The sequence below is a fragment of the Salipiger mangrovisoli genome, assembly GCF_015223355.1.
GTDB lineage: Bacteria > Pseudomonadota > Alphaproteobacteria > Rhodobacterales > Rhodobacteraceae > Salipiger > Salipiger mangrovisoli.
In genome coordinates this window covers 1-56,662 of the sequence record NZ_JADFFK010000020.1, presented here as the reverse complement: position 1 = coordinate 56,662, position 56,662 = coordinate 1, and the positions used below count along the sequence as shown (strand labels likewise).

The window sequence follows — 56,662 nt, the reverse complement described above, 5'->3', positions numbered from 1 at the left end:
GGATCACGCCACCCCCGTGCCGGATCATTCCCGAGATCGCCGTCACGAAGTGCTGGGCTCGGCGCCGGCGGACAGGCCACGACCACCAACACGGCGCAGATCCGCCCGCACCCGCGACCTGCGTCATCCCCCGCTGGATGCATCGCTCTTGCGCGCCAGTCTGCGCCGCTGGTTGGCAAGACGGCCAGGAAATGTGGGGGTCCTTCGGCCATGGCGCGTGCCGATGCATTGGATGCAGGCAGCCTATCGCACGCAGTGCTCGATGTGTTCGACCAGGAACCGCTGCCCGCAGGTTCCGAGCTCTGATCTCACCCCGGTATCACTGTCCTGCCGCGTATCTCGGGCCCGGCAAGCGCCGGGATAGCACAGACTTCACGACCGGAAATTGACTTGCCGCCAAGGTGCGCTGCCCAAGATATCGCAGTGAACGACTGGGGACGCCAGCAACCCGAAAGGCTTCATGCCTTCAGGTTGCCGAGGATGGCCAGCAGATCGCGGAAGCGCTCGCCCTGCACCAGCACGTGATCGTGCATCGTCTGGCGCGCGCTGGGTTCCTGCCCGCTGCGGATCGCCTCGAAAATCCGGCGATGCTCGTCCAACGAACGCTGCATGCGTCCCGGCGCGCCAAGCTGGCGGCGGCGGTAGGGTTGCAGGATCGCCTGCAGCCGCCCCGCCTCTGCCGCCAGGAAGTGGTTGCCCGATGCCGCGTAGATCGCGCGGTGGAACTCGGTGTTCTCGGCGTAATACGCATCGAGGTCCCCGCGCGCCGCCGCTGCCTCGCAGCCCTGCATCGCACGCTCGATCCGGGCGATGCTGTCGGGCAGCGCGCGGCGGCAGGCGAGCGCCGCGCAGAGCGCCTCGATCTCCGCCATCACCTCGAAACGCTCCATAAGCTCCTCGGCACTGAGCTCGGTGACGAAGGTGCCGCGCTTCGACTGCACCCGCAGGAGTCCCGAAGCCTCGAGCGCCTGCAGGGCCTCGCGCACCGGGGTGCGCGAACAGCCATAGCGCGTCGCCAGTTCCTCGGGGTCGAGCTTTGCCCCGGGCAGCAGGCGGCCATCGACGATCTCGTTCTCCAATTCGAGGCGGATTCGCTGGGCTGTCTGCACGTCTGGCTCCCATCTGTCTGACGCAAGTCGTTACAACATCACCGCAAAATACGCAAACCAAGTTGTTATATACAACACCAACTTCAAAATGTATAACGACTGAGAGGAGGACTTCAGTATGGGAAAGCAACGCGTTTCGTTCCTGAGCGATTTCGTCGAGGCAATCACCCGCCGCGACCGCTGGAAACCCGTCGCGGGCGCAGATGCGACCACGCTGGCGCTCTCGCGACCCGCGTCCGAGCGGATCGAGGCCGCCTGCGCCGTGCTCATGGGCCACATCGGCGATGCTTCTCGGGTCGCCGTGGCGGAGCAGGCGCTGGCCGCCTACGCCGAGCTCGACAAGGACGGGAAGTTCGCCTTCTTCCGGCTGCTGCGCGACAGCTACGGGGTCGAGGCCGAGCCGATCCGCAAGGCCTATGCCGCCTGGGATGCTGCCCCGGACGCCGCCGCCGTCGCCAAGCTCTTTGCCGCGACCGAGCCGAGGCGGCAGGCGCTGCTGCGCCATCTCAACCTTGCACCGGGCGCGACGAAGACGCTCGTCCACATGCGCGCCGACCTGCTGGAAGCGATCCGCAAGGACCGCTCGCTCGCCCCCGTGGATGCGGATTTCGCGCATCTCTTCGCCTCGTGGTTCAACCGCGGCTTCCTGACCATGCGCCATATCGACTGGAGCACCCCGGCCAGCATCCTCGAACGGATCATGGCCTATGAGAGCGTGCACCCGATGGCCGGCTGGCACGACCTGCGCCGCCGTCTCGCGCAAGAGGACCGCCGTCTCTACGCCTTCTTCCACCCCGCCACCGAGGAAGAGCCGCTGATCTTCGTCGAGGTCGCGCTGACCCGCGGCGTGCCGGAGACCATCGGGGCGATCCTCGAGGCGCCGGTGCCGACCGAACCGGTCGAGGCCGACACGGCGGTCTTCTACTCGATCAACAACAGCCTGCCGGGACTGAAGGGGGTCTCCTTCGGGAATTTCCTGATCAAGCAGGTGGCGGCGGATCTCTCGCGCGATCTGCCGCAGCTGAAGACCTTCGTCACCCTCTCGCCCGCGCCGGGCTTCGCCGCATGGCTGGCGGCGCAGGAAGATGATCGGGCGCAGGCGCTCGACGTGGCCCTGCAGGACGGCAGCTGGCGCAGCGACCCGGCGCGCGAGGCAGCACTGAAGCCAGAGGTCGCCGCGCTCGCGGCGCGCTACTTCGTCGAGGCGCGCGACGCCAGGAACCGCCCCGTCGATCCGGTCGCGCGCTTCCACCTGGGCAACGGCGCCTCGGCCTGGCGGGTGAACTGGCCCGCCGACCTGTCGCCGGGCGCATTGAGCCGCGCGCATGGGCTGATGATAAACTACCTGTACGAGCTGGGGGCCATAGAGGCCCAGCACGAGGCCTACGTCCGCGAGGGCACCATTGCGCATGGACCGTCGCTGGCCGCCGCCCTGGCCGAGTGAGCCGCAGCAGATCAAGAGGAGCAACAAGATGCAGACGATCTATCAGAACTTCGTATCCGTGGCCGAGGTGCTGCAGAGCAAACCGCTGTTCAAGCGCCGCGACGCGCCGGATCTGAGCTACACCGACACCGCCGAGTTGGTCGAAAAGCTCGCCGGGGTGCTGGATGCCGTCGGTGTCGCGCCGGGCGACCGGGTGGCGGTGCAGAGCGGCAAGAGCCCCGAGAGCATCGCGCTCTACCTCGCGGTGCTGCAGGTGGGCGCGATCTTCCTGCCGCTGAACCCCGCCTACACCGGCGGCGAGATCGACTATTTCATCGGGGATGCCGCGCCGCGCCTCTTTGTCTGCGACCCCGCCGCGCTTGCGGGCCATGCGCATCGCGAGGGCCCGGAACTGGCGATCCTGACGCTCGGCACCAGCGGCGGCGGCAGCCTGATGGAGCGCGCCGCGTCGGTCGCGCCCCGGCAAGGCGCGCATGAGGCGGATCTCGACGAGCCCGCCGCCATTCTCTACACCTCGGGCACGACCGGCCGCTCGAAGGGCGCGATCCTCACCCATCGCAACCTTGCGTCGAACTGCGAGGCCTTGCTCTCCGAATGGCGTTTCACCGCCGAGGACCGGCTGATCCACGCGCTGCCGATCTTCCACACCCACGGGCTCTTCGTCGCCGCCAACATGGTGCTCTGCGCCGGTGCGACGATGCTCTTCGAGACGAAGTTCGATCCCGAGGTCGCGCTCGACCTGATGCCCGAGGCGACCGTTCTGATGGGGGTGCCGACCTTCTACACGCGCCTTCTGAAATCGCCGCGCCTGACCCGCGAGGCGACCGCCGGGATGCGGCTTTTCGTGTCGGGCTCGGCGCCGCTGCTGGCCGAGGATCACCGTGCCTTCGAAGAGCGGACCGGCCACGCCATCCTCGAGCGCTACGGCATGACCGAGACCTGCATGATCGCCAGCAACCCCTATGAGGGCGCGCGCATTCCCGGCGCCGTCGGCATGGCGCTGCCCGGCGTGGCGCTGCGGGTCACCGACCGCGCCACCGGCGAAGCGCTGCCCGATGGCGAGATCGGCGCGGTCGAGGTCAAGGGGCCGAACGTCTTCAAGGGCTACTGGAACATGCCCGAGAAGACCGCGCAGGAATTCCGCGCCGACGGCTTCTTCATCACCGGCGACCTGGGGCAGATCGGCCCCGACGGCTACCTGCGCATCGTCGGGCGCGACAAGGACCTGGTGATCTCGGGAGGCTTCAACGTCTACCCCAAGGAGGTCGAGGAGGCGATCGACGCGCTGCCCGGCGTGCTCGAAAGCGCGGTCATCGGCGTGCCGCATGCGGACTTCGGCGAGGGCGTGACCGCCATCGTCGTGCCCCGTCCCGGCGAGACGCTGGACGCCGAGGTCCTCCGCAGCGCGCTCGAAGGTCAGCTCGCCCGCTACAAGCAGCCCAAGCGCGTGGTGGTCGTCGACGAGCTGCCGCGCAACGTCATGGGCAAGGTCCAGAAGGCCGAGCTGCGCCGCACCTACGCCGATCTCTACGCCGAGGCCAAAGTCGGCTGACGGTGCTGGGGTCGCTCCGCGACCCCTCCCCCGCCGCCACAAGGCGGCATCAGAACAACGATCCCGCCCGGAGAACGACACGGTTTGGAGGAACCGTCTCTGGGCTTCATACCGGAGGAGACTAAAGACATGATCATTTATGGGGTTGCCCTTCTGGCGGCCTGCCATCTGGCGGGCCTTCTGATCGGCAGTGCGCTCGGTGCCGCGCTCGGCGTGCAATCCAACGTGGGCGGGGTCGGCTTTGCCATGATCCTGCTGATCCTTGGCGCCGACTGGCTGCGCAAGACGGATCGCCTGCCGAAGGCGACCGAGCAGGGCGTGCTGTTCTGGAGCGCGATGTATATTCCCATCGTGGTCGCGATGGCCGCCTGCCAGAATGTCGTCGCCGCCGTCAGTGCAGGTCCGCTGGCGATCATCGCCGGGGTCGGCGCGCTGGTGATCTGCGTGTCGCTGGTGCCGATCCTGTCGCGCATCGGCGGCCAGGAAGCGCCGCTGCCGCCCTTCTCGGCCGTGGAGGCGTGAGCATGGAGATGCTTCTGAACACCGTGGCGAAGAACCAGCTGGTCTTTGCCTTCCTCGTGATCGGCGCGATCATGTTCGTTTCGTACCGGCTCTCGGACGTGCTCACCAAGGGGCGGCTGCACGGCTCCGCCGTGGCGATCATCCTCGGACTCATCCTCGCCTATGTCGGTGGCAGCGTCTCCGGCGGCAGCAAGGGTCTTTCGGAACTGCCGCTCTTTGCCGGTCTTGCGCTGCTCGGCGGCGCGATGCTGCGAGATCTCGCGATCGTCTCGACCGCCTACGGCGTGGACCTTTCCGAGATCCGCCGGGCCGGGCTGGCCGGGGCACTCTCGCTGATCCTGGGCGTGGTGCTGTCCTTCGCGGTCGGCGCGGTCGTGGCGGCGGCCTTCGGCTATACCGATGCGGTCAGCATGGCGACCATCGGCGGCGGCGCGGCAACCTACATCGTCGGCCCGGTCACAGGAACCGCGCTGGGGGCCAGCTCCGAGGTGATCGCGCTGTCGGTGGCGGCGGGTCTGGTCAAGGCGATCCTGGTGATGATCGGCACCCCCTTCATTGCGCCGCTGATCGGGCTCAACAATCCCAAGTCGGCGATGGCCTTCGGCGGGCTCATGGGAACGACGAGCGGGGTGGCGGGCGGCCTTGCGGCCACCGACAAGCGGCTGGTCCCCTACGGCGCGATGACTGCGACCTTCTATACCGGGCTCGGCTGCCTGATGGGCCCCTCGGTCATCTACCTTGTGCTTTTGGCGCTGACGCACTGACCAAACTGCCGGCCTCGGCCCGCTGGGGCCGAGAACGGACGGGCCGGCCATCCGCATCATCTGGCCAGTCAGGGCCGCCGCCGCCACGCGCGCTTCGTGCATCATGTGGCTGCGGCGGCCCTTTCCGTTTCGCGACCAACGCCACGGCCACTCCCGAACCGGCAGCCCCGGACACCGGCCAACGCGCACCCCGCGAGCCGAGCGCCGCAGCGACTCCATGCAGAGACGTTTGTCTTTGCGCGCTGTTGCACGTGTCGGCACATGTGCCGACGACGCCGCCCGGCTGGCATCGCGACAGCTGGCGAACACCAGATCCCGCACGCTCGAGAAGACGACGTCGAGCGCCCCCAGCCCAATCGGCACGGCGGCAGGCACCTCGCCGGATGTTATGTCGAACGCTTGGAGCGCGCCGGGGTTTGCATCTGTCGCCAGAAGCCTGCCACGCGGGGAGTCCAGCGAGGGTGATGAAGACATGGTCAGAGCCCTCCGTCCCCGGCTGCGTGCTGCCGCCGGGCGAGACCGCCGCAACCCGAGCGCCGCTTGCAGCGTCGAAGATGCCGATCTCAGCGTTGCCGCCATCGCCCAGGTAGATGCGACCTGGGTCCGGCTCAACCGCCTGCCCGGCGGCCCAGAACCGGCATCCTCAATACGTCCCGCCGCGTTGCCGGCTTCGGGATCGACGATCCATAGGTCCCCGGTGCCGGAGGGGCTCGACACCAACACTCGACCGCTGCACCCGTCGACCTCGATCATCGGGCTGTGTTCGAACCAGTCCGCGTCGCCTGGCCCAATTGGATCGTCTCCAGATTTGCGCCGATCTTGGCATCGAGGAGCCCGAGCCAGCCGTCGCGCGCATTGCCGACACAGAGCTTGCCGCGCTGCCGGTCGAGACCACGCGCGAAAGCCCGGCGCGGCAGTTCGATGCTGCGCAGTTGCGACAGGTCATCGGGATTCACAAGCTCCAGGATGCCCGGCGGTACGGCATCGAAACTCGGCGTCGAGGCGATTGCCAGCGCGCCGAGATCGGCATGCTCCGCAAGCACGTGGGCACCGCGAATGGCATCCATCCGCTGCAAAGCCGGTGCTAACTCGGCGGGCACGAGCACCTCGGCTCCGGAAGGGTCCTGCGCGGCGGCCACTCCGACCAGGAAAAGCAAGGTCACGGCGAGGGCAGTTTGGAAAATGTCTTCGGATTTTCGGGGGGCTATCTCGGATCAGCTTCAGAAATAGTTGTGGAGGGTGAGCTCGACTGCGGCGGATCTCCGGGACAGGATTTCACTGCTCGCCCTCTTGCAGGATAAACGCCCTCTGCGCTTCCGTGCACTTTGAAGAGCCCCGTATTTCATGGCCGCCGCCTTCGGTGATTTCTAGGCACGAAGGCCATGAGGAGCAGCAAATTCAGCGATGACTCGAAGCGGGACGCGCCCGCGCAGATCACCGAGCGGGCGCCCCGGTCCGGGAAGCGTCGGAACGTCCGGGGATTGGCGCGTCGTCGCTCCACGCCTGGAAGAAGACGTTCGCGATGGCGTCTTCGGCAGAGGCGGGCCCGAAAAAGAGTTGGCGCGGGGGTCTCGGAGGCGCGTGACAGTCCGAAAAGGGGGCGTCCCTGACGCGCCATTGGCCTGGGTGCCGATGAGGGCGGCGTTCGTGGCCGAGCCTCGCGGGCAGGTCTCCGTTGGGGCGATGCGCCGGTGTCTGCGCGGTCGGCCGAGCGGCGTCTAGGCCTTGGGGAAGGCGCCGGACAAGGGCTACGATGAGCCCTTGTCCGCCATCGGTCCGAGGACCATGGCGAGTGGCATCACACGGAGTGATTGCTCCCCCGCGTTCCCTGACGGGTCTCTGAACCCATGGAAGAGGAGCGTGGAAATGGGAACGACACCACGTTGGACTGGATGTCTCGAAGGATCGGACAGCGATCTGCGGGCGCCGCTCAGAAGGCGTCATGAAACGGATCTGCGAGACGAGGACGGTTCCGGATGCGATATGCGCCGTGCTTGGTCAGATGCATGACAAGACAGATGCCGACGACGCTGCGACGCTGGCCGATCTCCCGCGGGCGGGCTTTTGCCGAGGAGTCGAGGTCAAGAGGCGGCATGCGCAGGAACGTCGGGCCTTGCTGGCAGCGCGCGACGCTGCGATCGGCGCTCGGTGCAACACGGGGAAGACGATCCGCGGTCTGCTTGCCGGCCTCGGGGTGCGAGGTCCGGCTCAGCCTCGACCCCGCGAGGGCCGCAGACACGCAGCTCTCGGGGGGACACGACGCCTTGGCGCCCCTCGTTCTGCCACGTCTGGCGGCGCGCCCGGAAGCCCTGCGACGGGCGGCGGCGCTGACCTGGGAGCTGGTCCGGCAGGTGAAGGGGTCCGGCGCTTGCATGCGCCTGATGACCCTGCCCGGCGCGGGACCTGTCACGGCCGCGACCTTCGTGGCGACAATCGATGCCCCGGCGCGCTTTGCGACGTCGCGCTCGGTGGCGGCGTTTTCGAGGCGCGGGAGGCCACGCCTGCCCCATCGGGACGCGGCACACGGTTGCCGCCTCGGCCGGGGCGGCAGGCACCGGATCGATCCCGCGAGATCTCCCTGCGGAGCGTACCGGGTGCCGCGCAGATCACCCGGGGACGTCCGAGCCTTAAACGCCGAGACGAAGCCACTTCGTGGATGACTTCGGAAAGAACCTCGCAGGCCGCAGGCCGGAACGACAAACTGAGCGCGCGCGGGGGGATCAATCAAAGAAGCTATATACACACGCAAGAGGGCGTTGTTTGCCTTGCTGTCATCATCAACCCGTTTTCCCCGCGCCCGGTCGGATGGTGCATGCGGTCGCGCCTCACGGCCGACGTCATGCTCCCGGCTCTGCGCATGGCCACGCGGCGCAGGACGCCGAAGGCCGAAAGCCGAAGGCGATGTGCACCTTCTTGTCCGGAGAAGCGGCCTCTCTGAGAAGGCGCAGGGGCCGCCCGACATGCTGGGAGCCGCGCTTTATTGCGCAATATCCGAAGGCCGCAGTCGGCCGTGCGCATCGCAAGCCGCCGACCGTGTGGGCTGGCGGCTTGCGATCGACCGTTCAGTGTCAGGACGCGAGCATTCCGTGCGGATCGAGCACGAATTTCTTCGCCACTCCGCTGTCGAAGCTCTTGTAGCCCTCTGCTGCCTGATCGAGCGGCATGATCGTTGCATTGACGATGTCCGCAATCGGCAGCCGGTCGTGCAGGATCGCCTGCATAAGTTGACGATTGTACTTCAGCACCGGAGTCTGGCCTGTGTGGAAGCTCTGGGCTTTTGCCCAGCCGAGACCGAAGCGCATCGAAAGATTGCCGCTCCGCGCTGCGTCATCCACAGCCCCCGGATCCTCGGTGACATAGAGGCCGGGGATGCCGATGCCGCCCGCAACGCGGGTGATTTCCATCATCTGGTTCAGCACGATGGCCGGTTGTTCTCCGCCGGAATGGCCGCGCGCCTCGAAGCCGACGGCGTCGATCGCGGCGTCCACTTCGGGAAGCCCGGTAATCTCGGCGATCATCTCCGGCAGGTTTTCGCCTTTCGACAGGTCGACCGGGGTGAAGCCCACCTTGGCCGCGTGATCGAGCCGCTCCTTGTTGAAGTCGCCGATCATCACGACAGCGGCGCCGAGAATGCGCGCGGACGCCGCGGCCGCCAGCCCCACGGGGCCCGCACCGGCGACATAAACGACCGACCCGACACCGACACCAGCCTGCAATGCGCCGTGGAATCCGGTTGGAAGAATGTCCGACAACATGGTCAAGTCGCGGATCTTCGCCATTGCCTGGTCCCGGTCAGGGAACTTGAGCAGGTTGAAGTCGGCATAGGGAACAGTGACATACCGGGCCTGGCCCCCGATCCAGCCGCCCATGTCTACGTAACCGTAGGCGCCGCCCGCGCGCTCTGGGTTCACAGTCAGGCAGACGCCGGTATCGCCTTCGCGGCAGCAGCGGCAGCGACCGCAGGCCACGTTGAACGGCACCGAGACAACATCGCCGACCTTCAGCATCTCCACGTCGGAGCCGGTTTCGATCACTTCGCCGGTGATCTCGTGCCCCAGAACCAGGCCCGGCTGGGCCGTCGTACGCCCGCGCACCATGTGCTGGTCGGAGCCGCAAATGTTGGTCGAGATGACCTTGAGGATCACCGCATGCTCCAGCTTGCGCCCGTCGGGGGCCTGAAGCTTCGGATCATCGATCTTCTGCACTTCGACGGCCCCAGGGCCGGTGTAAACCACACCGATATTGCTCATGTGCGTCTCCTCCTAAGATTTTGCACGGGCGAGGCACCGCATGTCGGCATGCCGTGGAGTACAGCGCCCCGTCCGCGAGATGCTATCTTTGGTTGGTCAGCTCACATGGCGGGAAGCGACATGGCCTCGAACGTCAGCGACGTTGTGACATTGCTCGCAAGGTCTGCTGGTCCGCGCTGCCGCCCGCGCTGCCGACTTTGGCTGCAAGGACTGCTCCCAAAACGTACGGAACAGTCTGCACCAACCCGCGCGCAAAACCTGTGCGATCCCGTGCGCGAGCACCTTGTCGGTCCCTTTTCGCAGTGCCAAGAGCGCAGCGTTGAGTTGCCTTTCCTCTATTTGGACCGTTGCGAACCCGGCAGGCCTCGAGCCTGAGAGGAGCCGGGCCTTTGTCAGACGCGCGGCCGCCCCCTCTCACAACATTGTGTGTCTACTCCATGACGTCGGTGCCGGTCTGGAGGACCCACTTGGTCACCCGTCATCGGGGCTGTGCGGTCATGCAACCAGCCAAAAGACGGCCCGGTCCGCGCGCCACTTCCTCTCTTTTCTTGACAGGGCCTTCCAGAATCCGGATGTTACTTTATAGGATACAGCGTTCTATATTTTAGAACGGTGAGGAGGAGAGATCATTGACCATCCGAAAAGAGCCCATCAGCTTGGGACGCATCATCGCGCCCCGGTCCATCGCCCTCGTTGGCGCCACCGAAGACTATGGGAAATTTGGCGGGCGCATCCTGCACCACCTGATCGAACACGGCTATGACGGCGTCATCTACCCGATCAACCCCAAGCGCGAGAGCGTGGCTGGGCTTGCCTGCTACCCATCTCTGGGGGACCTCCCCGATGCCCCCGACATCGCCGTTGTCGCCCTCCCCGCGGGACTTCTCGAGACGACAATCACCGCTTGCGGCGAGGCTGGGGTCGGCGCCTGCATCGTGATCACCGCGCAGCTCGGCGAGTTCAGCGAAGAGGGAGCCGCGCTTGAGGCGCGCATCGTCGAGATCGCGCGCCGCTACAAGATGCGCCTCGTGGGGCCGAACTGCATGGGCATGATCGTCCCCGGTGCCAATGTCGCGCTGTCCTCGACGCCGACCCTGCGATACGCCCAGCCCATGCGTCGGGGCAATGTCGCCTTTGTCAGCCAGTCCGGCGCGCTGATGGGCGCTCTCTTCGTTCAGGCGCATGACCATGGTGTCGGGCTCTCGGGCACGATCTCGATCGGCAATCAGGCAGACCTCGACCTGTGCGATTTCACCGAGGCCTTCCTCGAGCGGGACGATACCCAGGTGGTCTGTCTCTATATCGAAGGGCTGAAATCCCCGGACCGCTTCCGCAGGATCGCACTTGCCGCGCGCGCAGCGGGCAAGCGCTTGGTCGCCATGAAGGCCGGCCGGACCGAGGCCGGATCTGACATGGCCAAGTCGCACACATCGAGCCTGGCGGGGTCTTATTCCGCGTTCGAAGCGCTCTGCAGGGATTGCGGCGTGCTGCTGGTAGATGATCCCGACAGCATGATCATCTGCGCCGGCATCCTCGCTGCCAACCCGGCAATGGGTGCCGGCGGCGTGGCGACGATCTGCGCCTCGGGCGGCGGCGGCGCGATTATCGCCGACCGCTTTGCGTTGGCCAATGTGCCGGTCGCGACCTATTCCGAGACGACGCGTCAGCGGCTCGACACCGACTACCTGCGCTCGCACCAGAACAATCCGCTCGATCTGGGTGGCCATGTCGGGGGCCTTGAGTTCCGCGTCTTCGACAACGCGATCGAGGCGGTGCATGGTGATCCGGGCGTCGCGGCCTTCGTCTACGTGATGACACCCCAGCCACTCATGCCGCAGACCCTCGCCAAGCTCGTCGAGGTCTACCGGCGCGCAGAGAAGCCGATGGTCTTCGTGCTCAACACCTCGCGTTTCGCCGAGGAGCAGAGGCAGGCGCTGCTCGAAGCCGGGCTCCCCTTCGTGACGCGCACCGACGACATGATCCGCGCGGTGAAGCTGCTGCTCGATGATCGTGCAGCGATTGACCTCATGCGACCCGGCGTCCCGGCGCGCCTCGCCGGCCCGGCCCTGCCCGACGCCCTGCCTGATGGCTTTCTGACCGAGCCCGAAGCCAAGGCACTCATGGGAAGCTACGGTGTCGCGGTTCCCTTGGCGCAGCTCACGGCCAGCGGGCAGGATGCCGCATCCGCAGCCCGCGCCCTCGGCTATCCGGTCGTGCTCAAGGGCGTCGTGGCGGATGTGGTCCACAAGAGCGATCTTGGCCTCGTCAAACCCGGCATCGCCGACGAGACGGCGCTGCTCGAAGCCTGGGACGAGATCGCCAAGGCAATCGCCGCGGCAGCACCCGGCACCGAACCGCACGTTGACGTTCAGCAGATGATCGGCAGCGGGGTCGAGCTGATCGCGGGGATCGTCAATGATGGCGACTTCGGGCCGCAGGTGGTCATCGGCGCCGGCGGCATCCATGTCGAGCTGCTGCGGGACGTCGCACAACGCGCTGCCCCTGTGTCTCCCGAGACGGCGCGCGAAATGCTCGAGAGCCTGCGGATCTGGCCATTGCTGAACGGCGCGCGAGGCGCCGATCCCCTGGACGTAGGCGCCGCCTGCGATGCGATCAGCCGGCTGTCCTGGATGGCCACCGACCTAGATCGCAAGCTCGTTGACTTCGAGGTGAACCCCCTTCGCGTGACCCGCAGCGGCGCCATCGCCCTCGACGGCCGCGGTACGCTGTTGTCGGCTCAGGCCTGACGAAACCCACCCGACCACGCCGCTTCGATCCGGGCGGCGTGGTCCCGAAGCAATACGACATATCCGGCCAGCTCGCTTTCCGACATCTTGGCCAGCGGGCCAGAGGCGGTCAAAGCGGCGACGACATCGCCCAGTCGGCCCCGGACCGGCACCGCTATGCCCTTGGCGTCCTGCTTGAGTTCGCCTTCCGTGGTGGCAAAGCCCTGCCGGCGCACCTTTTCCATCTCGGCCTCGAGTGCCTCCCGCGTCACGATGGTGCGAGGGGTCAGAGGGACCAGATTGGCCGCGACCATTTCGAAGACCGCTTGCGAGCCGTAGGCCAGCAGCACCTTTCCGGCCGAGACCGCCTGGAGGGGCTCGCGCGCACCGAGCTGGGCGAAGGTGCGCACGAATGCCCGACTCTCGATCCGGTCTACGACCACGCAGTAGGTGCCATCGCGCACGCTGAGCAAAACGTTTGCCTCGACCCTGTCGGCCAACTCCTGGACGATCGGGTGGGCAGCGGTCACCAGCCCGTCGTGCGAGATCCTGCGGGCCCCGATCTGGAACGCCTTGAGCGACATCTCGTAGAGCGCGCTGCCATCGGCCTGCCGGACATAGCCCAGATCCTGCAATGTCTGCAGCATGCGCAGCGCGTTGGACCGCGTCATCTCCGTCGCGGCCGCGACATCTCGCAGCCGCATCGGTTCGCGCGCCTCGGACAAGATTTCGAGCAGACGGAGGGCCTTTTCTACCGATTTGATCATGCAGCGTCTCCGCTGAGGCCGGTCGGCATCGTCACCCCGGCAATATTGCGTGTCACCTCATCGCGCACCGCAAGAATGCGCCGAGCCTGATGATCGAGGCGGGCCGCGTCGTAGCGGACGCTCGGGCCGCTGATGCCGAACGCACCGATGACCGCGCCCTGCACCCCGATGACCGGCGCGGCGATCTCGAAAGTCTCTCGCGCCGGGTGGTCCCGCAGCACGACGACGGCCCCGCGTCGCTCCGCCTTCGCGGGAAGGTCCCGGTCCGCGAGCACAAGCCCGAAGGCCGTGTCGTCACAGCCCAGGCGATGGTTGTCGGGCATCACGGCAGCGGCCCCGGTGCGCGGCGCTGCGTTGGCGATGAACACAACGTCTTCGCCGGACGGCAGGGCGAAATGCGCACTCTCGCCAAGCTCCGCCGAGAGCGCTTCGACAAAGGGCATGACGGCCCGGCGGAAGGGAAATTTCGCCCGTGCCACCTCGCCCATCTGCGGCAGCTTCCAGGACGGGTAGTATCGGCGCGTCGATGGATCGAAGAGCAGGTAACCGGCCGACTGAAGCGACGTAAGCGTTCGGTGAACGTTGCTCTTCGTCAATCCGACTTCCCGCGACAACTCACTGATGCTGACCGGCGCTTCGGCCATCACCACGTGCTCGAGCAGAGCCAGGCCCTTGATCAATGTCTTGTCCATGCAACCCCGCTTCCGCACCTTCCCCAGCCAGATAACGGACCCCGATCCCCGCTGTCAATGTTCCAAATATTGGAACGGTATTTTCTATTGAGCGACAAATTTCTTGCTGCTACGCTCGGAATCGTTCTGAGGAGGACCGGCGCCTGCGCGCTGCACTTTGGGAGGAGACACCATGAATTCGAAATTGTTCGCCGCGGCGATTGCAGCAGCCATTTCCGCACAGGCGGCCCTCGCAGCCGATGGCTGGCCGGACAAGCCGATCACCATGATCGTGCCCTACAACCCCGGCGGCACCACAGACCTGCTCGCCCGCATGGCGGCCGATGCGATCTCGGCGGCCGTGGGACAGCCCGTTGTGGTCGAGAACAAGCCCGGCGCGGGCGGGGTCGTCGGCGCAACCATAGCGGCACCCGCCCAGAACGACGGCTACACGATCTTCTTTGGCAACAACGCCACCAATGTCGTTCAGCCGCTGATCAACAAGGCCGTGCAATATGACCCGGTCGAGAGCTTCGACGGCATCGCCACCACCGCCAACGCCGCGACCTTCATCGGCGTGAATGCCGGCCTCGGAATTGAAGACCTCGACGGCCTTGTTGCCTACCTCAAGGAAAATGGAACCACCAAATACGGCACCGCGGGCGTCGGCTCGATGGGTCAGTTCACTGCCGAGTACTTCATGATGGAAACCGGCACCGACGCGACGCATATCCCCTACCAGGGGTCGAACAACGCCATGGCGGCCGTCCTGTCCAATGAAGTCCAGTTCATGATCGATCCTGTCGTGCTGACGCAGGCGGGCTCGGACAAGATCAAGATCCTCGCCGCGATGATCCCCGAACGCCACCCCAACCTGCCCGACGTGCCGACGACCGCGGAACTCGGCTACGACCTGACGCTCTCTGGCTGGTTCGGCGTCTTTGCCCCCGAAGGCACTGATCCGGACGCCATCGCTCAGATGAGCGCCGCGCTCGAGGGCATGGTCGAGTCCGAGGCGTACCGGGACCAGACCCTCAAGATGGGCCTGCTGCCCGAGTACCGCGACGCCGCGGCGACCGATGCCGTAGTGGCCGCCGACCTCGAGACCTTTGCGGCGATCCGCGATGCCAGCGGCATCTCGGTCGACTGACGCATGAATTCGACCCCTGCAGGAGAAAACCCCATGTCCCAGCACATCCTCTACGAGGAGATCGACGGCGTTGCCGAGATCACCCTCGACCGCCCCGAGAAACGCAATGCACTGACCGCAGAGATGTTCGAGGCCCTGCGCAGCTGCTTCCAGCGGTTCGAGGCAGGGAACGCGCGCGCCGCCATTCTCAAGGCAAGCGACAACAAGGTGTTTTCCGCGGGGGCTGACCTGACCGCGCCCCCCGACCAGTTCTGGAAGGGCGTTCCGGAATTCGGGCTCCGCTGCGACAAACCCATCATCGCCGCGATCAGCGGCAAGGCCATCGGCGCAGGTCTGACGCTGGCGTTGATGTGCGATTTCATCGTGATGACCGAAACCGCCGAATTGATCTACCCCGAGGCCAAGCTTGGCGTTGCCAAGGGGGCAATCACCGCCGCCGTGCGCCGCGGCCCGCTGCGCGTGGTCATGGAGATGATGCTTCTGGGCAACCCCATTTCTGCACAACGCGCCTATGAGACCGGCATGGCGAACCGGGTCGTTGCCGAGGGGATGCATGTCACGGAAGCCCGCGCCATGGCCCGGCAGCTCGCGGCCAATGCTCCTCTGGTGGTGACAATGCTGAAGCGGATGTCGCTGGACGCCGCCGGAGATGTGGCGATCCAGACCTTCTATGACAGCGAGATGCGGATCGCGAAAGTGCTGGACAGCGAGGATGCTGCAAATGCCCTCGCTGCCTTCAGGGCGAAGCAGACACCCGTCTTCGAAGGGCGCTGACGAGCGCGGACATCCCAAGCCCATCCAAGACACGCGCGAAGGAAAGGGGAGGTTCCGATGCGACACACCCAACAAGAGGGGCGGCAACGCCGCGTCCTGCGGGCTCTGAGCTCCGTGAGCGGATTGGGCGGCCTGATGCTCCTGCTCACGGCCGCGGTGGTGCTCATACAGGTCCGGACCCTCAGCCTCGGCAGTGCCGCGGCCATGGGGCCCGGCTATTTTCCCGCGGTGCTGGCCGGGTTGCTCTTCTTTTTCGGAGCGGTACTGCTGGTTGAAGGCTGGCGGCATCCTGACCAGCGGGTCTCTCTGGGCGCGCTCATGCCCGTGGTTCTGGTGCTTGGCAGCATTGTCGCCTTCGCGCTCGCCCTCAAGGTTCTGGGCGGGGCGATCGCGGTGCTGCTGGTGGTGCTGCTCTCTGCCCTTGCCGAGCCTCACCGCAAACTGGGCGAGCTGGTCCTGCTGGGCGTCATCGTGCTTGCGCTGGTCTGGCTGATCTTTGTGGTCGGACTGGACCTGCAGATCACCATGCTGCCGAAAGGGCTGCTCTCATGATCGACAATCTGCTTCTCGGGTTCCAGGTCGCGCTCAGTGCCGAGACCCTGCTCTACTGCTTCATCGGCGTCTCGATCGGCATGTTCATCGGCGTACTGCCCGGCGTCGGCCCGCTTGCGGCGATCTCGATGCTGCTGCCGATGACCTACTACGTCTCGCCGACCAGCGCGCTCGTCATGCTCGCCGGCATCTACTACGGCGCGCAATACGGCGGCTCGGTGGCCTCGATCCTGCTGCGTCTGCCGGGCACGGCCTCCTCGGCGGTGATCTGCCTCGACGGCTACGAGATGACCAAGAAGGGCCGCGCCGGCTCGGCGCTGATGCTCTCTGCGCTCGCCTCTTTCATCGGCGGTTCGATCGGCATCCTGCTGATGGCAGCCTTTTCCCCCGGCCTGTCGGAGCTCGCGCTGAAGTTCGGCTCGCAGGAATACTTCATGCTGATGGCGCTCGGCCTCGTCGCCGCCTCCACCCTCTCGGAAGGCTCGGCGATCCGCGGCCTTGCCATGGTCGTGGTCGGCGTGGTGCTGGGCCTTGTCGGCATCGACCTTACCTCGGGCGCCATGCGCTTCACCTACGGCAATTTCGAACTGATGGATGGCGTCAGCCTCGTCGCCTCGGCCATGGGTCTTTTCGGCCTCGCGGAGATCCTCGCCAACATCGGACAGGGCGAGCGCGCCGTGCCGAGCAGCAAGATCACCCTGCGCTCGATGATGCCGACCCGCACGGAGTTGCGCGACAGTTTCCCGGCGATCTGGCGAGGCTCGGCGATCGGATCGTTCTTCGGCGCGCTGCCGGGCACCGGCTCAACGATCGCCTCCTTCTTTTCCTACGCCACCGAGAACCGCATCAGCCGCAACCGGGACAGAATGGGCCAGGGCGCCGTTGAAGGGGTGGCTGGCCCCGAGGCTGCCAACAACTCCGCGGCGCAGACCGCCTTCATCCCGACGCTCACGCTCGGCGTGCCGGGCGACGCGGTGATGGCGCTGCTGCTCGGCGCTATGATGGTGCATGGCGTCACGCCCGGACCGCAGATGTTGACCGAGTCTCCCGACATGTTCTGGGGTCTGGTGGCCAGCTTCTGGCTCGGCAACCTGATCCTGCTGGTGTTCAACATCCCGATGATCGGGCTCTGGGTCGCCATGCTGCGCATTCCCTACCGCCTGCTCTACCCGGCGATCGTCGTGCTGATCGTGATCGGCACCTACTCGATCCGCTACTCGATCTTCGACGTCTACCAGCTGCTGGCCTTCGGCGTTCTGGGCTTCCTGCTGCGCATTTTGCGCTTCCCCACGGCGCCACTTGTCCTGGGCCTCGTGCTGGGACCGCTGATGGAAGAGAATTTCCGCCGCTCGATGATGCTCTCGGACGGGCAGTTCTCGACCTTCCTGACCCGCCCGATCTCTTGCGGTCTTCTGATCATCATCGTGCTGATCCTCGCCGCCCAGGCCGTGCTGGCTTTCACCGCCCGGCGTCGCCCCGCGCCTGAAAAGGAAATCTCGACCTCATGACGCTTCCCCGACCCCTCACCGAGCAACTTTCCGCGCTGCTAGGCGACAGATATAGCGACGGCCGCTCCGACCGCGACAACCATGCGGGAACCGAGGCTCATCACAATGCCATGCCGCCCGACGCCGTGGCCTACCCGGTCAGCACCGAGGAAGTCGCCGCCGTCGTGCGCTCCTGCCGCGCCGCGCGCGTGCCTGTGATCGCGCATGGGGCGGGCTCTTCTCTCGAAGGCAATGCCTCGGCGCCGCGGGGCGGCCTTTGCCTCGACATGACCCGCATGGACCGGATTGTCGCGGTACGCCCCGATGACATGGACTGCACCGTCGAGGCGGGCGTCACCCGCGAAGCGCTCAACACGCACTTGCGCGACACCGGGCTGTTCTTTCCGGTAGACCCCGGGGCCAATGCCACGCTCGGCGGCATGGCGGCGACCCGCGCCTCGGGCACCAACGCGGTGCACTACGGCACCATGCGCGAGAACGTGTTGAACCTCACCTTGGTCACCGCCGAAGGCGAGATCATCCGCACCGCGCGCCGCGCCCGCAAGTCGAGCGCCGGATACGACCTGACGCACCTCTACCTCGGCTCGGAGGGAACGCTCGGCATCATCACCGAGATCAGCCTTCGCCTCTACGGCAGACCCGAAGCGACCATGGCGGCGGTCTGCACCTTCCCCGACGCGGCCGCGGCAAGTTTGACGGCGGTCGAGGCGATCCAGATGGGGCTGACACCGGCGCGGATGGAGTATCTCGACGCGGGCTGCATCCGCGCGGTGAACGCCTATTCGCAGCGCGATGACACCGAAGCCGACACGCTTTTCGTCGAGTTCATCGGCTCGCCCGAAGGTGTACGCGAGCAGGTCGCGCTGTTCGAGGACCTGGCCGCCGCCAACGGCGGTGAAGGTTTCCAATGGGCGAAGGAGGAAGAGGCGCGCAATCGCCTCTGGAAAGCGCGGCACACTGCCTACACCGCGACCGTCGCGCAACGCCCCCGCGCGCGAGGATGGGCGACGGATGTTTGCGTGCCGCTCTCGGCGCTGCCAGCCTGCATCGACCACGCCAAGTCATTGCTGGCAAACTGCCCGGTGCCCGCCTCCATCATGGGCCATGTCGGTGACGGCAACTTTCACGTGGTTTTCGCCCTCGATCCTGACGCCCCCGAGGAAAGGGACCTGCTGGCCGACCTGAACGCCCGCATGGTGGCCGAGGCGCTGTCGCATGACGGAACTTGCACCGGCGAGCATGGAGTCGGCCTCGGAAAGCAGAAGTATATGGCGGACGAGCACGGACCCGCGCTGGACATCATGCGGCGCGTCAAGGCCGCGCTCGACCCCGACAACCTGATGAACCCCGGAAAGGTTCTTCCCCCTGCACAGAAGGCATCTGAATGACCGACCCCCTGATCGACCCGGCAGAGCTTGCCGAATGCCTCGGCGAAACCGTCATCCTGGATGCAACCTACTATCTTCCGCCCGACCCCGAGCGCAGCCGCAGCGATGTGGCGGCGCTGCGCATCCCCGGCGCGGTCCTGTTCGAGATCGACGAGATTGCGGATACCGCTGCGCCGCTTGCGCACATGATGCCGGACGCCGAGCGCTTCGCCGAGGCGATGGGCGAACTCGGCATAGACGGAAGCCGGCCGGTCGTCGTCTATGACCGCAGCGCCCTGCATTTTTCTGCGCCGCGGGTTTGGTACACGCTTACCCTCTTCGGCGCGCCGGATGTGCGCGTGCTGAATGGCGGCCTCGCCGCTTGGCAGTCAGGCGGATATGAAACCGCCTCGGGCCCCCTGCCCGCCCCCGCGCCCGTGGCGCGGCGAAGCTGGTCTCCCGATCTTTCGCGCGTCCTTGGCGGCGCGGAGATGGCAAACGTCGTCGCCCGCGGTGGCACGCACATCCTCGATGCGCGCCCCGCGGGCCGGTTCTTCGGACGCGACCCCGAGCCCCGTGCCGGGCTCACCTCGGGCCACATGCCCGGCGCGAGCAGCCTGCCCTTCACCGAACTCACCGGGCCCGACGGACGCTTCCTTGACGCCCCGGCGCTGCGGGAGAAAATCGGCGACGGCCCCACGGCCGGCACCGTCGTCACCTGCGGATCGGGCATGACTGCCTGCACCCTCGCGCTCGGACTGGCCAGGATCGGGCGCGAAGCAACGCTCTACGACGGTTCCTGGGCGGAATGGGGGACCGGGCAACTCGGCCCGATCGAAAGCTGACCAGTGCCGAAATCTGCCGCGTTCCGAGGTCTATCACCCTCAGGGCACACCTTAGTCTTCGAGGTACCAAGCGCACTAAACGGACAGCCCCCTGATGCGGTCCTCGAAAACGCCCCCGCTGCGTATTTGATTTTTCCGGCCTCAACCCGGCGGGAGAGAAGCGGACACGCAGGACGTCCCCGGCGTTCACCGATGCGCAGAAGGCGTAGATCATCATGAAGGCGAAGGATGGCACCTCTGCCGGGACGCCTGCCGCAAGGCGGGGATCAGCACGGCGACCTTCGCTCAATCGAAGAAATACGCGGGATTGGATGATGTCCGAAAGGAAGCGCGAGCAGCAGAACGCGCGGCTGAAGAAGGTCGTCGCGGATCTCGCGTTGGACAGGCAGATATGACTCGCCGCCGGCCTGGTGCACACCAGGTCATGCTTGCACGGCGCGGGCGGCATCGCGGCTGCGGTAGAGCTTGCGCGCGGTCCGTTTGGTCTTGAGCGAAGGGAAGACGCTCTCCATCGCCGAAGTATCCCAGAGGTTTCCGACATTGCTCATCCCTTGCCCGGCACGCGCATGCGGAGCAATGTCCCGAGAGGGATGAGACCGCTTGACCGATGTGGCGCCGCGATCCGCCGTCATTGACCAGCCCACCACGCGTTGCGGCAACAGGTCCAGCGGAACCGCCACATAGAGCCAGCCCATGGCCCTCCACGTGTAGCTGAATCTGGTTCGGGCCCTCCGTCTCGAAGTCTCGATCAAGAATACTGTCGGCAATAACGGATCGTTCGCCCTGGTTTCTCGGCTTGCCACGGCGCCTGGGACGGGCGGCATGACATTCTGCCGCACCAGCCGCTCGATCCGGGGGATGCAGGCGCCGCGTTCGCGCACCAGCCTCACGGCCCCGATCTTGAACGATTTTCTGAAGGTCCGGCTCATCATCTGCCATCTCCAGCGTCAGGGTCACGGTCTCCTTCGCGCCCACGCAACCGGCAGCGGGCCAGTGCTTGAAAGAAGTTTCAAAATGGGCCGTTTGCGCGGGTTTTCAGCCGAGTGCTCGCCGGACGCAAACCCCGTCCCGTCATTCGATATCCGCGTTCTTTTCCTTTTCTTCAAGCCAGTGACGAACCGTCTCAAGCTTGTTTTCCAAGTGCTTCTTCAAAATCTTGGAAAGACTTTCCCCGTCCCGCCGCTCCAGGTAAGTCATGATCTGCTCATGCTCTTCGGTCGCCTGAGACCACCTCTGCATGGTCATATTTGCCACATACCGCGCCCGACGCACACGTGCCGCCAGCGAGCGGTACTGCGTGGTCAGCGTATTGTTGCGGGCCGCAGCCAGGATCGCCTCGTGGATCCTTTGGTTGGTTTCGAAGTAGGGTCCCATCTCCCGCTTCTCGTAGTGCCCCAGCATTTCACGGTGCAGCTTCCGGATCGCGCCGATTTCCTCATCGCGGATGTGGCGGCACGCAAGTTCACCGGCGAGCGCTTCCAGCGCGCCCATGATCGGGAAAACCTCGTCTATATCGGCGCAGGTGATCTTGCTGACCCAGGCACCGCGATTTGGCTCGAGGTTTATCAAACCATCCGTGGCAAGCACCTTGAGCGCCTCACGCAGCGGCGTTCGCGACACACCGTAAAGGGCACAGAGTTCTTTCTCGGGCACGCGCGTGCCAGCCGCGAGGTCTCCGAGGATGATCTGCTCTCGAATGGACTCCGTGAGTTCCTCGTGCAGCGTTTTGCGACGAAACGTCTGGCGCCCTTCTGCAAGCATGGTTTTCGGATCGCTCATGTTCGTCTTGCCTCGCTCCCTGACTTCGCTACCCGACGAAAGCATTATGCATTCATTTAATCGAAGGTGCGCGCCCGATCAAGGACATGGCTCAGAGACCAAAGGTCCCCCGCGCCGCGGCGCGTTGACGTTGTGGGGGCCTCGGCATTCATCGTGCATGCAGCCCTGCGGGCAACTCGACTGTTCGCGGGCTCCAAGGCTGGACCTCTTCCTGACCGCCTTGCCAGCCCGCGTGCCCATTACCGGCCTGCGGGTGACGGGAAGCGCGCGCGATCCGAGGCAACAGGGTGAATACAATACATTTTACACCATTTGAGGGCTGACCACGGCCGCCGGAACGGAGTGTCGCGCCCACGTTCAGCCGGACTGTCGGACAATACCGTGCGGCAGCGCGGATCCCCCGCAACATACAGCGACCGATCGCGCGGATCTGGCGCATGGTTTCCTGGGACTATCCCGCTCCGCCCGGCGATGCAGAACGTGGCTCTGCCCTGAGTTTTCGGTCGGCGGCGGCAGCGGGCGGCGGCTCACCTTGCCTTGCGGCCCCGCCGGGCACCGGAAATGGAACGCCGCGACGGTCCAGCGAGATGCCGTCGCCCGCGCTCCCTGCGCTACGCTCACAGCGCTTCGAGCGTGACCTTGAGACCCGCCGCTGCGTGCGGTGCCAAGGCATCAGTCAACGCCTTGAGGTCGCGCCACATCGCCGAACTGGCGCCGCCGCCCAAAGGTTTGGGGCGGCGGCGAAAACGGCCTCGCGTTGATCGCGGCCACGGGCGGGGCTTTTCATGCCCCCGTCTCATCCGTCAAGTTGAGCTTCCTGTAGCGACGCTTCGCATAGGCGGACCAAAGCGGCGCCGCGAGACTGAGCATGGTCGCCAGGATCAGCACAAGGCAGATCGGGCTCTTGAAGAAGATGGTGAAGTCGCCACCGTAGAGTTGGAAGATCCGGATGAGTTCCGCGTCCGCCGTCTTGCCCAGCATCAGCCCGATGACGACGGCGACGACCGGGTAGCCCTCGCGCTTCATCAGCCAGCCGAGCACGCCGCAGCCGATCAGCAGCATGGCGTCGAAGCCTGCGTTGCGGACCGAGAAAGCCCCGATGTAACACATCGCCAGCACAACCGGCACCAGCACCGCATAGGGGGTGTAGATCACCCGCAGGAAGGCCGCGGCCACCACGAAGCCCACCGCCAGAAGCAGGATTTGCTCCAGCATCTCGGCGGCCAACAGTCCGAAGATGACGTCCTGGTGCTCGTAGATCAAACGCGGACCGGGCACGATACCCTGGATGGTCAGCGCGCCGATCAGGATCGCCGTCGCCGCCCCGCCGGGAATGCCAAGCGCCAGCATGGTCGCCATGGCGCCCCCCTCGGAGGCGTTGTTGGCGGATTCCGCGGCGATCACCCCGTCTGGCTCGCCGCGGCCAAAGGCCTCGGGCGTGCGGCTCGAACGGCGCGCCGTTTCGTAGGAGATCAGGCTGCCGACGGTGGCGCCGACGCCGGGTATCGCGCCGATGAAGATGCCGATCACCGAAGACCTCAGCACGGCCCAAACGCGGCGCGGCACCATGAAGATGCCCTTCACGATCTTGCCGAAGTTCAGCCTCCCGGCGAGCGGCAGCGCAACGTCCTTTTCCTCGAGCCGCGAGAAGAGCTCGGAGAGCGCGAGAAAACCGATCAGCGCGGGGATGATCGGCATCCCGTCCATCAGGTAGGTCTGGCCGAAGGTGAAGCGCATCGAACCCGAGGCCGAGAAGCCGATGGTCCCCAGCAGCAACCCGAAGAGTCCGGCCACGATCCCCTTGAGGAAACTCCCCTCGGAGAGCGAGGCGATCGAGGTGAGCGCAAAGATCACCAGCAGGAAGGTCTCGGCCGGACCGAACTTCAGCGCGAAGGCGGCGAGCGGCTGGATGATCACGCACAGGAAGATCATCCCAAGCAGACCGCCCGTCGCCGAGGCCCCCAGCGAGAGGCCGAGGGCCTCATTCGCCTGGCCCTTCAGCGCCATCGGGTAGCCGTCGAGTGTCGTGGCAACCGCCGAGGGCGAGCCGGGCGCGTTGATCAGGATCGCGGTGATCGCGCCGCCGAAAACGCCGCCGGTGTAGATCGACGTCAGGAAGACGAGCGACGTCAGCGGGTCCATGGTATAGGTTACCGGCAACATCAGCGCGATGCCGATGCCCGCGTTCAGCCCAGGGATGGCACCGAAGAGCACCCCCGCCAGCAGGCCGAGCAACATGTAGAGGATCACCCAGACATCCGCGAGCGGGATGATGGCAGAAAGAAGAACATCCATCAGATCAACCCTCCAACCAGAAAGAGGCCAGCGGCACGCCGAGCGCGGTGAACCCCCAGTAGAGCAGCAGCGGCAGCACCAGCGCCACCGCGATCACCGCCAACCAGTTGCGGTAACCCATCAGCGGGATCGCCAGCATCAGGAAGGCCGCCGTTGCCAGCGGGAAGTCATATCCCGCAAAGCCCAGCAGGATCAGCGCGCAGAGAAAAAGCAGCACCGGGCGTTTCAGCCGCGCGGCTGTCAGCGCGGGACCGACGGGCAGCCGCCCCACGAGGACCGCGCCGATCAGCACCAATGACAGAAGGCCAAGGCCGAGGGTGAGCGGCCACGCGAAATGCATGTCGCCCGTCGGAACGTGCCGATTGCTCCAGCCATAGGCGCAGGCGAATGCCAGCATCACCACCGGCACGATCAGCGCGCTGCCGCGTCTTGCTTTTTCCATGTAAACTCCTCCTGCCTCACCGGGTCAGTCCCGCGCCCCCGGACGGGACGCGGGCAATGTCTTCAGCCGCCGAATGCCGACTTGTAGGTCTGCATCAGTGCATCCATGTCTTTGACGATCTTCGTGCTCTCGTCCGGGCCGCGGAAGGCGGTCTCTTCCGCCGCGCCCTGCTCTTGCAGGATTGCCTGATACTCGGGGTTCGCCATGACCGCCTCATAGGCATTCAGCAGTTTCTGGAAGCGCTCGGGGTAGGCGTCCTTGGTGCCGGCCTTCACCGCAAGGAAGCGCACGTCGCCGATCTCGGGCACGTCGACACCGTAGTCGGCCAGCACGTCGTTGATATAGGGCGTGTCGGGGAAGGCCGAGATGCCGGTCGAGGTCGAGATCGCGAGCGACCGCACCTCGGGCTTCATCGCCGCGTCCGACACGGCGCCATTGGTGGAACTGGCGATCTGCCCGCCGAGGATCGCGGTCCGGACCGGCGCGCCGCTGTCATAGGTCACGATGCGCGCGTCCCAGCCTAGCTTGTCGGCCAGCAGCAGCGTCAGCATGTGCGACGCCCCGCCCCGCACGGTGCCGATCGACACCTCGCCGGGCTTTGCCTTGATCGCATCGTTCATGTCGGCAAAGGTCTCGTAGGGGCTGTCGGATTTCACCGTGATCGAGATGTTGCCGACGTTGTGCACGTTCAGCACCTCAAGGTCATCGACGCTGTAGGGCGCGCTTTGCAGCGCGATCGAGGCGCTGAAATAGGGCTGCGCGTTCAGCAGCAGGGTGTTGGCATCCGCGGGCTTGGCAAGGAACATCGAGGTCCCGATCTGGCTGGATGCGCCGGGGCGGTTCTCGACGACGATCGAGGTGCCCAGCTCCTTCTCGAGGAAGGGCGCGATGTTGCGGGCGACGCGATCGGCGGAGCCGCCGGCCGAATAGGGCACGATCAACGTGATCTTGCGGCCGGGCCAATCGGCCGCCTGCGCGGTCCCGGCAAGGGCCACGGTGGCGGCCGCGGCGGCCATGAGGGTGCGTCGGGTGAGTTTCAGCATGGGGTCCTCCTCCAGAGTGCTGTCAAATGTCAGGTTTCGAAACCGTAGAGCCGGGCGGGCGTCTGCCGGGCGATGCGGTCGATGAGAGCGGCGTCGCCGTCGCACCAGTCGGTCAGCGTGGCCGCGATGGTCGCGGGCGCGGGCGGGGTCGGCTGCTCCGTGATGTGCGGCCAGTCGGACCCCCAGACCAGGCGGTCGGGCACGGCGGCGATCCAGGCACGGGCAAGCGCCAGCGCGTCCGACGCCCCCTCGGGACCCTCGCGACGGTTGAGGTACGGACCCGAGAGTTTCACCCAGGCGCGCCCCTCGCGGGCGAGCCCCGCGATCAGCCCGAAGGCCGGGTGATCCTGCGGCTCCGACCGCTGGGGAATACGCCCCATGTGATCGAAGACCACCGGACAGGCGAGATCCTCCAGCAGCTGCGCGGCCGCCAGCGTCTGTTCCGCGTGCATGTGCAATTGCAGGTGCCAGCCCAGCGGTGCGACCCGCGCCGCCAGGGTGCTGATGTCTTCGGGGCGCGCGACCGCGTTCGACGGGTTCCAGAGCGAGAAGCGCAGCCCGCGCACCCCGGCGGCATGAAGCGCCTCAAGCTCCGCGTCGGGGACCGCCGGATCGACCACCGCAACGCCCCGCCCGTCACCGTCCAGCCGGTGCAGCGCATCCACGAGGCAGGCATTGTCCGTGCCGAAAACCTTGGCCTGAACCAGCACTGCGCGCTTCGTGCCATAGGCGGCACGCGCGGCAAGATAATCCTCCAGCGTCAGCCCCATGGGGACGGTCGCGCCACGCGCGGCGGGGAACCGGGCGTCGTAGACGTGAAGGTGGCTGTCGCAGGCCGTCACGCGGTCGCCCCTGCCTTGGCGAGCACGGCCTTGGCGCGATTGAGCACTGGCAGATCGACGAACTCACCGTCCAGCATGAAGGCACCGGTGCCCTGCGCCGCGGCTTTCTCGGCCGCCTCGACGATGCGGCGGGCACGGGTCAGCGCCGCTTCCGAGGGCGAAAAGGCGGTGTTCAGCACCGAGACCACCTTGGGATGGATGCAGCTCGCACCGTCGAAGCCGAAACGCGCGGCTTCTGCGGCGGCTGCCGCCAGTCCCTCGGCATCGTTGAAATCCGCGACCGAGCGCAGCAACCCCAGCGAGAGCTTGCCCTCCGCCTTGGCGGCGTAATGGACCATCAGCTTGGGCAGGCGCAGCACCTCGGGGATCGGCTGACCGCCGGTGGAGGTCGCGAAATCCTCGGCCCCAAGGGCGAGCGCCACGACACGCGGATGTGCCGCCACCTGCCGCGCGTCCAGCACACCCGCTGCATCCTCGATGATCGCGAGAATGTCGGCGGTGCCGTCATCCGCGGCTCCCAGTTCCGCCAGCAGCGCGTCGATGGATGCGGCAGTCTCGGCCTTTGGCAGCATGATACCATGAGCCCCGGCGGCAAGCGCCGCGCGGGCGTCCGCGCCCATCCGCGGTCCGGTGTTGACCCGGACGTAGACCTTCGCGCCGCCTTGACCGACATGGGGCACCGCCGCTGCCAGCGCGGCGCGGGCGGCATCCTTCGAGCCCTCTTCGACCGCGTCCTCCAGATCGAGGATCACGGCGTCGGCACCGCGCTCATGCGCCTTGGCAACGAAGCGTTCGGCGTTCGCGGGCACGTAAAGAAGCGAGCGCAGCTTCATGCGGTCTCCTCCTCGGCGGCGGCAATCAGCCCCGTGGCGACCATCCCGTCGATCTCGGCGTCGCTGTAGCCTGCTTCCGACAGGATCATGCGGCCGTGTTCCCCGTAACCGGGTGCGGGGCGCCGCAGCGTGCCGGGTGTGGCGGAGAGACGCGGCAGGGGGCTGTGCATGGGCACGCTCGCCAGCTCGGCGTCGGGGACCTCGACAAAGACCTCGCGGTCGATGAAATGCCGGTCCTCGACGATGTCGGCAACCGAGAAGAGCGGCGCTGCGGTGATCCCGTCGCGCTCGAAGATCTCCAGCAGCTCGTCGCGGCTGCGCTCTCCCATCCAGCCACCGACGATGGCATCGACCTCCTCGCGGCGCTTGATGCGCTCCTCGTTGGTGGCGTAGCGCGGATCGGTGTTCATGTCGGGACGCCCGATGGTATTGAACATCCGCGTTGCCGCGTTCTGGACCGAGGCAGAGACCGCGATGAAATGGCCGTCCTTGCTGCGGTAGACATTGCGCGGGCTGGAGGTGTTGGACCCGTTGCCGACACGCGGCTTCGGTGTGCCGGTCAGCCGGTAGTCCAGCGGTTCCGGCCCAAGCACGGAGACCATCGCTTCGAGCAGCGAGAGGTCGACGACCTGCCCCCGACCGGTCTGCTCGCGCGACCGCAGGGCCATCATCAGCGCGTTCGCCCCGTAAAGCCCGGCGATCATGTCGGCGAGTGCCAGCGGCGGCAGCAGCGGGTCTCCGCCCGCTTCACCATTGCGATGCGCAAAGCCGGACATGCCCTCGACCAGCGTGCCGAAACCGGGGCGGGGCGAATAGGGTCCGGTCTGGCCAAAGCCCGAGACCCGCAGCAGGATCAGGCCCGGAAACCGCTCCGCCAGAACGTCGGGGCCAAGGCCCATCTTCTCCATCGTGCCGGGGCGAAAGCTTTCGATCATGATGTCGGCCTGCGCCATGAGCCGTTCCAGCACCTCGAGCCCGCCCTCGGCACGGAAATCGAGCGCAATCGAGCGCTTGTTGCGCCCGTAGGTTTTCCAGAACGTGCTCTGACCCTTCTGCTTCCACGCGCGCAGCGGATCGCCCATGGGCTGGGGTTCGACCTTTACAACGTCGGCTCCGAAATCGGCCAGCTGCAGCGAGCACATGTTCCCGGCCACGAGCCGCGACAGGTCCAGAACGCGCACCCCGGTCATGGGGCCCGTCGCCTCTGCGTCGAAGTCCCTCGTGTGCCAGTGCTGTTCGGTCATTGTCATGCTCTCCGTTTCTGGGAAGTCGGATGGGACCTCCCCCGGTTCACGGGGGAGGGGATTGGGGATAGGTCGGCCTGCCGCATCACTCGCCGGCCTGTGCGGCTTGGCGGGCGCGGCGCTTGCCGCGGATCTGGCCGAAGACCGACAGCGCGAGGATCAGGGCCATGACGATCAGGATGGTCAACGAGATCGGGCGATCGAGGAAGATGCGCGCACTGCCTTGCCCCAGCATCACCGACTGGCGGAAGTAATTCTCGGCCAGCGGCGCCAGGACGACCGCAAGGATGAACGGCCCGGTGGGGTAGTCGTTCTTCTTCATCAGGTAGCCAAGCACACCGAAGATCAGCATGATCCAGATGTTGAACGGGCTGTAGGCGAGCGAGAAGGCGCCCACGACGCAAAGCGCGATCACGACATTGGCAAGGTTGCCCTGCACCGCGCGCAGCAGGTTCACGAACACCGGAATCAGAAGAACGTTCGAGGCCAGCAGGAACACGTTCGCGAGCACGAGGCCGGCAATCATCGCCCAGACAATATCGCCCGAGGTGGTCATCAGCAGCGGACCGGGACGCAGGCCGAACATGATCAGCGCGCCGAGCATGATCGCGGTGCCGCCGGAGCCGGGAATGCCGAGCGTGATCAGCGGAATGAGCGAGCCGGGAACCGCCGCGTTGTTGGTGGCCTCCGGCCCTGCGAGACCGGCGATATTGCCGGTGCCAAAGGTTTCGGGTTTCTTCGACAGGCGCTTTTCGAGCGCATAGTCGAGGAAGGTCGCCACCGTCGCCCCCGCACCGGGCACGATCCCGATCAGCGTGCCAAGAATGGATCCGCGCAGCGTCGGCGCTGCCGCCTCGCTCAGTTCTTCCTTGCCGGGGATGAATTCCTTCATCCGGAAGCCGGGCTTGCCAAGATTCAGCTTCACCCGCTTCTCGAGGTTGTAGAACACCTCGCCGAGACCGTAGAGGCCGATGATGATCGCGACGAAGTCGATGCCCTCGATCAGCTCCGGCACGAAGGCAAAGCGGATCTGCCCCGAGACGTAGTCGCTGCCGAATGTGCTGACCAGCACGCCAAGGCAGGTGACAAGGAAAGCCTTGGCGATCTGGTCGCCGGCGAGCAGCATCACAGTCGCAAGGCCGGTCGCCATGAGAAGGAAGTATTCCGGCGGGCCGAGGTAGATCGCATAGGAGGCGATGACCGGCGCGAGGAAGATCAGCACCAGCAGGCCAAAGAGGCCGCCGATGAACGACGAGAAGGCCGAGATGCCGAGCGCCATGGCCCCTCTGCCCTGCTGCATCATCGGATAGCCTTCGAGCGCCGTGATGATCGCGGGCGCATCTCCGGGCGCGTTGATCAGGATCGAGGTGATCCGCCCGCCGTACATGGTGCCCATGTACACCCCGGTCAGCAGGCACAGGCCCGAGGCCTCGGGCATGCCGAAGGTGAGCGGCAGCATCAGCGCGATGCCGGCCGAAGGTCCGAGACCCGGCAGCGCGCCCACGACGGTGCCGATCAGCCCGGCGGCGAAGATGATAGCGATGTTGAAGGGCGTGAGGATCTCACCGAAGCCCATCAGCAGGTTGTTGATTGCATCCATGTCAGGGGTCCTGCGTTCAGACGACGGGGATGTTCAGCCAAAGGCTGAAAATCCCGTAGATCGCCGCGAGGGTGACGGCATTGACGACCAGCGCCCGTGCGATCGTATGGCCAAGAAAGGCCAGCGAGATCGCCACCATCACCGCGTAGAGCGGTGCAAGGACCGAGCCGAAGGCCATCAGCGCGGTCGCGCCGAAGAGCAGCGCGGCGGTGGCGATCGCGGGGAAGGCAGCCTTGAGACGCTCGGAGATCCCTTGCGGAAGAAAGGGGCCATCGGTTTTCAGCCGCGCCTTGACCGCGAGGTAGGCCGCCAGCAGCACTGCGAGGATCGCGAAGTTCATCGGGACAAAGCCGGGACCGAACCCCTGCTTCGAGAAGTATTGGAAGTTGGCGCTCTGCACGCCGATGACCGCCGCGAAAACGGCCGTTCCGGCAATGAGAAGCAATTCGGAAGCCCGCATGGCAGTCTCCGGCTGGGAAAGGTGTGTGATGGAAGGAGGCGGAGGGGCGCGCCGCCCGCGGGAAGCGCGCGCCGATCTTTAGTTGTTGATCATGCCAAGCTCGCCCAGCGTCTCGCGGTAGACGGCCTCGGTCTCGCCGAGGTAGTCGGCGAAGTCCTGGCCGGTCACCACCAGCGGAACCACGGCGTTCGGTTCGATGTATTCCTTCTGCCAGGCTTCGGTCTCGAAGAGCTTGGTGACCATCGCGATCAGCTCGTCGCGCTCCTCGTCCGAGATGCCGGGCGCAGCGGTCAGTCCCCGGAACAGCGAGATCTTGATGTCCGCGCCCTGCTCCACGAAGGTCGGCACGTCCGGCAGGCTGTCGACCCGCTCCTCGGTGCTGATCGCCAGCGCCTTGAACTTGTCACTGGACAGGTAGTCGCTGACCGGGCCGGGGTTGGTGATGGCGAAATCGATCTGGTTCGACAGCAGCGCGGTCACCACCTCACCGTCGCCCTGGAAGGGGATGAAGTTCAGCTCCATGCCGGTCTTCTCGGCCAACTGCATGGTGACGATGTGCTCGATGCTGCCGGTCGCGGTGCCGCCGACGTTCAGCATCCGACCTTCCGCCTTCAGGTCCTCGAGGCTCTCGAAACCCTTGGAGGCATTCACCACCAGCAACTCGGGGTCGATCCCGATGCGCGCGATGGGGGTGAAATCGGCGTAGTTCAGGCCGATGTTCGAGGTCAGCGGCGTCGCGATATGCGACGAGGTGATCGACATGAGGTGGTAGGGGCTGCCCTTGCGCGCGTTGAGATACCCCATGGCAACGGCGGAGCTGCCGCCTTCCTTGTTCACGACATTGATCGGTACATCGACGATGTCTTCCTGCTCCATCAACCGCGCCATGGTGCGCAGCATGGTGTCATGGCCGCCGCCGGGACCGTAGCCCGCCACGAATTCCAGCGGACGGTCGGGAAAGCCCTCTGCCAGCACCGGAGCGCCGATCAGGGAAAAGCCAACCGCCGCGATGCTCGCGGCCTTGCTCAGAAACGTCATTGTCACAATCTCCTCCATATTGAGTGTGTTCGGGGCACCGGTCAGGCGCCGAGTTTCGCGCCGCGCCAGCCAAGCGCGGCAGAGGCTTCCGCCGCACCTGCGCGAACGATCTTGATGATGTCGTCGAGGTTTTCCGCGAGCCGCTCCGCGGGGCCCGCGATGTTCAGGGCGCCGACGACCTTGCCCTTGGCATCAAGGATCGGAGCCGCCACGCCTGCCGCACCCTCGACCACGCCGCGTTTCGTCAGGGCGTAGCCAGCCGCACGGGCCTCCTGCACGCGCGCGACGAGCGCCGCCGCGTCGCTCAGGCCCTCGGCCTCCGCACGCGCCGCCTCGTCGGCAAGCAAGGCGTCACTTAGCCCGGTCAGGATTGCGATGCCGCTGCTGACCTGCACCGTACGGCGGGGAATTTCGATGTTTCGGTCGTAGCGGATTTCGCGGTCCGGCAGGATCTTGCAGAGGTAGCGCACATATGCGCCATCCACGACGGCGATGAAGCCGCTCTCCCTGGACTCCGCCACAGCCTTGCGGACTGCGGGCTCGCAACGCCGAAGCAGGGTTCCGGACTGCACATGCCCCGCGGAAACTTCGCCCGGCAAGCGTACCAGACGATAGCTGCTGTCCCCTTCCCGCTCGGCGTATCCCATCTCGACCAGCATCCTGAGCAAGTTGAGGACGCTGGATTTCGGTGCGTCGAGCGCTGCACTCGCCTCTGCCAGGGTGACGGCTCGCGTGCGGCCGGCAAGCCACTCGAGCAAAATCAGCACCCGTTCGGATCCTCGTCCTGAACTCATCCATTCCTCCCGATGGTCGTTCAGTATTCTGAACACGTTCATTATTTGAAATTGAGTATCCAACGAACGCCTTCGCGTCAAGCCACTCGGAGTGCGTCGGCGTGGCCGGCCGGCGGCTGTCCCGCGCCGCAGAGCGCGCCCTGGGCTCTTGCAAGGACCCGCCGAGGCGCCCATCCGAGAAACGGAATGGGCAAGAGAGCGCCACATCATCCCGTTGTTGTTGTTCAAGTTATCGCAAGTGCCGACCGTTCCGGCGGGAGGTGTCCGGAGCGCAGCAGTGCGCCCCGCCGCCGCCTTGCGTTGCGACCGTTCACCTGCGTGAAGTCGCGGCAGCACGGGATGAGATACCGTTGACGCCATCCATGTAGATCAGCTCACGCAAGGCCAGTTCTTCGCCTTGAGAGCGAATCTGCGTGACACCCACGAAGCCGCGCGGCACGAGCGCCCGTCTCCTGCGGCCTCTCAAGGATTGCAGGGACCTTTCATCCGGGCCCGCGCCGCCAACCGTGCCTCAGCATGCGGCCTCCAGACCGCGGAGGGCGATTTCCAGAACCGTGATTGCCCGCCGCCGAGCTTCCCCCACGAAGCGGGTGCTCAAACCCGAGACCGTCAACGCACCGCGAAACTGGCCTGCAGCGGGAAAAAACCGGCGGCCCGATTGCCGCGAAAGTCTTATTGCGGGTTGAGGCTGACCTTCCTCCGGGGATTGCACTTGGATGCTTCGGCGTTTTCTTCGCCAGGGCACCTACGAAACACCCGTCCAGCGGCTCCGGCACCCAAGCGGAGCCTCATGCCTTCCTCGACACCGACTGTCTTGAGGCATGGGCTGATCTCGCGGCAAGGGCAGCGCCGGTCATTGCCGGCACGTACGAAAAAGGACGCAGTCTCGCCGGCATCGAACGCCTGCCGGACGATCAGACCCAAATGCCTGGCGCCGGCCCCGGTCGAGTAGCGCCTCGCCTCATCACGGTCCGGAAAACCGAAGCTCTGCGTCGCCCCGGCAGGCCGCGGGATCGCGCTCTATCTGCAGCCCCGTCTCGGCGGCCTGCAGCGCAGGGTCACCTTCGGCCGCCGTATGCTGAACGCGGCCAGACAGAGGATAGGAGAGGGCCACGCGGCAAGCTGCGAGACACCCGTTTTCACGGCGGGTGGTTCGCCGCGGCGCACGCTCCCACCGGCAGTCCGGCCGCGACCTGCAAGCGTCGCCGCCACGGCCGACCTGAGGCGAGGTCATCGCCGGGGGGCGACGGCCCTTCAAGGCGCACCTGGTCCGCACGCCCGCAGGCACGCACTGGCAGTGCAGCAGACTGCGGCGACATTCCGAGCACGCGGCATCAACACAACCGCTGGCGAACGCTCTGCGGGGGGCATCGCAGGAGCGCAGACATCACCCCTTGCCGAGGGGACACTTCATCATGATGCACTCCATCAATCCCGCAACCGGCGCGGTCCCCGCAGAGTTCGCGCAGCATGACGACGCCAAGATCGAGCGCGGCCTGACGACCGCGACGACGAGACCATCGACAGCAACGCCAGCGGGTCCGGCGTCGTGTTCGATCCGCTGGGCGTGGTTCTGGCAATCATACCTTGGACCTACCTGATCTGGCGGTTCTTCCGCGTCACCGCACCGGGGCTGATGCGGTCGCTGCTGATTTCCTCCTCGAAAGTCGTCGGGATGATCGCCGACGACCGGCCCGCGCCAGTGACCCTGACCCTCTCGACGCAGGACGGGCAGATCGTCGCCGCGCAGCCCGGTTCCGGCTTGAGCCCATGTCGTAGCGCTCGCCGGCGAGGATCACGACCGGAGGGCCTTCGGCGGCAAGGATCTCCACGGCTTCCAAGACCGGCATCCATCGCCCGTCCGCAAGGACCGTCCACAACGGCGGCGGGTCCTCGGCGAGGTGGCTGCGCGCGAGCCGGTTGATGATGAGCCCGCAGCATGACGTCCCGGTTGCCGCGGTAGGTGGCATACACGTTGCGATCCTGCCGATCGCCGCCGCGCGCCACCCGCCATTGGCCAGTGGCGCTCTCCGGGTCCATCCAGCCGGCGGGCGAGATAGGGTCTGGGGCCATGGCGACACCCATGACCATTAGGGGCGCGGTGCGGTACCGTCCGAGCCGGGGCTCTTCAGACCGGGGTGCGCATTTCGGAGGTCGCAAGCTGCGCGACCGCGGGTCCAGGGGGAAGCGCGCGCCGTCGGTCGCCGCCCACTCGGAATTTTCGGACGCCTTGGCAAAGGCACTGCGGACGTGCGCAGCGTGGAAGCCCTCTGGCACCGCGCTCGATCTCCTCGGCGGCGGGCCGGGGTCGCCTACGCAAGTGGTGCAGTCGACACCGAGCGCCGACAGTTCCTCGAAGAGCCGCCTCCGTGCGAGCTATGCCCGTGCCGAGGGCGATCCCGGCACCGGAGAGATTTTCACCCGGTCCGGCACGCTCATTCCACGGGCGCGGGCCGAGGATGAGCGGCGTGAGCGCCGACAGATAGAGGCCGATCCCGCATACCAAGCGCGGCGCATTGCCCGGTTCGAACGATAATCCCATCGCCCGGACCACCGGTTCGACCGTTGCGGTCAGCGTGTCGGAACAGCCGGTCTCCACGCGGTAGTCGACCACCGCGGCCTCTGTCGGCAAGAAGCGCGTCGAGGCACTCTTTTCCGGTGCCATCTTGCCGATGACCGCGCGGTCGGTGACCAGCACCCCGGCGGGCGGCGCGCCCCACCCCGGCAACCTCGGGGATCGCCACCGAGGCGGGTTGGCCAAACATCGCACTTTCGGCCTCTAGCCCGCCGACACCCCAGCCCATGACATCGATACCATTGCTCATCGGCGTGGGGTTGTCGCCGCGTTGATGCGAAACTCCCAGGCATCCGGGAGTCGCGGCGTGAACCCGGTGGGGTCAGGGCCCAGCGTGACGACGCCTGGACCTGCCCGCCGCCCCACGACGACCGGGAAGACCTGTGACGACGTGCAAGCGGCGCGGATCGCTGCTCGTCTGGCGGGACGGGACCATGCCCTGGCGCGCGCCCAAAGGCGGCTGGCTGAAGCTCCCGGCAGACGAGGGGATCGACCCCGCTGCCGGCGATGGTGCCTTCGACACCTCTCTGCGCCACTCGGCGATCCCAGCGCGCGGAGGCGCGGGACTGCTTGCGATCCGCGGGAACCGACGCCTCTGGACCGAAGCCTGCCCGGCGGCGCTCGCGCGCAACGCCCTTCTGCGGGCAACGCGGCGCCTCGGCCGGACGAGCCGGAATCGACGGCCCCGCTACCGTGCCCGGAGAAGGATCAGGGCGACGATGAGGGTCCTCAAGCGCTTCGGCGAGGGATCTATTCGAGAGACCCCGACCGCCAGACCGCGGAAATTCACATCCGTATCGCTCTCATGAACCGGTTCAACGGCCTCGGATCCGCCGGGACAAACCGCGGGGCCCGAACCAAGTTGGGAAAGGGGGCATCACGTCCTGACCACGACTTCTGCAGCAAAGCCGATCCGAACGCCCGACAATTCCCGGCCATATCGCGCGAGAGCACGATGCGCTTCAAGTGGTCAGGCGGCGCATCGCCTGCTGCGATCCCCATCAGGACCGCACCGATCCGGCCTATCTCCATCAGGTGATGCGGTTGATGGAAGCGCGCCCCGGAACTCGGACGCTCTGCCAAGCTTGCCGCCCACGATGACGCGGAAGAGCAGCGTGGCTGGCAAACGAAGGAATTCCAGCGCCGAGCCCAAGGCGACGGCAACGCTTGGGGCCATCCGTGGCGAGCTGGTGGCAAAGCAAGGCCTGCTTCCGACGCTCATCAACACCTGGCAGCGGCAGGCTCCCGAGGGCATGTCCGCTTTCTTCTCCGGCAGGGTCGAGGGGCAGGCAGCCTGGAAGGCGGGCGAGATCGAGAAGCTGCGCGCCAGAATCGGCCGGTTGGTGGTGGAGCGGGGTTTTCCGGCCAGAGGCGAGAGATGATCGAGCCGGGTCACAGGGTGCGGTCGATCACCCGGCAAGGCGCGATGATCGGGCTCGGCCGGTCGGCATGGTGTTGTCCGGGCCAGAGGGAGAGGCGGCATGCCCCAGGAACGTCGGGCCTTGCTGGCAGCGCGCGACGCCGCGATCGGCGCTCGGCGCAACGCGGAGAAGACGATCCGCGGTCTGCTTGCCCGCCTCGGGGTGCGAGGTCCGGCTGGCCCCCGACCTTGCGAGGGCCGCTGACACCCAGATCTCGGGGGACACGACGCCTTGGCTCCCCCCGTTCCGCCACTTCCGGCGGCGCGCCCGGAAGCCCTGCCACGGGCAGCGGCGCTGACCAGAGAGCTGGTCCGGCAGGTGAAGGGGTCCGACGCTTGCAGGCACCTGCTGACCCTGCCCGGCGCGGGACCTGTCACGCCCGCGGCCTTCGTCGCGACAATAGGCGCCCCGGCGTGCTTCGCGAAGGCGCGCCCGGTGGCGGCGTCTTCGAGGCGCGGGAGCCATGCGCATGTCCGACACCTGCCCCATCGGGACGCGGCACACGGTTGCCGCGTCGGCCAGGGCGGCAGGCACCGGATCGATCCCGCGAGATCTCCCTGCGGAGCTGACCGGGTGCCGCGCGGATCACCCGGGGGCGTCCGAGCCTTGGACCCCGAGACGAAGCCGCGTCGTGGATGACTTCGGAGAGAACCTGAATTCCCATCCGGCGAGGCGTCCTCTACCTCGTGGCGATCACGGATCGGGCGCGCCGGGTGGTCCTGGCGGCTCTCGAACACGATGAACATCGAGCGCCCGCATTCGGCACCTGGGCGCAGAACACCGGTCGAGGTTCATCAGCGCCCTGACCCCTACGCGGCGCCATGATCAACAGCCGGGCTTGGCAGCGCCGCAATCCTGTCCGGAAAAATGGGGGACACCTCATTTGGACCGGCGCTTGTCATGTTTCACCGGCGTCCTGCGCTGTTACCGTCCGGGGATGCAGGCGCGTATACGTCCTGTCTTTCAACGTTTCTCTGAACCATTCGGCGTCCTATCCTCGATTCTCGAGCAGCCAATCCACATCCAGCAAGGCACGCGCGCCGACGTGGGCGCTCATCGGTCCTGCCGTGACGCACAGGTCGAGCGGACGCCCCTGACCGTCGCGAACGGCATGCCGTTTCGTGGTCGTGCCGCCCTTGGCCCGTCCAATCAGGTGGCCACGCCCGCCATTTCAGCGGCCAGACCGGGCGCCGTTCGGTGAGCCTTCGGGGAGGCCCCGGCGATCATCGCGGCCTCTTTCCCGCCGCGCTCGGCAGCCAGCCCCGCCATCATTCTCGACAAGAGGCCCTTGTTCGTAGCCACTCGCCACCACCGCCTCCAATGGTTGTAGTGCGGCGTACTCTCTTGGCCTGTCTCGCCAGCGCAACCCATTATGATCGGGGAAGATAATCCTGCATTGCACGACCAGATCAACGGGCCCTGACCAAAAGGCGATGCATTTCGTCCGGAGCGCCGCGCTCGACACAAGTCTTGCAAGCGACGAACAGGACAGGGTGTGCTGCCTGACGCGCGAAACGCTGCCCGAGGGGGGGGAGCTTCCACGCCTGCGTCGAGGATTGACTGAGGCCGGTCTGCTCGATGACCTCTTCCCTCGCGCAGCGCGACGTGGTGAGCGCGGAGGACCTCGGTCGGGCGACCTGGTTGCCCGATCCCCTGCGCACGGCAGCAAGGCACGGGTCCGGGTCACGGCCCTGCCGCGCAGCCTCCATCTCGCAGGGCATCCGCGCCGACACGCTCCTCGAGCTGCCCGTCGCGCCCGGCGTCCCTCACTGGGAACTGGGCGTCGCGGGAAACGGGCCGCTGCGAGCCCGGTGGGCCGCCTTCTGTTCGCCCCCTCCCTCGGCGCGGGGCTGACCCGTGGAACGCCATCTGCCGGGACGCTTGCAGCGGCGGCAGGGCGCTGGTCCCCCCAGAGAGCCCATAGCGGACGCAACACGCCGCCATAGGCCCATGCTCTGGCTTGTGCCCTCGCAAATCGCATCGCGCGCACGCATCCTTGCGCGCGCAAGGGAGGGAGTCGCGATGAACACGATCAGAGGCGAGGACATCACCGAGACGATCCGCGCGGTGCTTCAGTACATCGCCGTCTATCACGCGCCGGACTACATCCGGCGGCTCGCCGATGCCTACCGCCGCGAGGAGAGCCCCGCGGCGAAGGACGCGATTGGCCAAATCCTGCAAAGCGCGCGAATGGCGGCGCTTGGCAACCGGCCGGTCTGCCAGGACACGGGGATGGTGACCGTGTTCGCGCGTCTCGGCCAATCGGCCACGATCTCCGGCGACCGGACGCTCGAGGAGTGCATCAACGAGGGCGTCCGTCTTGCGTATCTCGATGCGGGCAATCCGCTGCGCGCGTCGATGGTGGCGGACCCGATCTTTGCCCGCCGCAACACACGCGACAACACCCCCGCCGTGACACATGTCGAAAGCTGCCTCGGCGACCGGCTCGACCTGATGGTGGCGGCAAAGGGCGGCGGCTCGGAGAACAAGGCGCGCTATGCCATGCTCAACCCCGCCGCCTCGGTGGCCGACTGGGTGGTCGAGACGGTTGCGGGGCTCGGGGCCGGCTGGTGCCCGCCCGGCGTGATCTCGGTCGGCGTCGGCGGCAGCGCCGAGAAGGCCATGCTGCTGGCCAAGCGCGCGCTGATGGACGAGATCGACATGCAGGAGTTGATCGAGCGCGGCCCCGCGAGCCCCGAGGAGGAGCTGCGGATCGAGCTTTACCATCGGATCAACGATCTGGGGATCGGCGCGCAGGGGCTTGGCGGGCTGACCACGGTGGTTGACGTGAAGGTCTCTTCCTACCCCACCCACGCCGCCTCCAACCCGGTGGCGCTGATGCCGCAATGCGCCGCCAACCGCCATGCCAAGGTCACGCTTACCGGCGAGGGGCCGGTCTACCTCGATCCACCCGACCTCTCGCTCTGGCCCGAGATCGATGGCGGGGCGGCGGAAGGCACCCTGCGCCGGGTGAACGTCGACACGCTGACCAAGGCGGAGATGGCCGACTGGCAGCCCGGCGAGACGCTGCTGCTGAGTGGGCACATCCTCACCGGGCGCGATGCCGCACACCGGCGGATCCGCGAGATCCTCGCGCGCGGCGAGCCGCTGCCCTTCTCGTTGCGCGGCCGGGTGATCTACTACGTCGGCCCCGTGGACCCGGTCGGGTCTGAGGTGGTCGGACCCGCCGGCCCGACGACCTCGACCCGGATGGACGGCTACACGCAGATGATGCTCGATCAGGGGCTGCTGTCGATGATCGGCAAGGCCGAACGCGGCGCGGATACGATCGACCGGATTGCCAAGGCCGGCGCAACCTATCTCATCGCCGTCGGCGGTGCGGCGGTGCTGGTGTCGCGGGCCATCCGCGCTGCACGCATGGTCGCCTTCGAGGATCTCGGCATGGAAGCGGTGCGCGAGTTCGAGATCCGCGACATGCCGGTAACCGTGGCGGTGGACAGCAGCGGGCAGTCGGTGCACCGCCTCGGCCCGGCGCGCTGGCGCCGAGAGCCCACCGTCTCCGGGGCCTGAAAGCGCTCCCCGAACGTCAACCTGCGGGGCCATAGACTGAGCATATGGCCCCCATGACAAACCCGTATTTCCGCAGGTCCGCCGCGATGCGGCACTGTGCAGACCAAGGCGCCCCCAAAGCGCAGACATCTACAGAAGGAGAGCGCGGTGCTTCAGCACGTTGAAGAGGACTTTCAAGACATTCGTGACGCGGTGCGCGCGCTCTGCGCCCAGTTTCCCGACGAGTACCACCGCAAGATCGACGAGGCCCGCGGCTACCCGGAAGACTTCGTCGACGCGCTGACCAAGGCAGGCTGGATGGCCGCGCTGATCCCCGAGCAATATGGCGGCTCGGGGCTGGGGTTGACCGAGGCCTCGGTGATCATGGAAGAGATCAACCGCGCCGGCGGCAACTCCGGCGCCTGCCACGGCCAGATGTACAACATGAACACGCTGGTGCGGCACGGCTCCGAGGAGCAGCGCCGCCGCATCCTGCCCAAGCTGGCCTCGGGCGAGCTGCGGCTGCAGTCGATGGGCGTGACCGAGCCGACCACCGGAACCGACACCACCAAGATCAAGACCACCGCGGTGAAGAAGGGCGACCGCTACGTGATCAACGGGCAGAAGGTCTGGATCAGCCGGGTGCAGCATTCCGACCTGATGATCCTGCTCGCCCGCACCACGCCGCTGTCCGAGGTGAAGAAGAAATCCGAGGGGCTGTCGATCTTCCTCGTCGACATCAAGGAGGCGATGGGCTCGGGCATGGAGGTGCGCCCGATCCCCAACATGGTCAACCACGAGACCAACGAGCTTTTCTTCGACAACCTCGAGATCCCCGAGGAGAACCTGATCGGCGAGGAGGGCAAGGGCTTCAAGTATATCCTCACCGGGCTCAACGCCGAGCGCACGCTGATCGCGGCGGAATGCATCGGCGACGGCTACTGGTTCATCGACCGGGTGTCGAAATACGTGACCGAGCGCGAGGTCTTCGGCCGCCCGATCGGCCAGAACCAGGGCGTGCAGTTCCCCATCGCCGAAAGCTATATCGAGATCGAGGCGGCCAACCTCATGCGCTACAGGGCCTGCGCGCTCTTCGACGAGGGCAAGCCCTGCGGTGCCGAGGCCAACATGGCCAAGTACCTCGCCGCCAAGGCGAGCTGGGAAGCGGCCAACGCCTGCATCCAGTTCCACGGCGGCTTCGGCTTCGCCTGCGAATATGACGTCGAGCGCAAGTTCCGCGAGACCAGGCTCTACCAGGTCGCCCCGATCTCGACCAACCTCATCCTGTCCTACGTCGCCGAGCATGTCCTCGGCCTGCCGCGGAGCTTCTGATGACGCTGCCCCTCACCGGCCTCAAGGTCGTCGCCGTCGAGCAGGCGGTGGCGGCACCCTTTGCCACCTCGCGCCTCGCCGACGCCGGGGCCGAGGTGATCAAGATCGAACGCCCCGAGGGCGATTTTGCCCGCGGCTACGACGATGTCGCCGCCGGGCAGTCGAGCTATTTTGTCTGGCTCAACCGCGGCAAGACCTCGGTGGCGCTCGACCTTCGGTCCGAGGGCGGACGCGCGGAACTGGCGCGGTTGCTCGCGGATGCCGACGTGCTGGTGCAGAACCTCAAGCGCGGCGCGCTTGGCCGGCTGGGGTTCACGCCCGAGCGGCTGGCCCGCGACTACCCCCGGCTCATCACCTGTTCGATCACCGGCTACGGCGAAGGTGGCCCGATGGCCGACCGCAAGGCCTACGACCTGCTGATCCAGGCGGAATCCGGTCTCTGCTCGATCACGGGCGGCCCCTCGGAGCCGGCGCGCGTCGGCATGTCGATCGTCGATGTTGCCACCGGCGCCACCGCCCATGCCGCCATCCTCGAGGCGCTGATCGCCCGCGGCATCACCGGCAGAGGGGCGGCGATCAGCATTTCCATGTTCGACGTGATGGCCGAATGGATGACCGTTCCGCTGCTCAACCACGAGGGCGGCAAGAGCCCCAAGCGGGTCGGCATGGCGCATCCCTCGATCTCTCCCTACAGCGCGTTTCAGACACGGGACGGGCAGCTCATCCTGATCTCGATCCAGAGCGACCGGGAATGGCGCATGCTCTGCGAACATTTCCTGCAGCGCCCGGAACTGGGCCGCGACCCGTGCTTTGCCACCAATGTCGCACGGGTCGCCAACCGGCCCGAGACCGATGGCATCGTCGCCGAGGCCTTCGCCCGCATGACCCACGCCGAGGCCATGGCCGCGCTGGACAGGGCGGATGTCGCAATGGCATCGGTAAACGATATGGCCGGGCTCTCCGCCCATCCGCACTTGCGGCGGATCGAGGTCGACACGCCCAATGGCCCGGTCTCCTATCCCGCGCCCGCGCCGCGCGTGGCCGGAGAGACCCGCGGTTACGGCCCGGTCCCCGGCCTGCCCGAGCCACATCTGGAGACGGAGAAATGACGATGACCGGGACCGGGACGCATCCGCAGATCGACATCGGGGCCCTGCGTGGCTGGATCGGCCGCACCGAGACCCGCTCGGAACTTCTCACTCCGGCGTTGGCGGAGCGGTTCAACGCCACCTTCGCGCGGCGCGGGCCGCTGGACGAGGGTGCAGAGGCGCCGCTGCTGATCCACCTCTGCCTCACCCAGCCCGCGGTGCCGGCGGATGAACTCGGACCGGACGGCCACCCGGCGCGGGGCGGCTTCCTGCCGCCGGTGCCGCTGCCCCGGCGCATGTGGGCGGGCGGCGCCTTTGCCTTCCACCGGCCGTTGCGCATCGGCGCCGAGGTCACGCGGCTTTCGACGATTCGCGACGTGGTGCTCAAGCAGGGCCGGACCGGACCGCTCTGCTTCGTCACCGTCGAGCATGAGATTTCCGATGCGGATGGCCCGGCGGTCACCGAGCGGCAGGACATCGTCTATCGCGGCTTGGGCGCGGCAGGGTCGAAGGCAGAACCCGCCGCCGCGGCGCCCGGCGAGCACAGCAAGGGGATCCGGGCCGACCCGGTGCTGCTCTTCCGCTACTCTGCGCTCACCTTCAACGGCCACCGCATTCACTACGATCAACCCTATGTCACCCAAGAGGAGGGCTACCCCGGCCTCATCGTCCACGGCCCGATGCAGGCGACGCTGCTGGCGCAATATGCCGCTGACCTGCGCGGCGCGGTGCCATCGGAGTTCCGCTTTCGCAGCCTGTCGCCGCTTTTCGACACGGCGGATTTCTCGCTCAACGCCCGCGACACGGCCGACGGCCTGATGCTCTGGACCGCCCGCCCCGGCGGGCCGATCGCGATGGAGGCCTCGGCGAGATGGTGACGCTCGAGACGCTGCGCGCTCCGCTCTTTGTCCCCGCGAGCCGCCCCGAACGCTTCGCCAAGGCGGCGGGCTCAGGCGCGTGCGGAGTGATCCTCGATCTCGAGGATGCCGTCGCGGCGGATGCCAAGGATGCGGCCCGTGCGGCACTGGCCTGCGGGTTCACCGACCTGCCCGTGCTGCTACGGATCAACCCTGCCGGGACGCCCTGGCACGAGGCCGACCTCGAGGCTGCCGCCACCCTGCCCTTCGCCGCGATCATGCTGCCGAAGGCCGAAGACCCCGAAGCGATCGGACCACTCGCGCGGCGAACCGGACACCCGATCCTGCCGCTTATCGAAACCGCGCGCGGCCTTGCCGCGGCGCGCGAGATTGCCGCCTGTGCCGATGTGGTGCGGCTCGCCTTCGGCTCGATCGACTTCTGCGCCGACATCGGCTGCGAGCACCTGCGCGAGACGCTGCGCCCGGTGCGGCTGGAGCTGGTCATCGCCTCGCGCCTCGCGGGCATCGCCGCACCGATCGACGGGGTCACCACCGAGTTTGCGGACCCGACGCTCACCGAGGACGACAGCCGCCATGCCCGCAGCCTCGGGATGACCGGCAAGCTCTGCATCCACCCGCGACAGGTCGCGCCGATCCGCACCGGCTTTGCTCCGACGGCGGCCGAAAGGGACTGGGCGGCGCGCGTGCTTGCCTCGGGAGATGGCGCGGTGTCGGTTGATGGCGCGATGGTCGATGAGCCGGTGCGCCTGCGCGCCCGCGCGATCCTCGCAAACGCCGGGTGAGGTCAGCCGGGCAACTTGCGCAGCACCCGCACCACATGCGGCTGGACCAGCCGGTAGGGCGGCGCGCCGGCGGCGGTCTCGGCCCAACGCAGGAAGTCGCGGGCCACCGCCTCGGGATCGGCGTCGATCACCGCGCGTCGCGCCGGATCGGCGGCGCAGAGATAGGTCACGAAGGCATCGACCGAAGCGAAGCGGCTGATCCGGTCAAGACGCGCACTCTCGACCGTTTCGCAATGTGCGGCCGCAGCGAAGCGGTCCAGCGCCTCGAGCGCGCGGGCGCGCACCTCGCTCTCGTCATCGACCCGGCGCATCGCCTCGAAGAAGCTGCCCTGCGCCATGGGCTCGATCACCAGCAATACGCCGCAGGTCCGTAGCAGCCGCCACGCCTCGTCGAGCCCGGCCGCCATGAGCCCGTCCGGCAGGTGATGCAGGGAATTGAGGAAGATGGCCGCGCCGAAACTGCCGGGACGGGCGGGGATGGCCTCTGCCCCCGCCTGCAGAAACTCGGCCCCCGGCGCGCGGCCGCGGGCGATCTCCAGCGCCTCGGCCTGCGGGTCGATCCCTGTGACGGCATAGCCGCGGCGCACCAGCGCCGCGGCAAGGTCGCCCCTCCCGCACCCGACATCGAGCACCCGCCGGACCTCCTCGGCGGCAAGCACGCCGAGGATCTTCGCGATGACGACGCTGGCCTCGGGCGTTGCGCCCTGCCCCGTCGCCTGACGCGTGGCGTCAAGCATCTTGCGGCTTGGCATGGGCTGTCTCCTTTGGCTTCGGTTGGCGCCTCAGACGGTGCGACCGCCGTCGACCTCGAGGATCACCCCTGTGATGAAATCGGCCTCGTCCGAGCCAAGGTAGAGCGCGGCATTGGCCACGTCGCGCGGCTCGGAGAAACGGCCCATGGGGATCGTCGCGAGGAACTTTGCACGGTTCTCCGGAGTGTCGGGCATGCCCATGAACTGTTCGAGCAGCCCGGTGACCCCCATGACCGGCGCGATGCCGCAGACGCGGATCCGGTCCGGTGCCAGCTCGACCGCCAGCGACTTGGTCATGATGTTCACCGCGCCTTTGGAAGAGTTGTACCACGTCAGGCCGGGCCGCGGCCGGATGCCCGCCACCGAGCCGACGTTCAGCATCACCCCGCCGCCCTGCTTGCGCCAGAGCGGCACGCAGGTCTTGGTCATGTGGAAGATCGACAGCACGTTGATGTCGTAGATCCGCCGGAAGGTCTCTTCGTCGGTGTCCATCAGCGGCCGGTTGGGATTGGTCCAGCCGGCGTTGTTGACCACGATGTCGAGGCTGCCGAAGGCCTGGACGGTCTGCGCCACCGCCGCCTCGACCTGATCGGCCTTCGACACGTCGCAGGTGACCGCGATGGCGTTCTCGCCAAGCTCCGCGGCCACGGCGCGCGCGCCCTCGGCGTTGAGGTCGACCACGGCGACCTTCGCCCCCTCGCGGATGTAGACCTCGGCGATGCCCTTGCCGAAGCCCGAGGCCGCGCCGGTGATCATGGTTGTCTTGCCCTTAAGTCTCACGTCTTTCTCCTAGCCATGTCTTTCGGGCCGGCCCCCACGGGCCGGCACAGTCGTTTGATCTCTCTGGCAGTCCCGGCCGATCAGCCGTGGTTGTTCACGACCGTCTTGATGTGGGAGAACTCCAGCAGGGCCGCGAAGCCCTTCTCGCGGCCGTGGCCGGACTTGCGGATGCCGCCGAAGGGCAGCTCGACCCCGCCGCCCGCGCCGTAGCCGTTGATGAACACCTGCCCGCAGCGCAGCGCCTTGGCGACACGCTGCTGCCGGGCCCCGTCGCGGGTCCAGACCGCCGCGACCAGCCCGTAGTCGGTGCCGTTGGCGATGCGGATCGCCTCGGCCTCGTCGTCGAAGGGGATCATCGCCAGCACCGGGCCAAAGACCTCCTCCTGCGCGATCCGGGCCTCGGGCGCGCAGGGCCCGAAGATGGCGGGCGCCACGTAGTAGCCACTCTCGGGTGCCTCCGCAGCGATGCCACCGCGGGCGATCAGCGGCGCGTCTGCATCGGCGATATAGCCCTCGACCCGGCGCTTCTGCTTCGCCGAGATCAACGGGCCGAGCACCGCCGCCTCGTCCGAAGCGCTGGCCTCGATGCCTTCGAAGATGGTCTTCAGCTCGGCCACGACCCGGTCCCAGAGGCTGCGGTGGACCAGCGCCCGCGAGCCCGCCGAGCAGGTCTGCCCGCCGTTCTGGATCAGCGCCTTGACCACCACGGGGATCGCCGCTTCAACGTCGGCATCCTCGAACAGGATCTGCGGCGACTTGCCCCCCAGCTCCAGCGTGCAGCCGATGAAGTTGCGCGCCGCCGCGGTCTGGATCATCACCCCCACCTCGGGCGAGCCGGTGAAGGAAATGAAGTCGATGCCGCGATGCTCGGAGAGCGCCTTGCCGGCGATCTCGCCGCGCCCGGTAACGATGTTGAGCGCGCCGGGCGGGAAGCCCGCCTCGACCGCCAGCTCGCCGATGCGCAGCGCCGTGAGGCAGGCATCCTCGGCAGGCTTGAGCACGGTGGCATTGCCCATCGCCAGCGCCGGGGCGACCGAGCGGCCGAACATCTGCGCCGGGTAGTTCCAGGGGATGATGTGGCCGGTCACGCCATGCGGCTCGCGCTGCACCTCGACGTTGTAGCCGGGCTGGAAGGGGATGATCTCGCCGTGCACCTTGTCCGCGGCGCCGCCATAGAACTCGAAGTAGCGCGCAGTCACTTGCATGTCGGCGCGGGCCTGCACGATGGGCTTGCCATTGTCGGCGGTCTCGAGCTGCGCCAGGTCCTCGGCGTGTTCGAGGATCAGAGCAGAGAGCTTCAACATGAGCCGGCCACGCTCGGCCGCCGAGAGCTTGCTCCAGGCACCGCCGTCGAAAGCGGCACGGGCGGCCGCGACCGCCGCATCCACGTCCTCGGGGCCGCTGTCGGCGATGGTGGTGAAGGCCAGGCCATCGAGCGGCGAGAGCACCTCCATCTCGGCCCCCGACGCAGCGGGGCGGAAGTCACTGCCGATGAGGTTGAGCGGCTTCGGCAGCACGAGGCTGCGCTTGCTGACGGGGAAATCTTTCATGCGCTTTTCCTTTCCGGATCGAGCGAGCCTTCACTGACCTCGCCGCGTTCGATGACCAGCGTCCGGCTGGCAAAGCCGCGCAGCAGCGAGGGATTGGATTCCGTGATGATGAGGGTGATGCTGCGATCGCTGTCGCGCAGGGCGCGCAGCGCGTCGGCGTAGCGCAGCGCCAGCGCCGGGGCGAGGCCCTGAAAGGGCTCGTCCAGCATCACCAGCCTTTTGCCCAGCATCAGCGCCCGCGCAAGGGCGACCATCTTGCCCTGCCCGCCCGAGACATTGCCGGCGGGGCGGCCCGCCATCTCCTTCAGTTCGGGCAGGATGTCGTAGACCTTGTCGAGCCGCCGCTTCGTCTCTGCCGCGCCGAGCCGCGCGGCATCGGCGGGCAGAAGGATGTTCTCCTCGACGGTGAAGGCCGAGAACAGCCGCCGATCCTCGGGCGAATAACCGATCCCCAGACCCGGCCGCTTCGGCGGCGCCACCGAGGTCAACGGCTTGCCGTCGAAGAGGATGTCGCCGCGAACCTTGGTAAAACCCATGACGGTGCGCAAGAGCGTCGTCTTGCCCGCGCCGTTGCGCCCGATCAGCGCCAGCGTCTCGGCGGGCTCTATGCGGAAGTTGAGGTCGCGCAGGATCTCGATGATGCCGATCGAGGCGGTCACATTGCGAAATTCCAGCATCAGGCCACCTCCTCGCCGATGACGTCCCGGATCACGTCGGGATGTTCGAGTATCTCCTGCGGCGTGCCGCGCAGCTGCACGTTGCCCGCGTTCCAAACCGCCACCTCGTCGGCATGGCGGGCGACGATGCCCATGTCGTGCTCGACGAAGACCGAGGTCACCCCGGCCTCGGCCAGCGCGCCGACGAGGATCTCCATCACCTCGTGCTTCTGCGACGAGGCCACCCCCGAGGTCGGCTCGTCCATCAGCAGCAGCCGCGGCTTCAGCGCCAGCGCCACGGCGATGTCGATCAGCTTGCGCTGCCCTTCCGAGAGCTCGACCACCACCCGGTCGGCCACATCCGTGCAATGCACGAGGTCGAGCAGGTGCATCATCTCGTCCCGCTGGCGGATGTTGTGCAGGTTCTGCAGCGGGTTGCGCAGCCCCTCGCGCGCTGCCGCCGAGATCAGCAGGTTCTCGAGCGCGGTGTGCTCGGTGAACAGCTGCGGGATCTGGAAGGCCCGCGCCACGCCGCGCCGCACGATCTTGCGCGGCGGCAGCGGGGTGATGTCCTCGCCCTCGAGGAACACCTTGCCCGAGCGCGGCTTGATCCAGCCCGTGCAGATGTTGAGGAACGTCGTCTTGCCCGCGCCATTGGGGCCGATGATGGCAAGATTTCGCCCCGCCTCGATCTGCATCGAGACATTGTTGGCTGCTGTCACCCCGCCGAACTTGATCATCAGCTCGCGGGTTTCGAGCAGCGGTGGCTTGGCGGTGCCCGCCTTGTTGGTCGCGGTCATCGTGCCTCCTCCGCGGTGGTGGCGCGGCGCTTGCCGCCACGGTGAATGAGCCCGTCGGCGATGCCCATGATTCCCTTCGGCGCGAAGAGGATGATGACCAACAGGAAGCCCCCGAGCAGCATCTGCCAGATGTCGCCGGCGAAGGCAGAGGCATAGACCCGCACGATCTCGTAGATCAGCGCGCCGATGAAGGCGCCGCGCACCGAGCCCGCGCCGCCCAGAACGGCGATGAAGACCATTTCGGCAGAGCGTACCCACCAGACGTATTCCGGCGTCACCACGCCTTGGGTCATCGCCATCAGCGAACCGCCAACACCGCAAAGGACGGCCGAGAGCAGGTAGCCCGAGAGCAGCACCCGTTTCGGCGAAAGGCCGAGGTATTCGAGCCGCGTCTCGTTGGTCTTGAGGCTCTGGAAGATCTGCCCGACGGGCGAGACGAACCAGCGCAGGGTGAGCCAGCCGAGCAGCACCATCAGCGCGATCGACAGGTAGAAGATCACCGCCTCGAAGCCCGACCGCTCCAGCACCATGCCCAGCACCGTCGGGCGGGGCAGGCGAATGCCGTCGGCACCGCCGGTGACATGATAGAACTTCTCGAGGATGGACCAGAAGATCATCGAGAAGGCCAGGTTCAGCATCCCGAAGAAGATGCCCCGGTAGCGCACCACGAAGAGCCCGACCAGAAGCCCGCTCAGCGCCGCGCCGAGCACCCCGGCGACGAGCACGAGGATCAGGTCCGCCCCCGGCAGCGAGGCCATCAGGAAGGCCCCGGCATAGGCCGAGATGCCGAAGAACAGCGCGTGGCCGAAAGAGACTTGCCCGGCCCGCAGCAGCACGGTGACGCCGAGCACGGCGATGCCCTTGGCCAGCGCGAGGTTGATCAGCAGCTGCATCGACGGGGCGATGAAGGGCACCGCGGCCAGCAGCAGCACCGCCAGCAGCGTCAGCAGCGCGCGCAGCGAGGGCATGCCGCCGGATTTCGCGGCGCGCCGCGGGGTGGAGTGTTGGGAGATTTCGCTCATGTCGCGTCCTCAGATCTTGCGGGCGACAGGGCTGCCGAAGAGCCCCTCGGGGCGGACCAGCAGGACCAGGACCATGATGAGATAGGGCACGAGAACGGCGACCTCGGGCCAGACGTAGACGGCGAAGGACCGCCCGAGGCCGATCATCAGCGCCGCGATCGCGGCTCCGCCGATCTGCCCCAGGCCGGCGGTCGCGACCACGGCGAAGGAGAGCACGATCATGTCCGCGCCCATGCCCGGCAGAATCGAGGTGGTGGGCGATGCAAGCGCGCCTCCGAGCCCGGCCAGCACCGCGCCGACGACAAAGGTGAAGAGGAACACGCGGTCGGCGTCGATGCCGATCGACTGCGCCGCCTCGCGGTCCTCGGTCGTGGCCAGGATGAGCTTGCCGATCACCGTGTGGCGCAGGAAGAAGCGCAGCCCGATCAGCAGCGCGATGGCGACCAGCGGCAACAGGATCAGCTGGTAGACCGTGTAGGTCACGCCGAAGATCGTGACGTTGCCAAGCGCCTGGAGCGCGCTCGCCTGGAAATATGGCTGGGTGCCCCAGACCAGCCGCTGCACGTCCTCGAGGATCATGAAGACGGCGAAGGTCACCAGCAGCTGCAACACCTCGGGCTTGTCGTAGATCCGCCGCAGCAGCAGCCATTCGATCGGCCCGCCGAGCAGCACGCCGACCAGCACCGCCGAGACCAGCATCAGCGGGAAGGCGAAGACCGGCGCGAAGCCGAGCGCGAGGAAAAAGCCGGTCAGCGAGACCGTGGCATAGGCGCCGATGGCGTAGAGCGAGCCATGGGCGACGTTGAGGATACGCATCACGCCGAAGATCAGCGTCAGCCCCAGCGCGACGATGAAGACCAGCGCCGCGTAGGAAATGCCGTCGAAGAGCGCGAGCAGGAAGATGGTCAGGTTCATGGGACCGCCTCTTGTTGGTGGGCCGTTCCGGGTGGACCCGGAGAGCGCCCGCGGCGCTCTCCCTGACCCAGTCGGATGAGTGATCCGGCACAGGTGCCGGATCGCGCGGCCTCAATTGTCGTAGGTTTCGACCGCCAGCCCGTCGACGAAGCTCGCATCAAGTCCCTTGATCCAATCGGTCGAGGTCTCTCCGACCGGCGGCAGCAGCCCTTCGCCGTCGAAGATCATGATGTTCTCGAGCGTCGCGAAGGGGTACTCGCCGGTTTGCGCGCTGGTGCCCATGAGCTGCGACTCCACGCCCTGATGGTCTTCCCGCAGGTGCAGCGTCCGTCCCAGCCCCTGGAATTCGAGCCCATCGAGCGCCGCCAGAAGCTGGTCTTCATCCGGCCAGTCGACACCGTTGTCGGCGATCGCCTTCTCGTAGGCGGTCTTCAGCGCGGCAAAGGCCTGGCTGGCGTGGAACACCGAGTAGACGGGGATGTCGCCGGTGGCTTCCTTGTACTGCTCCATGAAGCCCTTGAAGTCGGGATCGTCGCGGCGCTCGGGGTGCAGGAAGTAGTGATCCCCGCGCGCCCCGACGACGTGACCCGCGGGCAGGCTGCTGCCGAGCCGTTCCAGCGAGCTTTCCGCCAGCGGCAGCACGAAGGTCGAGGTGTTCATCAGCCCGCGCTGGAAAGCCTGCTGCACGAAGGTGTCGAGATCGCCGCCCCAGGACGTCGAGAGCACCACGTCCGGCCGCAGCGCCTGCAGGCGCGAGATCTCGGTCGAGAAGTCCGGCGCACCGAACTTGGGGAAGAACTCGCCCACCACCTTCACGCCCGGCTTCATCGCCTCGAGCGCGGTGTGGAAGATGTCCCAGCTGTCCCGGCCCCAGGCGTAGTCCTGGTTGACCACGGCGATGGTCTCGAAATCCGGGTGCGTCTTCAGCAGGTAGGCGACCGCCGCAAGCATCTCGGAGGTGGCGTTGCCCTGCGGGCGGAACACGTAGTCGTAGCTGTGCTCCTCGAAGATGCGCTGCGTACCGCAGTCCCACATCAGGTTCGGCACCTTCAGGTCCTCGGCCAGCGGCGCGAGGGTCTGGCAATTGCCCGACGAGATCGAGGCGAGCATGACCTCGGCACCCTCGGTCTGCGCCACGCGGCGGAATTCCGAGGTCAGCGCCTCGGCACCCGCGCCCTCGTCGATGTAGGTCACCTCGATCGGCACGCCGTTGATGCCGCCTTCGGCGTTGAGGTTGGCGACGAAGATGTCCATCGCGTCGCGCGCCGGCACTCCGAAGACCGAGGCCGGGCCGGTCAGGAACGTGGTCATGCCGATTTTCAGCGCGGCGGGCTTGTCCGCCGCCATGGCGGTCAGCGGCAGCGCCGCCAGGAGCGCCGATGTGGTCAGTAGCTTCTTCATTGGTGGTCTCCTCCCTGAGTCCGTCCCGATCAGCGGATCGCGATCGGGTTGATGATCATCTGCACGGCGCCCTGCAGACGGGCCTGCCCCAGCACGAACAGGAACTCGTGCACGCCGTCGTCGGCGAGCGCGCGGGTGTCCATGTTCTCGAGGATGTAGATGCCGTGTTCGGGTTGCAGGATCTGATGCGCGCGGAAGGCGTCTCCCTCGGTCTCGGCCGGCACCACTTCCATGCCCCAGGTGTCCGCGCCCACGGCCATGACGCCGATCTCTGCAAGGTATTCCGCCCCGCTCACGCCGACACCGGGCTCCTTGGCACCGAAGCGCTGCGGATCGGGCGCGTCGCCGTCGAGAAGGTCCATCCAGTTCGAGTTGAACAGCACCACGTCGCCCTCGCGCAGCTCAACGCCCTGCGCCTCGGCGGCGGCCTGGATGTCCTCCTTGGTGTAGGCGGTGCCTTCCTCGACCATTTCGGTGCCGTAGTAGGCCGCCATGTCGAGCAGCACACCGCGCCCCACGAGACCCGGCAGTTTTTCCAGCCCCAGTTCGGTCAGCCCCGACGCCGGGGCGAAATCGCCATAGGTCCGGCCGCCGTAGTAGACATGATCGACCCCGGCGTGGCCGAGCCCGTCGATCTGAGGCCCGATGCCGAGCCAGCCCATGAAGATGTCGTCGTTGTAGGTGAAATTGTTGTTGCCGAGCCCGGAATTGCCGTTCTGTCCCGGTTGCAGCACGGTCAGTGACAGGCTGCGCGGCGGAAAGGCGGGCGTGTCGGGCCCGACGATCATGCCAAGGCTATAGACCTTGCCCTCGGTCACCAGCTCGGCGGCCAGCTTCACCCGCTCGGGCGTCATCAGGTTGGCTGCACCAAGTTCGTCATCGGCGCCCCACGGGCTCTGCACCCAGTCCTGCGCCGCCACGCGCTCCCCCGACACCGCCAGAAGCAGCCCCGCCGCGATCAGGCCAAGCGCGCCGCTCACTGCGCCACCGCGGACGGCGCGCACAACTTTTGATTGAGTACCCATAGCTTCCTCCCAGAGCTTGAGATGTGAGAAAGCCTAGGGTCAGAAGGCGAACCGCCGCCAATACCTTGGCGCACTTCCGGTCATAGGTTTATGCTATGCCCCAAGGGAAAGGTATTCCGGCGCGCGCCCGAAGCCTTAGCCTGAGCGTCGGAAGGTGCCGCTCTGGCTTTTGGGAGGAAACAAGGATGAAGATCGAGGCTGCCGTGCTCCTGCACGGGGGAGTTGAACGCGATTTCGACGCTGCGAAGGCATTGGAGGTGCGCGAGCTCGACCTTGCCGCCCCCGGGCCGGGCGAGGTCCGGATCCGTGTCGCCGCCGCCGGCGTGTGCCATTCAGACCTGTCGGTGATCAATGGTACCCGGCCGCGCCCGGTGCCGATGGTGCTCGGGCACGAGGCCTCGGGCTATGTCGAGGAGGTCGGCGCGGGCATCGACGATCTTGCCCCCGGAGACCACGTGGTCTGCATCTTCGCGCCGGGCTGCGGCAGCTGCCTGCCTTGCGCCGAGGGACGTCCGGCGCTTTGCACCCGTGCCGCGAAGCACCACGCGGTGGGCGAGCTGATGACCGGGCACCGCCGCCTGTCGATGGAAGGCGCCGCGGTGAACCATCACGTCGGGGTGTCTGCCTTTGCCAGCCATGCTGTCCTTGCCCGGCAATCGCTGGTCAAGGTCGAGGTGGATCTGGCGCCGCACATCTCGGCGCTGTTCTCCTGTGCCATGCTCACCGGCGCGGGCGCGGTGTTCAACACGGCGCGGGTGACACCCGGCGCGAAGGTCGCGGTTTTTGGCCTCGGCGGGGTCGGCCTCTCGGCGGTGCTCGGGGCAGTGGCGGCAGGCGCGGGCGAGGTCATCGCCATCGACCCGTTCGAGAGCAAGATGCAGACCGCGCTGGAGATGGGAGCGACACGCGTGGTGAAGGCGGATGCGCATACGATCGAGGCGGTGCGCGACGCGACCGGCGGCGGTGTCGACGTGGCGCTCGAGCTTGCCGGATCGACCAGGGCGCTTGAGACCGCCTGGGGCTGCACCTGCCGGGGCGGCACCACCGTCACCGCCGGACTGCCGCATCCGGACGCGCGGATGGCGCTCAACGCGCTGCAACTTGTCGCCGAGGAGCGGACGCTGAAGGGCAGCTACATCGGATCCTGCGTGCCCCAGCGCGACCTGCCGCGGATGTTCTCGCTGCACGCGCAGGGCAAGCTGCCGGTCGAGAAGATGCTGACCCACCGGCTCAAGCTGCACGACATCAACCGCGCGATGGACCAGCTCGATCAGGGCACGGCGATCCGCCAGGTGATCGAGTTCGACGGATGATCGACATTCGCCAGCTGCGCTACTTCCTTGCCATCGCCGATGCGCCGTCGATCTCGGCGGCGGCGCAGAACATCGGCGTCGCGCAGCCCTCGCTCTCGCAGCACATCCAGCGCATGGAAGAGGAGCTCGGCGTCAAGCTGATGGACCGCTCGCCGCGGGGCACCCTGCTGACCCAGGAGGGGCATGTCTTCGTCGAGCACGCGCGGCGGATCTGCGACAGCCTCGACCGCTGCATCGCCGACATGCGCGAGCTGGGCGGCGTGGTGCGGGGCAGGGTCGGCTTCGGCATGCCTCCCTCCTGCTCGATGGTCATGTCGGTGCCGCTGGCCGAAACCGTGCGGCTCGAACTGCCCGAGGTCCGGCTGCGCGCGGTGGAGGCGATGAGCGGCTACCTCAAGACCTGGATCGAGGACGGCACCGTCGACATCGGATTTCTGTACGACCTCACCGATGCCGGCCACCTGCGCGCGACCCATGTCATGGACGAGGAGTTGTTCTTCTACTCCGCGCCCGACGCCTGGCCGTTGGACACGCCGCCAGGCACCCCCGTGCCCCTTGCCGAGCTGCAACCGCTCGACATGATCCTGCCCTCGAACGGTCTGCGCAACACCATCGAGGGTTACTGCAGCAAGGCCGGGATCAAGCTCAACGTGGTGGTCGAGATGGACGCGATGACGCAGATCAAGGAACTGGTCGCACGCGGCTCGGGCTACACGATCTTCGCCCCGGTCGCGGCGCAGGATTTCGTCCAGCGCGGCGAATTGCTGCGCGCTCCCATCGTCGCGCCCACGATGATGCGGCCGGTCTACCTGGTGTCCAACCCGGCGCGGGTCATGACACGGGCCTGCCGGGCGGTGGAGCAGGTCACGCTCGACGTGGCGCGCGAGTTGGTGCAGCGCGGCATCTGGGAGGGCTCGCTGGTCTGACACGCCGCGACTTCACGCGCGGATCAGCGCTCCGATCTCGCGGGCTGGGACGTTCTGGGGATCGGCCTCGATCCGCTCGGCCAACGCAAGCAGCGGCGCGGCACCGGCCCCCAGAACGGTCCGGGCCTTCTCGGCGACGCGCTGCATCAGCTCGCCCGGCGGAACCGGAGCGGCAAGATCGTGCGTGTAGCCGATCCGCGTGCCGTCGCGCAGGATCAGCGTGCCCGCTCCCTGCTGGTCGCCAAGCGCCGCGTCGCCCGTGACCTCCACCCTGCACGCGAAGGCCGCCAGCTCTGCATCTCCCGCCAGAGCATCGGTGTAGAGCCCGCCGTCGCCCGTTTCGAGCCCGCGGAGCACCATGCCCGCAAGCCAGGCATAGCTGAACTTCACCTCGAGCCCGGTGCGCGGCGCCTTCAGATCGCAGACCCTCAGCCAGCGCGGATTGGTCCGCACCTGCAGCCTCTCGACCTGCGCGATGTCGATCCGCCCGGCAATCCCGCGCAGTCCCTCGATCATCGCGTGCAGACCATGGCAGCAGGCGTGGAACTTGTACCGGTTGTCCATGAAGCGCATCTCGGACAGCCCGCCAAGGAAGCGGCCGGGCGCATCCGCATGGGTCTCGACAAAGCCCTGCTGGCCGAAGATGCCGTCGTCGGCCGCGCTCAGCCCCAGCCCGGCCAGTTGCGCGGCCTCGACGCCATTCGACGCGGCGATCCCCGCGTTGAGCGGTTTGCCCATGGTGCCGAACTGGCTCTTGAGCCCGGAGGCCCGCGTCGCGCAGAGGCTGAGTGCGACGCGCATCTGGGCGGCCTCGAGCCGCGCGAGCCGCCCGGCGGCGACGGTCGCTCCGAAGGCCCCGGCGGTCGCGGTCTGGTGAAAGCCGCGGTTGTAATGCGCGACCCCGAGCACCCGCCCGATGCGGATCGCGCTTTCCGCGCCGACCAGAAACGCCGCGGCCAGCGCGGCAGCGCTCTCATCCTGCGCCTCGGCCATGGCGAGCGCGGCGGGGTAGATGCCGACTGAGAGGTGGCCGACGTGGTCGAAATGCGTGTCGTCATAGTCCAGCGCATGCGAGATGGTGCCATTGACCATCGCCGCCATCCGCGCGGGGACGCGGCCGCCGCCGAACACCGAGGCGACAGCCCCCCCGCCCTGCTCCGCCGCGGCGAAGGCACGCATCCTTGCCGCCACCGGCTCCCCGGCCCCGGCGATGCCGCAGATCAGCCAGTCGAGAAGCGAGACCCTGGCCAGCGCAAGCGCCTCTGCGGGGCAGCGCTCGGGTGACAACGCCGCCAGCGCGATCAACTGGTCGAGCGGGTCGGCGACAGCGGGTTGCGACGTGGCGAGAGTTGCTTCGGACATGCGGCGACCTTTCATTCTTCACCGCCACCATCCCGCCCGCCTGCGTCCTTAGCCAATAGCTCTTGGCTCTGCCGGCTATCGGCCGAAGTTCTGACCGGCAGATCGCCTGTGGGCCGTTCGCCGCCCCGGCCGAGCCCCGGGGCGGTTTTTGCGGGTGTTTTTCACGTCACTCCGGCGCGGATGAGGACGGAGATTGCGGTTTC

48 protein-coding genes and 4 pseudogenes are annotated in these 56,662 nt (G+C 67.0%); 22 read left to right on the top strand and 30 right to left on the bottom strand.

Annotated elements, in window-relative coordinates; all coding sequences use genetic code 11:
- Positions 1-458: 458 nt before the first annotated feature.
- Positions 459-1,109, bottom strand: a complete 651-nt coding sequence (locus IQ782_RS30340; protein ID WP_194136875.1) for an FCD domain-containing protein — start codon at positions 1,107-1,109, stop codon at positions 459-461.
- Between the two features lie 118 nt (positions 1,110-1,227).
- Here IQ782_RS30340 and IQ782_RS22255 point away from each other — a divergent pair, with 118 nt between their 5' ends.
- The 4 genes from IQ782_RS22255 (at position 1,228) to madM (ending at position 5,391) form a co-directional block, all read left to right on the top strand.
- Complete coding sequence (locus tag IQ782_RS22255; RefSeq protein WP_194136874.1) at positions 1,228-2,553, top strand: malonyl-CoA decarboxylase domain-containing protein; 1,326 nt, start codon at positions 1,228-1,230, stop codon at positions 2,551-2,553.
- A 28-nt stretch (positions 2,554-2,581) separates the two neighbouring features.
- Positions 2,582-4,105 carry a malonate--CoA ligase gene (locus IQ782_RS22250; RefSeq protein ID WP_194136873.1) on the top strand — a complete coding sequence of 508 codons (1,524 nt, stop codon included), beginning with the start codon at positions 2,582-2,584 and terminating at the stop codon, positions 4,103-4,105.
- Between the two features lie 129 nt (positions 4,106-4,234).
- Positions 4,235-4,627, top strand: coding sequence for a malonate transporter subunit MadL (gene madL / locus IQ782_RS22245; protein WP_194136872.1), 393 nt, complete (start codon positions 4,235-4,237; stop codon positions 4,625-4,627).
- Between the two features lie 2 nt (positions 4,628-4,629).
- A complete protein-coding gene (gene madM, locus IQ782_RS22240) occupies positions 4,630-5,391 on the top strand; it encodes a malonate transporter subunit MadM (protein WP_194136871.1) in 762 nt (253 codons plus the stop codon).
- 749 nt (positions 5,392-6,140) lie between these two features.
- Here madM and IQ782_RS22235 read toward each other — a convergent pair.
- Both IQ782_RS22235 and IQ782_RS22230 read right to left on the bottom strand, forming a co-directional pair.
- Complete coding sequence (locus tag IQ782_RS22235; RefSeq protein ID WP_194136870.1) at positions 6,141-6,554, bottom strand: hypothetical protein; 414 nt, start codon at positions 6,552-6,554, stop codon at positions 6,141-6,143.
- Between the two features lie 767 nt (positions 6,555-7,321).
- Positions 7,322-7,630 (bottom strand): hypothetical protein, encoded by a 309-nt coding sequence (locus IQ782_RS22230; RefSeq protein WP_194136869.1) that lies wholly within the window; start codon positions 7,628-7,630, stop codon positions 7,322-7,324.
- Positions 7,631-7,760: 130 nt separating this feature from the next.
- Here IQ782_RS22230 and IQ782_RS30425 point away from each other — a divergent pair.
- Positions 7,761-7,868 (top strand): annotated as a pseudogene (locus tag IQ782_RS30425) (transposase); the annotation flags it as partial.
- A gap of 591 nt (positions 7,869-8,459) precedes the next feature.
- On the opposite strand, the gene fdhA reads toward IQ782_RS30425, so the two are convergent.
- Positions 8,460-9,641: a formaldehyde dehydrogenase, glutathione-independent gene (gene fdhA / locus IQ782_RS22220; RefSeq protein WP_194136867.1), complete on the bottom strand. Its 1,182-nt coding sequence runs from the start codon at positions 9,639-9,641 to the stop codon at positions 8,460-8,462.
- 629 nt (positions 9,642-10,270) lie between these two features.
- Here fdhA and IQ782_RS22215 point away from each other — a divergent pair.
- Positions 10,271-12,388 (top strand): acetate--CoA ligase family protein, encoded by a 2,118-nt coding sequence (locus tag IQ782_RS22215; protein ID WP_194136866.1) that lies wholly within the window; start codon positions 10,271-10,273, stop codon positions 12,386-12,388.
- Here the strand turns inward: IQ782_RS22215 and IQ782_RS22210 are convergent.
- Positions 12,379-13,134: an IclR family transcriptional regulator gene (locus IQ782_RS22210; protein WP_194136865.1), complete on the bottom strand. Its 756-nt coding sequence runs from the start codon at positions 13,132-13,134 to the stop codon at positions 12,379-12,381. The genes IQ782_RS22215 and IQ782_RS22210 overlap by 10 nt on opposite strands.
- On the bottom strand, positions 13,131-13,826 hold the full coding sequence (locus IQ782_RS22205) for an IclR family transcriptional regulator (protein ID WP_194136864.1): 696 nt from the start codon (positions 13,824-13,826) through the stop codon (positions 13,131-13,133). The genes IQ782_RS22210 and IQ782_RS22205 overlap by 4 nt, the downstream gene beginning before the upstream one ends.
- Before the next feature lie 172 nt (positions 13,827-13,998).
- On the opposite strand from IQ782_RS22205, the gene IQ782_RS22200 reads away from it, so the two are divergent.
- From IQ782_RS22200 to IQ782_RS22170, 7 genes and pseudogenes are all read left to right on the top strand, one after another.
- Positions 13,999-14,955, top strand: coding sequence for a Bug family tripartite tricarboxylate transporter substrate binding protein (locus IQ782_RS22200; protein ID WP_194136863.1), 957 nt, complete (start codon positions 13,999-14,001; stop codon positions 14,953-14,955).
- A 33-nt stretch (positions 14,956-14,988) separates the two neighbouring features.
- Positions 14,989-15,729: an enoyl-CoA hydratase/isomerase family protein gene (locus IQ782_RS22195; RefSeq protein WP_194136862.1), complete on the top strand. Its 741-nt coding sequence runs from the start codon at positions 14,989-14,991 to the stop codon at positions 15,727-15,729.
- Positions 15,730-15,864: 135 nt separating this feature from the next.
- Positions 15,865-16,281 carry a tripartite tricarboxylate transporter TctB family protein gene (locus IQ782_RS22190; RefSeq protein WP_194136861.1) on the top strand — a complete coding sequence of 139 codons (417 nt, stop codon included), beginning with the start codon at positions 15,865-15,867 and terminating at the stop codon, positions 16,279-16,281.
- The gene (locus tag IQ782_RS22185; protein WP_194136860.1) at positions 16,278-17,789 is read left to right on the top strand and encodes a tripartite tricarboxylate transporter permease; all 1,512 of its coding nucleotides are present in this window, start codon (positions 16,278-16,280) and stop codon (positions 17,787-17,789) included. The genes IQ782_RS22190 and IQ782_RS22185 overlap by 4 nt, the downstream gene beginning before the upstream one ends.
- Complete coding sequence (locus tag IQ782_RS22180; protein WP_194136859.1) at positions 17,786-19,177, top strand: FAD-binding oxidoreductase; 1,392 nt, start codon at positions 17,786-17,788, stop codon at positions 19,175-19,177. The genes IQ782_RS22185 and IQ782_RS22180 overlap by 4 nt, the downstream gene beginning before the upstream one ends.
- On the top strand, positions 19,174-20,001 hold the full coding sequence (locus tag IQ782_RS22175; protein ID WP_194136858.1) for a sulfurtransferase: 828 nt from the start codon (positions 19,174-19,176) through the stop codon (positions 19,999-20,001). The genes IQ782_RS22180 and IQ782_RS22175 overlap by 4 nt, the downstream gene beginning before the upstream one ends.
- Before the next feature lie 215 nt (positions 20,002-20,216).
- Positions 20,217-20,393, top strand: a pseudogene (locus tag IQ782_RS22170) (IS3 family transposase); the annotation flags it as partial.
- 30 nt (positions 20,394-20,423) lie between these two features.
- Here IQ782_RS22170 and IQ782_RS22165 read toward each other — a convergent pair.
- From IQ782_RS22165 to IQ782_RS30420, 13 genes are all read right to left on the bottom strand, one after another.
- A complete protein-coding gene (locus tag IQ782_RS22165; protein ID WP_194136857.1) occupies positions 20,424-20,933 on the bottom strand; it encodes a hypothetical protein in 510 nt (169 codons plus the stop codon).
- Positions 20,934-21,072: 139 nt separating this feature from the next.
- Entirely contained in the window at positions 21,073-21,780 is a 708-nt protein-coding gene (locus IQ782_RS22160; RefSeq protein WP_194136856.1) for a GntR family transcriptional regulator, read from the bottom strand.
- Between the two features lie 783 nt (positions 21,781-22,563).
- The gene (locus IQ782_RS22155; protein WP_194136855.1) at positions 22,564-24,075 is read right to left on the bottom strand and encodes a tripartite tricarboxylate transporter permease; all 1,512 of its coding nucleotides are present in this window, start codon (positions 24,073-24,075) and stop codon (positions 22,564-22,566) included.
- Positions 24,076-24,079: 4 nt separating this feature from the next.
- Entirely contained in the window at positions 24,080-24,517 is a 438-nt protein-coding gene (locus tag IQ782_RS22150) for a tripartite tricarboxylate transporter TctB family protein (protein ID WP_194136854.1), read from the bottom strand.
- A 62-nt stretch (positions 24,518-24,579) separates the two neighbouring features.
- Positions 24,580-25,560, bottom strand: coding sequence for a tripartite tricarboxylate transporter substrate binding protein (locus tag IQ782_RS22145; protein WP_194136853.1), 981 nt, complete (start codon positions 25,558-25,560; stop codon positions 24,580-24,582).
- Positions 25,561-25,589: 29 nt separating this feature from the next.
- A complete protein-coding gene (locus IQ782_RS22140; RefSeq protein ID WP_194136852.1) occupies positions 25,590-26,402 on the bottom strand; it encodes an amidohydrolase family protein in 813 nt (270 codons plus the stop codon).
- Positions 26,399-27,235 carry an HpcH/HpaI aldolase/citrate lyase family protein gene (locus tag IQ782_RS22135; RefSeq protein ID WP_194136851.1) on the bottom strand — a complete coding sequence of 279 codons (837 nt, stop codon included), beginning with the start codon at positions 27,233-27,235 and terminating at the stop codon, positions 26,399-26,401. The genes IQ782_RS22140 and IQ782_RS22135 overlap by 4 nt, the downstream gene beginning before the upstream one ends.
- On the bottom strand, positions 27,232-28,479 hold the full coding sequence (locus IQ782_RS22130) for a CaiB/BaiF CoA transferase family protein (RefSeq protein WP_194136850.1): 1,248 nt from the start codon (positions 28,477-28,479) through the stop codon (positions 27,232-27,234). The genes IQ782_RS22135 and IQ782_RS22130 overlap by 4 nt, the downstream gene beginning before the upstream one ends.
- Positions 28,480-28,564: 85 nt before the next feature.
- Positions 28,565-30,079 carry a tripartite tricarboxylate transporter permease gene (locus IQ782_RS22125; protein WP_194136849.1) on the bottom strand — a complete coding sequence of 505 codons (1,515 nt, stop codon included), beginning with the start codon at positions 30,077-30,079 and terminating at the stop codon, positions 28,565-28,567.
- A gap of 16 nt (positions 30,080-30,095) precedes the next feature.
- A complete protein-coding gene (locus IQ782_RS22120) occupies positions 30,096-30,539 on the bottom strand; it encodes a tripartite tricarboxylate transporter TctB family protein (RefSeq protein ID WP_194136848.1) in 444 nt (147 codons plus the stop codon).
- A gap of 78 nt (positions 30,540-30,617) precedes the next feature.
- Positions 30,618-31,577 (bottom strand): Bug family tripartite tricarboxylate transporter substrate binding protein, encoded by a 960-nt coding sequence (locus tag IQ782_RS22115; protein WP_240989482.1) that lies wholly within the window; start codon positions 31,575-31,577, stop codon positions 30,618-30,620.
- 41 nt (positions 31,578-31,618) lie between these two features.
- Positions 31,619-32,413: an IclR family transcriptional regulator gene (locus tag IQ782_RS22110; RefSeq protein ID WP_194136846.1), complete on the bottom strand. Its 795-nt coding sequence runs from the start codon at positions 32,411-32,413 to the stop codon at positions 31,619-31,621.
- A 2,393-nt stretch (positions 32,414-34,806) separates the two neighbouring features.
- The gene (locus IQ782_RS30420) at positions 34,807-35,235 is read right to left on the bottom strand and encodes an aconitase family protein (RefSeq protein WP_420832685.1); all 429 of its coding nucleotides are present in this window, start codon (positions 35,233-35,235) and stop codon (positions 34,807-34,809) included.
- A gap of 178 nt (positions 35,236-35,413) precedes the next feature.
- Between IQ782_RS30420 and IQ782_RS29905 the strand changes: the two are divergent.
- A pseudogene (locus tag IQ782_RS29905) lies at positions 35,414-35,799 on the top strand (transposase); the annotation flags it as partial.
- Between the two features lie 262 nt (positions 35,800-36,061).
- Positions 36,062-36,328 (top strand): hypothetical protein, encoded by a 267-nt coding sequence (locus tag IQ782_RS22100; protein WP_194136844.1) that lies wholly within the window; start codon positions 36,062-36,064, stop codon positions 36,326-36,328.
- A gap of 966 nt (positions 36,329-37,294) precedes the next feature.
- Here IQ782_RS22100 and IQ782_RS29900 read toward each other — a convergent pair.
- A pseudogene (locus IQ782_RS29900) lies at positions 37,295-37,757 on the bottom strand (transposase family protein); the annotation flags it as partial.
- A 632-nt stretch (positions 37,758-38,389) separates the two neighbouring features.
- Between IQ782_RS29900 and IQ782_RS22095 the strand changes: the two are divergent.
- The 5 genes from IQ782_RS22095 (at position 38,390) to IQ782_RS22075 (ending at position 43,957) form a co-directional block, all read left to right on the top strand.
- Entirely contained in the window at positions 38,390-39,898 is a 1,509-nt protein-coding gene (locus IQ782_RS22095; RefSeq protein WP_194136843.1) for a fumarate hydratase, read from the top strand.
- A gap of 147 nt (positions 39,899-40,045) precedes the next feature.
- Entirely contained in the window at positions 40,046-41,209 is a 1,164-nt protein-coding gene (locus IQ782_RS22090) for an acyl-CoA dehydrogenase family protein (RefSeq protein ID WP_194136842.1), read from the top strand.
- Positions 41,209-42,318 (top strand): CaiB/BaiF CoA transferase family protein, encoded by a 1,110-nt coding sequence (locus IQ782_RS22085; protein WP_194136841.1) that lies wholly within the window; start codon positions 41,209-41,211, stop codon positions 42,316-42,318. Before IQ782_RS22090 ends, IQ782_RS22085 begins: the two co-directional genes overlap by 1 nt.
- Entirely contained in the window at positions 42,315-43,175 is an 861-nt protein-coding gene (locus IQ782_RS22080) for an HTD2 family dehydratase (RefSeq protein ID WP_240989481.1), read from the top strand. Before IQ782_RS22085 ends, IQ782_RS22080 begins: the two co-directional genes overlap by 4 nt.
- Positions 43,169-43,957 (top strand): HpcH/HpaI aldolase/citrate lyase family protein, encoded by a 789-nt coding sequence (locus IQ782_RS22075; protein ID WP_194136840.1) that lies wholly within the window; start codon positions 43,169-43,171, stop codon positions 43,955-43,957. Before IQ782_RS22080 ends, IQ782_RS22075 begins: the two co-directional genes overlap by 7 nt.
- Before the next feature lie 2 nt (positions 43,958-43,959).
- Here the strand turns inward: IQ782_RS22075 and IQ782_RS22070 are convergent, their stop codons facing one another.
- The 9 genes from IQ782_RS22070 to IQ782_RS22030 form a co-directional block, all read right to left on the bottom strand.
- A complete protein-coding gene (locus tag IQ782_RS22070; protein ID WP_194136839.1) occupies positions 43,960-44,709 on the bottom strand; it encodes a class I SAM-dependent methyltransferase in 750 nt (249 codons plus the stop codon).
- Positions 44,710-44,739: 30 nt separating this feature from the next.
- On the bottom strand, positions 44,740-45,489 hold the full coding sequence (locus IQ782_RS22065) for a glucose 1-dehydrogenase (protein ID WP_194136838.1): 750 nt from the start codon (positions 45,487-45,489) through the stop codon (positions 44,740-44,742).
- Positions 45,490-45,569: 80 nt separating this feature from the next.
- A complete protein-coding gene (locus IQ782_RS22060) occupies positions 45,570-47,039 on the bottom strand; it encodes an aldehyde dehydrogenase family protein (protein ID WP_194136837.1) in 1,470 nt (489 codons plus the stop codon).
- Entirely contained in the window at positions 47,036-47,716 is a 681-nt protein-coding gene (locus IQ782_RS22055; protein ID WP_194136836.1) for an ABC transporter ATP-binding protein, read from the bottom strand. The genes IQ782_RS22060 and IQ782_RS22055 overlap by 4 nt, the downstream gene beginning before the upstream one ends.
- Complete coding sequence (locus IQ782_RS22050) at positions 47,716-48,495, bottom strand: ABC transporter ATP-binding protein (protein WP_095883093.1); 780 nt, start codon at positions 48,493-48,495, stop codon at positions 47,716-47,718. Before IQ782_RS22050 ends, IQ782_RS22055 begins: the two co-directional genes overlap by 1 nt.
- A complete protein-coding gene (locus IQ782_RS22045; protein ID WP_194136835.1) occupies positions 48,492-49,517 on the bottom strand; it encodes a branched-chain amino acid ABC transporter permease in 1,026 nt (341 codons plus the stop codon). The genes IQ782_RS22050 and IQ782_RS22045 overlap by 4 nt, the downstream gene beginning before the upstream one ends.
- Before the next feature lie 9 nt (positions 49,518-49,526).
- Positions 49,527-50,432 carry a branched-chain amino acid ABC transporter permease gene (locus tag IQ782_RS22040; RefSeq protein WP_194136834.1) on the bottom strand — a complete coding sequence of 302 codons (906 nt, stop codon included), beginning with the start codon at positions 50,430-50,432 and terminating at the stop codon, positions 49,527-49,529.
- A gap of 111 nt (positions 50,433-50,543) precedes the next feature.
- Positions 50,544-51,833 (bottom strand): ABC transporter substrate-binding protein, encoded by a 1,290-nt coding sequence (locus tag IQ782_RS22035; protein WP_194136833.1) that lies wholly within the window; start codon positions 51,831-51,833, stop codon positions 50,544-50,546.
- A 29-nt stretch (positions 51,834-51,862) separates the two neighbouring features.
- Positions 51,863-52,858: a cyclase family protein gene (locus IQ782_RS22030; RefSeq protein WP_194136832.1), complete on the bottom strand. Its 996-nt coding sequence runs from the start codon at positions 52,856-52,858 to the stop codon at positions 51,863-51,865.
- A gap of 185 nt (positions 52,859-53,043) precedes the next feature.
- On the opposite strand from IQ782_RS22030, the gene IQ782_RS22025 reads away from it, so the two are divergent.
- Both IQ782_RS22025 and IQ782_RS22020 read left to right on the top strand, forming a co-directional pair.
- Positions 53,044-54,171, top strand: a complete 1,128-nt coding sequence (locus tag IQ782_RS22025; protein WP_194136831.1) for a zinc-binding dehydrogenase — start codon at positions 53,044-53,046, stop codon at positions 54,169-54,171.
- Positions 54,168-55,097, top strand: coding sequence for a LysR family transcriptional regulator (locus IQ782_RS22020; protein ID WP_194136829.1), 930 nt, complete (start codon positions 54,168-54,170; stop codon positions 55,095-55,097). Before IQ782_RS22025 ends, IQ782_RS22020 begins: the two co-directional genes overlap by 4 nt.
- Positions 55,098-55,109: 12 nt before the next feature.
- Here IQ782_RS22020 and IQ782_RS22015 read toward each other — a convergent pair whose 3' ends face one another.
- Positions 55,110-56,459 (bottom strand): MmgE/PrpD family protein, encoded by a 1,350-nt coding sequence (locus IQ782_RS22015; protein ID WP_194136827.1) that lies wholly within the window; start codon positions 56,457-56,459, stop codon positions 55,110-55,112.
- Between the last annotated feature and the right edge of the window lie 203 nt (positions 56,460-56,662).

What these genes read in the sequence shown, in the direction of transcription:
- IQ782_RS22120 (WP_194136848.1), bottom strand. Translation starts at nt 30,539, where the DNA reads ATGCGGGCTTCCGAATTGCTTCTCATTGCCGGAACGGCCGTTTTCGCG.
- IQ782_RS22250 (WP_194136873.1), top strand. Translation starts at nt 2,582, where the DNA reads ATGCAGACGATCTATCAGAACTTCGTATCCGTGGCCGAGGTGCTGCAG.
- IQ782_RS22175 (WP_194136858.1), top strand. Translation starts at nt 19,174, where the DNA reads ATGACCGACCCCCTGATCGACCCGGCAGAGCTTGCCGAATGCCTCGGC.
- IQ782_RS22080 (WP_240989481.1), top strand. Translation starts at nt 42,315, where the DNA reads ATGACGATGACCGGGACCGGGACGCATCCGCAGATCGACATCGGGGCC.
- IQ782_RS22180 (WP_194136859.1), top strand. Translation starts at nt 17,786, where the DNA reads ATGACGCTTCCCCGACCCCTCACCGAGCAACTTTCCGCGCTGCTAGGC.
- IQ782_RS22255 (WP_194136874.1), top strand. Translation starts at nt 1,228, where the DNA reads ATGGGAAAGCAACGCGTTTCGTTCCTGAGCGATTTCGTCGAGGCAATC.
- IQ782_RS22030 (WP_194136832.1), bottom strand. Translation starts at nt 52,858, where the DNA reads ATGGGTACTCAATCAAAAGTTGTGCGCGCCGTCCGCGGTGGCGCAGTG.
- fdhA (WP_194136867.1), bottom strand. Translation starts at nt 9,641, where the DNA reads ATGAGCAATATCGGTGTGGTTTACACCGGCCCTGGGGCCGTCGAAGTG.
- IQ782_RS22085 (WP_194136841.1), top strand. Translation starts at nt 41,209, where the DNA reads ATGACGCTGCCCCTCACCGGCCTCAAGGTCGTCGCCGTCGAGCAGGCG.
- IQ782_RS22070 (WP_194136839.1), bottom strand. Translation starts at nt 44,709, where the DNA reads ATGCCAAGCCGCAAGATGCTTGACGCCACGCGTCAGGCGACGGGGCAG.
- madL (WP_194136872.1), top strand. Translation starts at nt 4,235, where the DNA reads ATGATCATTTATGGGGTTGCCCTTCTGGCGGCCTGCCATCTGGCGGGC.
- IQ782_RS22125 (WP_194136849.1), bottom strand. Translation starts at nt 30,079, where the DNA reads ATGGATGCAATCAACAACCTGCTGATGGGCTTCGGTGAGATCCTCACG.
- IQ782_RS22045 (WP_194136835.1), bottom strand. Translation starts at nt 49,517, where the DNA reads ATGAGCGAAATCTCCCAACACTCCACCCCGCGGCGCGCCGCGAAATCC.
- IQ782_RS22060 (WP_194136837.1), bottom strand. Translation starts at nt 47,039, where the DNA reads ATGAAAGATTTCCCCGTCAGCAAGCGCAGCCTCGTGCTGCCGAAGCCG.
- IQ782_RS22155 (WP_194136855.1), bottom strand. Translation starts at nt 24,075, where the DNA reads ATGGATGTTCTTCTTTCTGCCATCATCCCGCTCGCGGATGTCTGGGTG.
- IQ782_RS22130 (WP_194136850.1), bottom strand. Translation starts at nt 28,479, where the DNA reads ATGACCGAACAGCACTGGCACACGAGGGACTTCGACGCAGAGGCGACG.
- IQ782_RS22110 (WP_194136846.1), bottom strand. Translation starts at nt 32,413, where the DNA reads ATGAACGTGTTCAGAATACTGAACGACCATCGGGAGGAATGGATGAGT.
- IQ782_RS22205 (WP_194136864.1), bottom strand. Translation starts at nt 13,826, where the DNA reads ATGGACAAGACATTGATCAAGGGCCTGGCTCTGCTCGAGCACGTGGTG.
- IQ782_RS22035 (WP_194136833.1), bottom strand. Translation starts at nt 51,833, where the DNA reads ATGAAGAAGCTACTGACCACATCGGCGCTCCTGGCGGCGCTGCCGCTG.
- IQ782_RS22095 (WP_194136843.1), top strand. Translation starts at nt 38,390, where the DNA reads ATGAACACGATCAGAGGCGAGGACATCACCGAGACGATCCGCGCGGTG.
- IQ782_RS22150 (WP_194136854.1), bottom strand. Translation starts at nt 24,517, where the DNA reads ATGGAAAAAGCAAGACGCGGCAGCGCGCTGATCGTGCCGGTGGTGATG.
- IQ782_RS22050 (WP_095883093.1), bottom strand. Translation starts at nt 48,495, where the DNA reads ATGACCGCGACCAACAAGGCGGGCACCGCCAAGCCACCGCTGCTCGAA.
- IQ782_RS22115 (WP_240989482.1), bottom strand. Translation starts at nt 31,577, where the DNA reads ATGACGTTTCTGAGCAAGGCCGCGAGCATCGCGGCGGTTGGCTTTTCC.
- IQ782_RS22055 (WP_194136836.1), bottom strand. Translation starts at nt 47,716, where the DNA reads ATGCTGGAATTTCGCAATGTGACCGCCTCGATCGGCATCATCGAGATC.
- IQ782_RS22145 (WP_194136853.1), bottom strand. Translation starts at nt 25,560, where the DNA reads ATGCTGAAACTCACCCGACGCACCCTCATGGCCGCCGCGGCCGCCACC.
- IQ782_RS22040 (WP_194136834.1), bottom strand. Translation starts at nt 50,432, where the DNA reads ATGAACCTGACCATCTTCCTGCTCGCGCTCTTCGACGGCATTTCCTAC.
- IQ782_RS22210 (WP_194136865.1), bottom strand. Translation starts at nt 13,134, where the DNA reads ATGATCAAATCGGTAGAAAAGGCCCTCCGTCTGCTCGAAATCTTGTCC.
- IQ782_RS22165 (WP_194136857.1), bottom strand. Translation starts at nt 20,933, where the DNA reads ATGATGAGCCGGACCTTCAGAAAATCGTTCAAGATCGGGGCCGTGAGG.
- IQ782_RS22190 (WP_194136861.1), top strand. Translation starts at nt 15,865, where the DNA reads ATGCTCCTGCTCACGGCCGCGGTGGTGCTCATACAGGTCCGGACCCTC.
- IQ782_RS22135 (WP_194136851.1), bottom strand. Translation starts at nt 27,235, where the DNA reads ATGAAGCTGCGCTCGCTTCTTTACGTGCCCGCGAACGCCGAACGCTTC.
- IQ782_RS22075 (WP_194136840.1), top strand. Translation starts at nt 43,169, where the DNA reads ATGGTGACGCTCGAGACGCTGCGCGCTCCGCTCTTTGTCCCCGCGAGC.
- IQ782_RS22160 (WP_194136856.1), bottom strand. Translation starts at nt 21,780, where the DNA reads ATGAGCGATCCGAAAACCATGCTTGCAGAAGGGCGCCAGACGTTTCGT.
- madM (WP_194136871.1), top strand. Translation starts at nt 4,630, where the DNA reads ATGGAGATGCTTCTGAACACCGTGGCGAAGAACCAGCTGGTCTTTGCC.
- IQ782_RS22025 (WP_194136831.1), top strand. Translation starts at nt 53,044, where the DNA reads ATGAAGATCGAGGCTGCCGTGCTCCTGCACGGGGGAGTTGAACGCGAT.
- IQ782_RS22015 (WP_194136827.1), bottom strand. Translation starts at nt 56,459, where the DNA reads ATGTCCGAAGCAACTCTCGCCACGTCGCAACCCGCTGTCGCCGACCCG.
- IQ782_RS22020 (WP_194136829.1), top strand. Translation starts at nt 54,168, where the DNA reads ATGATCGACATTCGCCAGCTGCGCTACTTCCTTGCCATCGCCGATGCG.
- IQ782_RS22195 (WP_194136862.1), top strand. Translation starts at nt 14,989, where the DNA reads ATGTCCCAGCACATCCTCTACGAGGAGATCGACGGCGTTGCCGAGATC.
- IQ782_RS22200 (WP_194136863.1), top strand. Translation starts at nt 13,999, where the DNA reads ATGAATTCGAAATTGTTCGCCGCGGCGATTGCAGCAGCCATTTCCGCA.
- IQ782_RS22185 (WP_194136860.1), top strand. Translation starts at nt 16,278, where the DNA reads ATGATCGACAATCTGCTTCTCGGGTTCCAGGTCGCGCTCAGTGCCGAG.